Below are 57,671 nucleotides of genomic sequence, written 5' to 3'. Positions count from 1 at the left end.
CGGGAACCGTTTCATTATGACGTGGCGTGAAGAAAAATCGGAATCCCTGCATTTACAGATTTTCCGCAACTGGTTATTGAATAAATCCGTGGTCTCTAAAGTGGGCTGCTGATACCGGATGATAACGCCGGTCTGCTATCTGAAGAAATGGTAGGCCGGATAAGCGAACATGTTATCCGGCAAAAGTCTCGTTACCAGTCGATCCCGACCTGTGCCTGAATACCACTATCAAACGCGTGCTTAACCGGGCGAATTTCACTCACCGTATCGGCAAGTTCCAGTAATTGCGTGTGGCATCCACGTCCTGTGACGATCACGCTCTGTTCTGCAGGGCGATTCTCGATAGCGCTGATAACCTCCTGCGTATCCAGATAGTGATAAGCCAGCATATAGGTGAGTTCATCCAGCACCACCAGGTCGTAATGTGCATCGGCTAGCATGCGCTTACTTTCCTGCCAGACCGCTGTTGCCGCCTCGATGTCGGCTTCCCTGTTCTGGGTTTCCCAGGTAAAACCGGTACCCATAATATGAAATTCAACACCGAGCGGCTGTAACGTGTTGTACTCGCCATTATCCCACTGGCCTTTAATAAACTGCGCGATGCCAACGGTTTTTCCGTGACCTACCGCGCGCGTTGCCGTCCCAAAGGCTGCGGTGGATTTACCTTTACCGTTGCCGGTGAAGACTATCAGAATTCCTTTCTTCTCCGTTGCCGCCGCCACGCGGGTATCAACCTGTTCTTTCAGTTTCTGCTGGCGCTGGCGGTGTCTGTCATTGTTGACTCGCGCTTCCATTGTTGCTCCTTATTTCCCTGCCGGACAGGTTGAGCAGCGATGTTGCTGTTCAAACTGACTGAAGAAGTTATTGCCTTTGTCATCCACCAGCACAAAGGCCGGCATGTTTTCGACTTCCATCATCCAGACCGCTTCCATGCCAAGTTCCGGATACTCAAGGCAGCGCAGGCTTTTCACGTACTGCTGTGCCAGTAAGGCTGCTGCGCCTCCTATGCTGCCAAGGTTAAATCCGCCATGCGTGTGGCAGGCATCGGTTACCTGCTTGCTGCGGTTGCCCTTTGACAACATGATCAGACTGCCACCCGCTGCCTGGAAAGCATCGACGTACCCATCCATGCGCCCGCCGGTGGTGGGACCCATTGAGCCACAAGCCTGATTATTTGGAGTTTTTGCCGGGCCAGCGTAATAAACGATATGGTTTTTCATGTACTCCGGCATCGGTTCGCCGTTATCCAGACGTTCTTTGATTTTGGCGTGGGCGATATCACGGGCGACGACAATCGGGCCACTTAGCGATAGTCGGGTTCCAATCGGCAGTGTGGACAGATCATGCAGAATATCGCGCAACGGGCGGTCCAGATTGAGCTGTACGGTCTGAGCACCATTTTCTACGCGGTGAGAATCGGGAATGAATTTGCCCGGATTATGTTCGAGTTTTTCCAGCCAGATACCCTGTTTATTAATCTTGGCTTTAATATTGCGGTCAGCAGAGCAGGAGAGTGCCATAGCGATAGGGCAGGAGCCGCCGTGGCGTGGCAGGCGAATAACACGAATATCGTGCGCAAAGTATTTGCCGCCAAATTGTGCCCCGATGCCAAACTCACGGCTGGCATTGAGAAGAGTGGCTTCCAGTGCCGTATCGCGGAACGCCTGACCCAGTTCGTTCCCGCTGGTGGGCAGGTTATCGTAATATTTAGTTGATGCCAGTTTTGCGACTTTCAGCGCCTGATCGGCAGACAGACCGCCAACGACAAATGCAATGTGATATGGCGGGCAGGCGGCTGTTCCCAGTGATTTCATTTTATCAATCAGGAAGGCAGTGAGTTTTTCCGGTTGTAAAATTGATTTGGTTTCCTGGTACAGCGCTGCTTTGTTAGCTGAGCCACCACCTTTGTTGACGAACAGGAACCGGTATTCATTACCCGGGATGGCGCTAATGTCGATTTGGGCGGGCAGGTTAGTCTGAGTATTGACCTCGGAATACATATCCAGCGGTGCGTTTTGCGAATAGCGCAGGTTGTTTTCCGTGAATGTGGCATATACGCCATGGCTTAATGCTTCGGCATCATCACACCCGGTCCAGACATTCTGCCCTTTGCTTGCCACAATGGTTGCGGTCCCTGTATCCTGGCAGTTAGGCAATACGCCTTTAGCCGAAACCTCTGCATTGCGCAGTAGCTGGAGTGCGACGTATTTATCATTACTGCTGGCCTGCGGATCGTGCAGAATACTGGCGATCTGTTTCAAATGTCCGGCGCGCAGGAAAAATGAAGCTTCATAAAATGCCTGCTGTGCCAACAGGGTTAACGCCTCGGGCGCAACCTTGATCACTTCCTCTCCGTCTAACTCTGTTACCGTAACGTGTTGGTTACTGAGTAATTCGTATTCTGTATTATCTTTACTCTGAACAAAGAGTTCCTGCCAGACAAATGGTTTAGACATAGTACTTCTCACCTTTTCGTGTTTTGCCGATACACGTCATCCTTCACGCTGCCTCTTTGTTGGCTGTCTGCGTTCACCCCAGTCATTTACTTATGTAAGCTCCTGGGGTTCACGTAGTTGCCGCTTTGATGCAGCTTGAATTATTTTGTGTATAAATTTCGAGCCTGATTTCAATACCAGATAAGCGTTATCTGGCGTTGGCTTAATGCGCTAAAAAGACATTGGCTTTTGTCGCGTCGGCGACATATTCGATGGTTTTCTGGGCGCGAACGCTGTTGCCCGCTTCATCCAGCGGTGGGGAATAGACGGCAATCGCATATTCACCTGGGACGACCGCAACCATTCCGCCGCCGACACCGCTCTTTGCCGGGACGCCGACGGTGTACAGCCACTTACCACTGCCGTCGTACAGCCCGGCAATCGCCATTTCCGCCAGCACCTGAGGTACATAACTTTCATTCAGCAACTGCTTGCCGTTAAACGGAGATTTACCTTTGTTGGCGAGTACGGCACCCATTTTGGCCAGTTGCTCAACGGTGATATCCACGGAACACTGACGGGTATAAATTTCGACGGCTTCATCCGTGTTGCCATAAAAGCTGTTATAGGATTCCATCAGTTTCGCCAGTGCCTGGTTGTGCTGATTGGTCTCCATTTCGGATTTGAAAACAGGTTCGTTAACAGTGAGACTTGCATCTGCCCACGCGTTCAGGTTGTCGAGGATTTTGTTCCAGCGGTCGGTTTTATCTTTGGCTTCAATCAGGCTAACGGTGCTCATCGCGCCTGCGTTAACCAGTGGGTTTTCCGGCGCGCCTTTGGTCAGTTCGACGGCTAAGCCTGAATTGAATGGCATGCCGGTGGCATTGGCACCGAGTTTATCCAGAACAACCTGAGGGCCGTGCTGTTCCATGGCGAGCGCCATGGTGAAAACTTTACTCAGTGATTCCATCGGGAATGCTTTTTTAACATCGCCAACCTGGAAGATTTTTCCGTCAACCGTTGCGATGGTGATAGCAAAATTGTTGGGACTGTAGGTCGCGAGGGCAGGGATATAGTCGGCGACTTTTCCGTCATTGTTACTTTTGTATTTCTGATGCGCCTGTTCGATAAGTCTGGCGTAGTCCGGCGTGGTTTGCGCGAATGTGGTTGCGCTAAATAATACGCTGAAGGAAAAAATACCCACGCCGAGAAGAGTTTTATTCATGGTGCATTCCTGTTGGTGTGCTCATCATGGTGCCGGAGGGCGGCTTACCACCTTCCGGCTTACGGGTTATTAACCGTCTCGAAAACCGGATAGCGCGGCCGCTATCCGGTTTCACTGTGGTATTAAGACAAAGCAACTTCCGTTTCGGTAACCGGGCGTTCCTGTTCCGGGGTTTTTACTGGCGCAGTGCCGCGACAACCCTGGCCGAAGTGTTCGCCTTCCCAGCGACCCACAATGGCAGCACCCATTGCGTTACTCATTACGTTAGTGGCTGAACGACCCATATCGAGGAATGGATCGACGCCCATCAGCAGGATCAGACCGGCTTCCGGAATGTTGAACTGGTTCAGGGTTGCGGCAATAACCACCATAGAGGCACGAGGCACACCCGCCATCCCTTTAGAGGTCAGCATCAGGATTAGCAACATGGTGATTTGTTCGCCCATGCTCAGCTCGATATTGCACGCCTGGGCAATAAATACGGTGGCAAATGAGCAGTAGGCCATGGAACCGACCAGGTTAAAGGAGTAACCGATAGGCAGAACAAAGCTGGCGATTTTTGAAGAAACGCCGAACTTTTCCAGTTTATCCAGCGTGCCTGGGAAGGCTGCTTCAGAACTGGAAGTGGTAAAGGCCAGCAGAGCAGGTTCGAGGATGGCTTTAGTCAGACGGCTGATGCAAGGACCGACGATCATAGTCGACAGGCCAATCAGAATTGCCCACAACATACCCAGCGTCAGGTAGAACTCACCCATGAAGATCCCGGCGCTAACCATCACACCCAGACCACGTTCGGCAATCAGACCTGAAATAGCGGCAAAAACGGTCAGAGGTGCGAACAGCATTACGTAGCCAGTCAGCTTCAGCATGACGTGGACCAGTGAGTCGAGAACCTTAACGATAGGCTCGGCTTTTTCGCCAATCGCAGCCAGGCTGCAACCCAGGAAAATCGAGAACACGACGATCTGCAGGATTTCGTTACGCGCCATCGCATCAACGATACTGGTCGGTACTGCGTGCGAAATAAATACCTTCAGCGTAAACGGCTCTGACTTAACGGCGGCGACAGCGCCGACATCATGCGGAACAAAGTTGATGCCTGCGCCCGGCTGGAAGATATTAACAATAACCAGACCCAATGCGATTGACAGCAGTGAGGCGCAAATAAACAGGAAAAAGGTTTTGGAGAATATACGTCCCAGCGTTTTTGCATCACCCATTTTGGCAATGCCGACAACCAGAGTTGATATAACTAATGGAGCGATAATCATTTTCACCATACGTAAAAATATAGTGGTGAAAATGGAAATATCTTGAGCATATGATTTAGCTGTTTCAGCTGCGGCCATATTATTGATGAGCACCCCGGCAACCATGCCGAGTAACAGGCCTAATATGATCATCTTCGTTAAACTAATTTTCTTCATGTTTACTCCATCGGATAAAGGCTGGTAATTGAAATTGTGTAGGGTGGCGAGCACCTGAGCCTGGACAGCAGCTCAGATGCACGCCTGTTGTGACCAACCGCATGAATAATTCGAAGCACTGTGATACAGCTGAATTCTGTGCTCCAATGGCTGTTATTGTGTTTTTTTGTTACAGATCGAACTCAATACTTAATAATGGAGCGTGTTGTTGCGCACCATAAACATCATTGTCACCGACATTGCCGGAAATAATATCGCGCGGCATGACGATTTTTACTGCATTCGCTGGGTCGAACCACACAATATTATGAATAAAGTCAGGTTTGACATTATATAACCCAGCAATAAGTTGCGGTGTTAATTGCTCCGAGGCTTTTACTCGCTGATAGTCTTCCCTGGTTTTAAATAAAATATCTAATACCAGTTCATACGGTCCGGCGTTTTTGGAGCGAATTACTTGCGCCAGTGAGCAAATAGACTGTTTCATGCCTGAACTCCTTCTGGCGTCACCTGTTCAATGTGGAAATCAAAACGCAGTGCATCGCTTGCTTCAATCAGGTGATAGATTGAGAACTCATACACAGGCCCACTCTGAATGTCAGATGGTGAGAACGGGAAGGCGAGGTTGCCCGCAGTCGCAATACGATTTTCATAGCCGTAGTGCAGCAACGTAGAACGCACCAGTGAGCAAACGCTGTTGGCGATATCCTGGGTTGGCGCGACCACGTCCAGTAAAATCCCCAGCTCATGACCGGCAGTTTTCATCGGCTCATGATTGCCCATCACGCCGTTCTTACCATACAGGTGGAACGTCATGCGGATACTGTCGTCATTCAGTGAAAGGTTACGTGCCACGCTGGCCTGTACCTCTTCAAGAATGGTGTCGATACCGGCAATCATAATCGGATCGCGCGTTCCGGCGATGGTCAGGCAGCGGAAACCAACCTGACGCGCACCTTCCAGTTTCAGCGCATACGGTGTCTCTTCATGACGCGAACCGCTGACGTACACTTCACCTTCATTAACCGCTGTAAAGGTACACGCTTTCAGGTTCAACACGCCGCCCGGTCCCGGCAGGAAGTACGGATCTGACTTCTCATACAGGGTGTGTGCCGCAGCAGAAGTTTCAGTGAACTTACGCTTCGGATTGAACGCTTTCAGCGTAAAGCCGTTGTCGTCGATGATTCCCATCGCACAATCCGAGCCAGAACCCGGGGTGGCGGCGATGGCAGCACACTCAAGGATCTTACCGCAATGAAGCGCCAGACCTTCATCAAAGCCTTGCATAATCGGCAGTGCAGCGAAGCATGCCGGATCGTAGGCTCGTCCGCCCAGTACAACCTGTGCACCGGCTTTCAGTGCGCGCTGGAAAGGTTCAACGCCCATCTGTGCAACGATGTAGGTGCTATCTTCGATAGCTTCGTGAGTCAGTTCAGGCACAAAATCCAGTGCGGTGATTTTGCCGTTATCCAGGGCCTGATGAACGACTTCTTTGTCGACATCGGACGGGATCAACGCCATGGAGAAAGACAGTTTTTCTTCCTGGGCGATCTCATGGATTATCTGGCGACACCACTCCAGGTGCGGAGCTGCGCCGGAACCACCGGCGGTACCGATCACGACCGGGATGTTATTCTTAACGCCTGCCACGATCATATAGCGCAGATCGCGTTTCACACCGGCCCTGTCAGTGAAAGGCTTACCTGCCCCCAGGTAGTGGGGGCCAGGATCGGAGGAGCCTGCGTCAACAGCAATAAGATCCGGCGATTCTTCCATGGCTTTACGAAAACTCTCTTCCGGGAAGCCATAACCCAGAATAGCTGTAGGCGATAAGATCTTAAATGTGCGAGCCATTTCTTAATCCTTAGTCTGCAACAACGCGATGGTGCGGTTCATTTCGTTAAACACGATGTTGAGACCTTCATCGAAGCCCATACCCGGTTTGATCAGCATGCGCATTGGACGCGCAGCCAGCGCGACATGTACGCAGGTGCGAGCACTGATCTCGGTTTCGTTACAGGTTCCGCCCTGGTAGGCTTCCATTGCGTGTTTGTTACAGTAGAGCACGGCATCAACAATGTTATGAATGCCACCGAGATCCGGAGTTTTGATCTGCACCATGTGGCAGCTGCCAGCATCAGTGAAGTCCACGATATCCTGATAGGTGTTACACCATTCATCAGCAACGATTTTCACGCCGGATCCCAGACGGGTCAGTTCTTTGGTGATTGCGGTCAGCATGCGGATTTGATCCGGCTTGTTACCAGCATCAACCGGACCTTCAATGTACAGCGGCAGACCTTGTGCTTCTGCCTCCAGGCTGGCGATGTATTCGGCGCAACGAACCGGGTCCATATCAAAAATCAGACCGATAGTGCCGTACACATCAATATGCAGCGTTGGGTGATAACGATCGCTGGTACGCAGGCTTAAGATGCGGTTAGACAACCAACGCACATACTCACGCAGTTTTTCGCCTTTAAAGCCCAGCTTCTCTTCTACGTTGTTGATCAGCGCATGCGGCAGTACGTCCACGCCTTTGAGGATCATTTTGTCGACGGCGATATAACGGTCATCACCGCTTTGACCAAATAATGGAATTGCTTCCGGTACACATGGCAACTGCCATTCATCGCAAACAACTTCTGTTTTCAGGCGTCCTGTGGCCAGTGCTGCGGCATCAAGCAACGCCTGAGACAAACCGTAACGTACAGCGGTATGCAACAGATGACCGTCAATACGCAGTTGGTCAAAGAAACGGGCGTTCGGTAAGAATGAATCTACGTCACGACCTTCCAGCAGCGGTTTGATGTGATCGTTCAGGAAAGGAATGAAGTTCTCAGCCAGGAACAGTGGGTCACGACCGCCTGCACCGGAGTACTGTACGGCCGCGCAATCACCAACGGCCACCGCGCCGTTTTCCAGAATCAACTGCACTGAAACGCATTCACCCGCCTGACGAACAGAGGTAAACCCAGGCGTCACCGGAGAGCCGGTATAGATAAACCCATCGTGACCAGCTCCGTCTTTAATAGCTTGCTGATCGTCAAAATAAAATGAGGAGTAGCCAGCGGTGAAAAGGGCCTGTTTAATTTTCATTATGGTCTTCCTATTAATTTACTGTGGGATACGGCGTTGATGTCATCAATGACCATCTGGAAAGAAGGTTTACGACCTTCAAAATGTGCGCGCTCTGCGACGTAGTCGTGGTGCAGGGCGAGAATATCTTTCGGCAGCGGAACCGCACCGGCTTCGAGAATACGGATTGCGCCAGTGTTATCACGAACTGGCAGGATTTTGCCGGCGTTACAGGCGGCAGGGGCGAAAGGTACATCCAGCACACCGGCTTCAAAAGCCAGTACGGTGCCGCGAGCAATGTCGCCATTACCCAGCTCGAATACTCTTTTCAGTACCGCGCGAACTTCGCTCTTAATCAGATCGACTTCCTGCTCTACAGCTGCGCATTGCGGGAATTTCTGGTCGCTGACCATGTTGAGCATCTGGCGTGAAGCTTTAAGTCCCTGGGCATTAGCCGCAGCAGTTGGGATACCGAACGCTTCATGCGGGCTTTTGGTGATAACTTTAGTTGCACCGGACATACCTGCAACCGCAGCACCCCAGGCAATAACGGAGAACGCTTTTGCTTCATCTTCCGGGAAACCGCCCATCCACTGGTGGAATACGGTGCTCAACTCGTAATCATCGAAACCATAATTCTGGAAGTATTCGTGGGACAGTTCACGCAGAGCCTGAATCGCCGCGATATCCTGAGTCAGGCTACCCACCTGGCCGTAACCGACGGTAATGGATTTCACTCCTTGTTCCAGCGCCAGCAGACCTTCGATAATCGCGACCGAGTGAGACATAAACGGCGGGATCAGGGTGCCGGTCAATGGGCCAAACGGCTCGCGGTTAATACGAATGCCGTTTTCTTCGTACAGCCCCATCAGACGGTCGCAGTACTGCCAGTCACGGATGGATTTTTCCAGGGTGACACGTTTGGCATAAGGGATGTTGTAGGAGATACCACCGCCTTCGTAGCTGGTAAAGCCACTGGCCATCGCGATCTCTGCCAGCAAGCGTGCATCCGGGGTACCGTGGCGAACCTGGATAGGTTTTTCCAGCGATTCAGTCATACGGCGGCAGGCAGCAACCCCGTGATTGACCACCGGTAAACCATTAAGCTTGGAGGTTCCTGCTTCGATGGATTTCTGGATCCCGACGGCAGCTTCTTCATAACGATTCAGACGGGTATAGGCATCGATGGTACTTGGCAGAAGGTCGCACTCTTCCTGCAAGGTTTTGAGCAACTCAATGTGCTCATCCATTAATGCAACACCTGCACGTGGCTGGCTCAGGGTTTTACCTTCCTGATCGGCCTTCAATAGCGCGAGGGAGAAGCGTTTTTTATCTGGAATTGCTTGCTGGTATTTCACGCCATCTTCGAAGTTCTCAACGTCTTTGCCGGTTTCCCAGGTTTGCAGCACCTGATGCCTTTCGGTCATGAATTCGTCATGGGTCAATTTTTTATTTCGAAGTTCCATTCGTAGCTGCCTTAATTGTTATAGGGTTAAACACTGAATGCTGGTGCGAGCTGCGGCTTGCGGGTACAGCCTGGCGACGTTTGCCAGTAGCGGGAGCAGGCCATTTGAATCGCGGTAATACTCAAACTGATTAGGTAACAAAATTCTTTTACCCTGGTCGTCCAGCTCCCGGTATTTGAGCCAGTTATGAATATCGAACTGGCTGGCGCGCGAGAGCCATCCACCTGAACCGACAACTTTGCGTACGGTGGTGAGATCGCGACCCATCTGTAAATCCACGTTACCTACGCAGGTACAAACCTGCTTTTTAGTGCCCGCGTGGCGCTCAGTGGCATAGCCCACGCACAAACCTGCCAGCAGAGTGTCGAAATATTTCTCCTCCTCGCTGAGTGGCAGGTAATCCGGATGCCCAACCAGATGACGCAGGTAGCGATAAAATGCTTCCTCACGTTGTGGCTGCTGGGCAAAGATAACTTTCACCATATCCTGCGTGCTTTCTCCGACCACGACGGCGGAAACGCGCATTCCCAAATCGCCTTCAACGGTACGTTTGACGAAAGGTTCAGGAACACCATGCAGGACGGTGTCGGGAGAGAGGATATTCGCGCTGGCTGAATAGACGTCCGTAGTGGCGCCGCCCATATCAATCAGCATGAATTCTTTCCATGCACTGTCGTAATCGCTAATCGCTTTTACCAGTTCATACACTGTCCACGGCGTCGGCATGGGTTCTTCGCCGGTTTCTCCAACGATGACGTCCAGACCTTTGCCTTTAACGATGCGAGACAAGAACACATCACAGATAGCCTGACGAGCGGCAAACGGGTTCGGGTGATCGAGATCCGGCAGAATGTTATCTACCGTGGTCAGATCCTTATGCCCCAGAATCGTTTGTATATCGTCCTGGATGTCCCGGTTTCCGGCGTAAATAATGGCGCAGTCAAGCGTGGACTCTGCCAGCGCATGCGCATTAGCCAGGCCGTAGCTTTCTTCACCACCATCCGTGCCGCCGGTAAACAACAGGATGTCTGGCGGTGATGACTCCAGCTCCCGAATGTCATGGCGGTTCAGCTTGTATGAATAATATTGCGCGATTTTTGCTCCTGCCGAATGAGCGGTAACTTTCGCCGATTCCAGCGTAATGGAAGGCACCAGCCCCATTGCTGCAACGGCGAGTCCACCTTTGGCAGACGAGGAGTATTTCAACTGCACTTCACCACTTTTCAGTAACGGGCGAGCATCGGCAACATTCAGCACCTGATTCAGGCTGGCAAAAAAACCGTCTGCCAGATGATGTGTGGTGGTTGGGGTCAGGACATGGTTTACCAGGGTTAATTCCTCTCCTTCATGCGCGAAGAGGGCTGCCTTGGTCCATGTCGAGCCGATATCGACAGAAACTGTTTGCATCAGATGGCCTCTTCAAGGCAACGCTGTTCGAGGCCATTATGTTGGTGGATATCATTGGTGATAAGCGCACAGACATCTTCGAGATCGTGACTTGGTGCGAAGACGCGGTTAAAGCCCATCTCTTTAAACTTCATTTCCACTTCGGCGAAGTCATGCTTACCTACGACCAGGTTGCCGCCGACATAGAGCAGAATGTCGCCGAGGCCGCGTTCGATGCAGCGCTCACGTAAACCGAGGCAGTCGATATCACCGTGACCGTAGATGGATGACACCACGATGGCGTCGGCACCGGTTTCAATCGCAGCATCAATATATTCATCCTGACTCACCATCACCCCAAGGTTGATTACGTGAAAATCATGAGCAGTAAAAACGCGATCCAGAACTTTATTGCCTACTGCATGGCAGTCAGCACCGATGACGCCAATAACAAGTGTAGATTTCTTCATGGGTAATCCTCTGTAGGGCTGATGGTCAATAAGTAAAAATTATTTTTTAATATTTAAAGCATGGATTGTGGCAACCTCTTAATAGGATTGGAGTGTCTGTGTAAGCGAAAAAGGAAGCAATTGATCTATTTTCAAAATAACCTTCATAAAATGATTGTTATATTTCATTTTTAATAAATGGCTTTAAAAACAATACATTGTGTTTTGTTTTTTGAGGTTTTCTTAATTTGTTTGCGAATTCGCTAATAAATGACTTGCTATGTTTGTGATCGAAATCTTATTTTGTTGTGAGCCTTTTTTAAGTGTCGTTTTAAATAATTTAAAAACTTATGCTTATTAAATAACTTGTGAACAACCTAACGGTTTTTTATTTATTGATCTTATATGTCAAAAATATTATTTGTTAAATTTAAGATAAAAATGATAATAGATTGTTCAGAACATATTTAATCTTTGGACCATATGCGCAAAAGGGGAGGGAGTGATAACTTGCGGTGATGATTCGGACAGGAAAGCATGGCATTTGAGAAGGGGAGGTATCTTCATTGAGGTTGAGAATGCAGTGAGTTTCTCTTCCAGCTGAGATAGTTACATTTTGGTGTTAATTATAGGTAAAATTAAAATGAATAATTTGTATAAATTTAAAATTCCACGACTTGCTAAAAAAAATCTGTGAGCTACCTAACAATAGTTACTCTTTATCTGCTACCACATTTTGCCGTCTGAGCTGGTTAAAAGATCGTGTAGATTTAAATAAATAATCTATCATTTGTAGTAACGGCAATTACTCATTTAAAAACAAATCGTTAACATGATGTTTACTAGTTACTCTCGTGGTAAACATTGTTAACATTAAAATTGAAAATTGATTTAAATCAATGTTTAAAACTTGGTAAACACTACAAAATGAGGTTAAATTGCTGCAGATCAAATTGGTCTGGAAGTGATAAATTAGCTATAAATTGATCACTATCGAAAAATGCAAATTTACCTCGATAAAAACCTGTTTATTGTAAGGATTTTACGGCGTAATATAATTGCGGGATCAATTTGAGTGTTTTATTAACATGTTTGTAACTTTTCGGCATTGCCTTTTCTTCAAATGAGAAGAAAGAGCAACGGCGGATGGAAGCAAATAAATTTGTATTGGGGCATGCGTGTGACCCTTTCTAACGGGGTTCACTCTCGGAGTCTTCATGCGATGAGCAAGGAGTCATGATGTTAGATATAGTCGAACTGTCGCGCTTACAGTTTGCCTTGACCGCGATGTACCACTTCCTGTTTGTGCCACTAACGCTGGGTATGGCGTTTTTGTTGGCCATCATGGAAACGGTCTACGTCCTTTCCGGCAAACAGATTTATAAAGATATGACCAAGTTCTGGGGCAAGTTGTTTGGTATCAACTTTGCTCTGGGTGTGGCTACCGGTCTGACCATGGAGTTCCAGTTCGGGACTAACTGGTCTTATTATTCCCACTATGTAGGGGATATCTTCGGTGCGCCACTGGCGATCGAAGGCTTGATGGCCTTCTTCCTCGAATCCACCTTTGTAGGTCTGTTCTTCTTCGGCTGGGACCGTCTGGGTAAAGTCCAGCATATGTGCGTCACCTGGCTGGTGGCTTTGGGTTCTAACCTGTCCGCACTGTGGATTCTGGTTGCGAACGGTTGGATGCAGAACCCAATTGCAGCAGATTTCAACTTTGAAACCATGCGCATGGAGATGCTGAGCTTCTCCGAACTGGTGCTTAACCCGGTTGCACAGGTGAAATTTGTACACACCGTGGCTTCTGGCTATGTTTGTGGCGCGATGTTCGTTCTTGGGATCAGCTCCTACTATATGCTGCGCGGTCGTGACTTCGCGTTTGCTAAGCGCTCCTTTGCTATCGCTGCCAGCTTCGGTATGGCTGCCATTCTCTCTGTTATCGTTCTGGGTGATGAATCCGGTTACGAAATGGGTGACGTGCAGAAAACCAAACTTGCCGCAATTGAAGCTGAATGGGAAACTCAGCCTGCCCCTGCATCCTTTACGCTGTTCGGTATCCCGGACCAGGATGCGCAGGAGAACCATTTCGCTATCCAAATTCCTTATGCGCTGGGCATCATTGCCACCCGTTCTGTTGATACACCCGTCATTGGTCTGAAAGATCTGATGGTGCAGCATGAAGAGCGTATCCGTAACGGGATGAAAGCGTATCAGCTGCTGGAAGAACTGCGTGCTGGCTCCACCGATCAGGCCGTTCGCGACCAGTTCAACAGCATGAAGAAAGATCTGGGATATGGTCTGCTGCTGAAACGCTATACCGATAAAGTTACCGATGCGACCGAAGCGCAAATTCAGCAGGCAACGAAAGATTCCATTCCTCGTGTTGCTCCGCTGTACTTCGCGTTCCGTATCATGGTGGCGTGCGGCATCCTGATGCTGGCGATTATCGCTGTATCCTTCTGGACCGTAATCCGTAACCGTATCGGTGAGAAAAAATGGCTGCTGCGCACGGCGCTGTATGCGATTCCATTACCGTGGATTGCCATTGAGTCCGGTTGGTTTGTGGCAGAGTACGGCCGTCAACCGTGGGCGATTGGTGAAGTGTTACCGACAGCCGTGGCGAACTCTTCGCTGACTGCTGGCGACCTCATCTTCTCGATGCTGTTGATTTGCGGCCTGTATACCCTGTTCCTGGTGGCTGAACTGTACCTGATGTTCAAGTTCGCACGCCGTGGTCCGAGCAGCCTGAAAACCGGTCGTTATCACTACGAGCAGTCCACTGTGACTTCTCAGCCGGCACGCTAAGACAGGAGTCGTCAAATGATCGATTATGAAGTATTGCGTTTTATCTGGTGGCTGCTGGTTGGCATTCTGCTGATTGGTTTTGCGGTCACCGATGGTTTCGACATGGGGGTGGGCATGCTCACCCGTTTCCTCGGTCGTAATGATACCGAGCGTCGAATTATGATTAACTCCATCGCCCCGCACTGGGACGGTAACCAGGTTTGGTTGATCACCGCTGGTGGCGCATTGTTCGCTGCCTGGCCGATGGTTTATGCCGCTGCGTTCTCCGGATTCTATGTGGCGATGATCCTTGTACTGGCGGCATTGTTCTTCCGTCCGGTCGGTTTCGATTACCGCTCGAAGATTGAAGATATGCGCTGGCGCAACATGTGGGACTGGGGCATCTTCATCGGTAGCTTCGTTCCGCCTCTGGTGATTGGTGTGGCATTCGGTAACCTGCTGCAAGGGGTTCCGTTCCACATGGATGAGTACATGCGTTTGTACTACACCGGTAACTTCTTCCAGTTGCTGAATCCGTTTGGTCTGCTGGCAGGTATCGTGAGTGTTGGGATGATCATCACCCAGGGCGCGACCTATCTGCAGATGCGTACCGTAGGCGAACTTCACCTGCGTGCACGTACGACTTCTCAGGTTGCTGCGCTGGTCACTCTGGTCTGCTTCGCTCTGGCTGGAGTCTGGGTGATCTACGGTATTGACGGTTATGTTGTGACTTCTGCACTGGATCACCATGCAGCTTCTAACCCGATGACTAAAGAAGTGGCGCGTGTTGCGGGTGCCTGGATGGTGAACTTTAACAATGCACCAATCCTGTGGCTGGTTCCGGCTCTGGGTGTGGTTCTGCCACTGTTGACCATCCTGACTTCTCGTATGGAGAAAGGGGCCTGGGCGTTTGTCTTCTCTTCACTGACCCTGGCCTGCATCATCCTGACTGCTGGTATTGCAATGTTCCCGTTTGTAATGCCATCCAGCACCATGATGAACGCGAGCCTGACCATGTGGGATGCTACCTCCAGCCAGAGAACATTGAACCTGATGACCTGGGTTGCGGCGGTGTTTGTACCAATCATTCTGCTGTACACCAGCTGGTGTTACTGGAAGATGTTCGGTCGCATCACCAAAGAAGATATTGAAAGCAACACCCACTCTCTGTACTAAGTAAGGAGCTAAAAATGTGGTATTTCGCATGGATTTTGGGAACGCTTCTTGCCTGTGCATTTGGGATAATCACAGCGCTGGCGCTTGAGCACGTTGAAGCAGGCAAGGCCGGACAAGAAGAAAGTTAATGATCAACATTATCGCGATGCAATATACAACATCGTTTTAGGTACATCGCGGCGGCAAGGCTGCGAAACCCCAGGAGCTTACATCAGTAAGTGACTGGGGTGAGCAGGTGCAGCCAACAAAGAGGCAGCTTAAAGGATGATAAAGTATATTTATGCGGTAATGGATAAGCGCCCCTTGCGGGCGCTTTCCTTTGTGCTGGCAATCGTGTTGGCTGGCTGCATATTCTGGGATCCCACACGCTTCGCGGCAAAAACCAGTGAGCTGGAAATCTGGCATGGATTTTTGTTGATGTGGGCGGTTTGTACTGGCGTAATCCACGGCGTTGGATTTCGTCCTCGTGCGGTTCACTGGCAGGGCATCTTCTGCCCGCTGATAGCGGATATCGTGCTTGTTGCTGGTCTGATTTTCTTCTTCTTTTGAATAAGAAACATCCTTAAATATTTATGGGCTTGCATAAGCCCATAATTTTTTACTCTCCGTTTACTTTCCCCCATTCCAAAGCATCATTCCCGCGCGTATAGTAGCACCGGTTAAAAGTACTAACTTTTGTTGCATTACCGGGATGTAAAGTGAATACAACGCTATATACAACAGCATTCTTGAAGCATCGAGACGGCAAGGTCAGGATTCTCCAGACGCTTACAGAAGTAAGTGCCCGGGGGCAGTGGACAAAGCCAAAGAGGTAGCAGGAATGAATAAGTATATATTTCGATGGCCGGTTCGTGTCTACTACGAAGACACCGATGCCGGTGGGGTGGTTTACCACGCCAGTTATGTCGCTTTTTATGAAAGAGCACGCACAGAGATGCTGCGTCATCATCACTTCAGTCAGCAGGTACTGCTGGCCGAACGTGTAGCCTTTGTGGTGCGCAAGATGACCCTGGAGTATTTTGCGCCTGCCCGGCTTGACGATATGCTCGAAGTCCAAACCGAAATTACGTCAATGCGTGGCACCTCATTGGTTTTCACGCAACGCATTGTCAACGCAGAGAACACCGTGCTGAATGAAGCCGAAGTTCTGATTGTTTGCGTTGATCCACTCAAGATGAAGCCTCGTGCGCTTCCCAAGTCTATTGTCGCGGAGTTTAAGCAGTGACTGACATGAATATCCTTGATTTGTTCCTGAAGGCAAGCCTTCTGGTTAAACTTATCATGTTGATTTTGATTGGTTTCTCAATCGCATCCTGGGCCATTATTATCCAGCGAACCCGTATTCTTAATGCCGCTTCGCGTGAAGCGGAAGCGTTTGAAGACAAGTTTTGGTCTGGTATTGAATTGTCGCGCCTGTATCAGGAAAGCCAGGGTCGTCGTGATAATTTGGCGGGATCGGAACAAATTTTCTACAGCGGGTTCAAAGAATTTGCTCGTTTGCACCGGGCAAATAATCATGCGCCGGAAGCGGTTGTTGAGGGGGCGTCCCGTGCGATGCGTATCTCCATGAACCGTGAGCTCGAAACGCTGGAAACGCATATTCCGTTCCTGGGAACCGTGGGCTCTATCAGTCCATATATCGGTCTGTTCGGTACGGTTTGGGGGATCATGCACGCATTTATCGCACTCGGTGCTGTAAAACAGGCAACCCTGCAAATGGTCGCTCCGGGTATCGCGGAAGCGTTGATTGCAACAGCTATCGGCCTGTTTGCGGCAATCCCGGCGGTTATGGCTTATAACCGTCTGAATCAGCGCGTAAACAAGCTGGAACAGAATTACGACAACTTTATGGAAGAGTTCACCGCGATTCTGCACCGCCAGGCGTTTACCGTTAGCGAGAGCAACAAGGGGTAAGCCATGGCCAGAACGCGTGGACGAGGTCGTCGCGAACTCAAGTCCGAAATCAATATTGTACCGCTGCTCGACGTATTGCTGGTGCTGCTGCTGATCTTTATGGCAACAGCGCCGATCATTACCCAGAGTGTGGAAGTCGATCTGCCGGACGCGACTGAATCGCAAGCCGTCAGCAGCAACGACGAGCCGCCGGTCATTATTGAAGTTTCCGGTATTGGGCAATACAGCGTGGTAGTTGAAAAAGATCGTATGGATCAACTGCCGCCAGAGCAGGTTATCGCAGAAGCGAAAAGCCGCCTGCAGGCCAATCCGAAAACGGTCTTTTTAATCGGTGGTGCGAAAGACGTGCCTTATGATGAAATAATTAAAGCGCTGAACTTGTTACACAGTGCGGGCGTGAAATCTGTTGGCTTGATGACGCAGCCAATCTGATGTCTGCGTATTCCTGGCTTGAAAGATAGCGCGTAACAGGCGAACAGTTTTTTGGGAACCGAGAGTGTCAAAGGCAACCGAACAAAACGACAAGCTCAAACGGGCGATAATTATTTCAGCGGTGCTGCATGTTATTTTATTTGCAGTACTGATCTGGAGTTCGTTCGATGAGCACATTGATGCTTCAGCCGGCGGTGGTGGCGGTTCGTCCATTGACGCCGTTATGGTCGATCCTGGCGCCGTTGTCCAACAGTACGATCGCCAGCAGCAACAGCAGGCAAGTGCGAAACGTGCAGAAGAACAGCGTGAAAAACAGGCGCAGCAGCAAGCCGAAGAGCTTCGTGAGAAGCAGGCGGCAGAGCAAGAGCGACTGAAGCAGCTGGAGAAAGAACGTTTAGCCGCGCAGGAAAAAGTGCGCGAGCAGACGGAACAGCAAAAGCAGGCGGAAGCCGCGGCTGCGAAAGCGCAAGAACAACAGAAACAGGCTGAAGAAGCTGCAGCGAAGGCTGCTGCGGATGCGAAGGCCAAAGCTGATGCTCAGGCGAAACAAGCCGCTGAAGCCGCGAAGAAAGCGGCTGCTGACGCACAGAAGAAAGCCGAGGCTGAAGCCGCTGCAAAAGCAGCTGCAGATGCCAAGAAAGTCGCTGAGGCGCAGGCTGCTAAAGCCGCCGCTGAAGCCGCGAAGAAAGCACAGGCTGAGGCCGCTAAGCAAGCCGCAGCCGAGAAGGCTGCTGCTGAGAAAGCTGCCGCTGCAGCAGAAAAAGCCGCTGCTGCAAAAGCTGCTGCCGCTGAAAAGGCCGCTGCCGATAAGAAAGCGGCTGCGGAAAAAGCTGCAGCAGACAAGAAAGCTGCTGCCGAAAAAGCGGCTGCTGATAAAAAAGCCGCCGCAGATAAAGCGGCTGCCGCTAAAAAAGCTGCAGCAGAGAAAGCCGCCGCAGCCTCTGGTGTTGACGACTTGTTAGGTGACTTAAGCTCCGGTAAGAATGCGCCGAAATCGGGCGGTGGAGCGAAAGGAAACGGTCAGCCAGCGAAAGATAGTGGTACAAGTGGTGCAAACGGTGGCGCATCAGGTGCTGATATCAGTGCTTACGCATCTCAAATTCGTAATGCGATTCAGAGCCGTCTGTATGGTGCTGATTTGTATGCAGGCAAATCTTGTGTGTTGCATATCAAGCTGGCACCAGATGGACTGTTATTGGATGTGACCGAAGAAGGTGGCGATCCAGCATTATGTCAGGCTGCGTTGACGGCTGCAAAAACAGCCAGAATTCCTAAACCGCCTAGCCAGGCTGTTTATGAAAAAGTAAAAGATGCCAAACTGGACTTTAAACTGTAATCATTTCCCCGAGATTTCGGGGAAAACGGTCTAAGGTTGAGACAGAGTTCTGGTAGTTTTGTGTATTTGAGTTTGTTAACATTCTGCTAAATTATCGTGGGCTTTCCGTCCAGATAAGGGAGATATGATGAAGCAGGCATTACGAGTAGCATTTGGTTTTCTGATGCTGTGGGCAGCGGTGCTGCATGCAGAAGTACGTATCGAGATCACCCAAGGGGTGGACTCGGCGCGCCCGATTGGTGTAGTCCCGTTCCAGTGGGCAGGGCCGGGCGCTGCTCCCGAAGATATCGGTGGTATCGTAGGTGCAGACCTGCGTAACAGCGGTAAATTTAACCCGTTAGACAGGTCTCGTCTGCCACAGCAGCCGGGCACTGCGGCAGAAGTTCAGCCGGCTGCATGGTCTGCGCTGGGTATTGATGCTGTGGTTGTGGGTCAGGTTACGCCTAATCCGGACGGTTCCTACAGTGTTGCTTATCAACTGGTAGACACTGGCGGCGCACCGGGTACCGTACTGGCGCAGAACACGTATAAAGTGAACAAGCAGTGGCTGCGTTACGCGGGCCATACTGCTAGTGATGAAGTGTTTGAAAAACTGACCGGTATTAAGGGCGCGTTCCGTACCCGTATTGCTTATGTCGTTCAGACCAACGGCGGCCAGTTCCCGTACGAATTACGTGTCTCTGACTACGATGGTTACAACCAGTTCGTTGTTCACCGTTCTCCGCAGCCTTTGATGTCGCCGGCATGGTCTCCGGACGGTTCTAAACTGGCTTATGTAACCTTTGAAAGCGGACGTTCTGCGCTGGTTATCCAGACGCTGTCTAACGGTGCGGTTCGTCAGGTGGCTTCGTTCCCGCGTCACAACGGTGCTCCGGCATTCTCTCCGGATGGCAGCAAACTGGCGTTTGCTCTGTCTAAAACGGGTAGCCTGAACCTGTATGTGATGGATATTGGCTCAGGCCAAATCCGTCAGGTGACTGATGGTCGTAGCAATAACACCGAACCGACCTGGTTCCCGGATAGTCAAAACCTGGCCTTTACCTCTGACCAGGCAGGTCGTCCGCAAGTGTATAAAGTTAACGTTAACGGCGGTGCTCCGCAGCGTATTACCTGGGAAGGTTCGCAAAACCAGGATGCTGATGTAAGCAGTGACGGTAAGTTTATGGTAATGGTAAGCTCAAATAGTGGGCAGCAACACATTGCCAAACAAGATCTGGTAGCGGGTGGCGTACAAGTTCTGTCGTCAACGTTCCTGGATGAAACGCCAAGTCTGGCACCTAACGGCACTATGGTAATCTACAGCTCTTCTCAGGGGATGGGATCCGTGCTGAATTTGGTTTCTACAGATGGGCGTTTCAAGGCGCGTCTTCCGGCAACCGATGGACAGGTTAAATTCCCTGCCTGGTCGCCGTATCTGTGATAATAAATAATTGATTAATAAAGGAATCATTGAAATGCAACTGAACAAAGTGCTGAAAGGGCTGATGATCGCTCTGCCTGTTATGGCAATTGCGGCATGTTCTTCTAACAAGAACGCCAGCAATGACGGCAGCGAAGGCATGCTGGGTGCCGGCACTGGTATGGATGCAAACGGCAGCGGCAACATGTCCTCCGAAGAGCAAGCGCGTCTGCAGATGCAACAGCTGCAGCAGAACAACATCGTTTACTTCGATCTGGATAAGTACGATATCCGTTCTGACTTCGCTGCAATGCTGGATGCGCACGCTAACTTCCTGCGTAGCAACCCGTCTTACAAAGTCACCGTAGAAGGTCATGCGGACGAACGTGGTACTCCTGAGTACAACATCTCCTTGGGTGAACGTCGTGCTAACGCCGTTAAGATGTACCTGCAGGGTAAAGGCGTTTCTGCTGACCAGATCTCCATCGTTTCTTACGGTAAAGAAAAACCTGCAGTACTGGGTCATGACGAAGCGGCTTACTCCAAAAACCGTCGTGCCGTACTGGTTTACTAAGAGAATTGCATGAGCAGTAACTTCAGACATCACCTGTTGAGTCTGTCGTTACTGGTTGGCATAGCGGCCCCCTGGGCCGCTTTTGCTCAGGCGCCAATCAGTAGTGTCGGCTCAGGCTCGGTCGAAGACCGTGTCACTCAACTCGAGCGTATTTCTAACGCTCACAGTCAGCTTTTAACCCAACTCCAGCAACAACTCTCCGATAATCAGTCCGATATTGATTCCCTGCGTGGTCAAATTCAGGAAAGTCAGTATCAGCTGAATCAGGTTGTTGAGCGCCAGAAGCAGATTTTGTTGCAGATGAATAATCTTGGCAGCGGTAGTGCGCCGGCAGCGCAGTCTGTGGATAGCGATCAGAGCGGGGCAGCAACCCCTGCGCCTGATGCAGGTGCTACCGCAGCGTCAGGTGTGCCCGCGCAAACTGGCGATGCTAATACCGATTACAATGCAGCAATTGCTCTGGTGCAGGATAAATCCCGCCAGGATGACGCGATTGTGGCATTTCAGAACTTCATCAAAAAATATCCGGATTCGACTTACCTGCCCAATGCAAATTACTGGCTGGGTCAGTTGAATTACAACAAGGGTAAAAAAGATGATGCGGCGTTCTATTTTGCTTCGGTAGTTAAAAACTTCCCGAAATCACCAAAGGCTGCAGACGCAATGTATAAAGTTGGCGTCATCATGCAGGACAAAGGTGACACAGCAAAAGCTAAAGCAGTTTATCAGCAGGTTATCACTAAATATCCTGGCACTGATGGCGCTAAACAAGCGCAAAAACGCCTTGGCGCGATGTAATGCACACCATGCGACCAGAAATCGCGTTATTTCTGGTCGCGTCGTGTGATTCCTAAGCAGTTGAGTTATTTACATCGAAATTTTTGTTGCGCTAAAATCTGAAATCAGTAATATATGCCGCCGTTGCCAAGGGATATCAAACAGCCCGAAAGCGGCGAGAAAAGTGGGGCGTTAGCTCAGTTGGTAGAGCAGTTGACTTTTAATCAATTGGTCGCAGGTTCGAATCCTGCACGCCCCACCAATAATTGAAGTAGGTAGTGGTAGTAAAACGTGAAGGATAACGTTGCGTAAGCAACGGCCCGAAGGGCGAGGCGAAGCCGAGTCATCCTGCACGCCCCACCACTAACTTAGCAGTAAGCAGTATCCAGCGTAGTATCGGGTGATTAGCTCAGCTGGGAGAGCACCTCCCTTACAAGGAGGGGGTCGGCGGTTCGATCCCGTCATCACCCACCACTCGGGGCGTTAGCTCAGTTGGTAGAGCAGTTGACTTTTAATCAATTGGTCGCAGGTTCGAATCCTGCACGCCCCACCAATATTAACATCGTACTCAGGTGTTAGCCGTGAAGGATAACGTTGCGTCAGCAACGGCCCGTAGGGCGAGACGAAGTCGAGTCATCCTGCACGCCCCACCAATTTATTAAATTGGTGTCGAGTAAAAATATTTCAGGTGATACCCGAAAGGGTCGTTAGCTCAGTTGGTAGAGCAGTTGACTTTTAATCAATTGGTCGCAGGTTCGAATCCTGCACGACCCACCATCCTGAAAAGGTTAAAGTAGTAAACCCCATATGGGGGCGTTAGCTCAGTTGGTAGAGCAGTTGACTTTTAATCAATTGGTCGCAGGTTCGAATCCTGCACGCCCCACCAGTGTAAAAAGGCGCCCTAAAGGCGCCTTTTTGCTATCTGCGATTTATAAGATTCGAACCTGCTTCCCTGATGCGCTTCGCTTATCAGGCTTACAAAACATATCCGGCATTCATCAAACGCAATTATTGTGACTTTTATACGCCAATCCGCTATCTTGTTTAGCATATAAAACAAATATAGCCGATTGCAGCGTGCATCACGCTTTAAGTCGGTTGTTTCGTTAAGCCAGTAAAACGAGAATGCATGATGAGCGTGATGTTTGACCCTGAAGCTGCAATCTATCCGTTTCCGCCGAAGCCTGCACCGCTGAGTGTGGATGAAAAGCAATTCTATCGCGAAAAAATCAAGCGCCTGTTGAAAGAGCGCGATGCAGTGATGGTTGCGCACTATTATACCGATCCTGAAATCCAACAATTGGCTGAAGAGACCGGCGGTTGTATTTCTGACTCACTTGAGATGGCGCGATTCGGATCAAAACACCCAGCATCCACACTGCTGGTTGCGGGCGTCAGATTTATGGGAGAAACGGCCAAAATTCTTAGCCCGGAAAAAACTATCCTGATGCCAACGTTGCAGGCGGAGTGTTCATTAGATTTGGGCTGTCCGATCGACGCCTTCAGCGCATTTTGTGATGCTCACCCGGATCGCACAGTAGTGGTTTACGCTAATACGTCAGCCGCCGTTAAAGCGCGTGCTGACTGGGTGGTAACATCCAGTATCGCCGTTGAACTTATTGAGCATCTTGATAGTTTAGGTGAAAAAATCATCTGGGCACCGGACAGACATCTCGGCAACTACGTGCAAAAACAGACCGGTGCGGATGTGCTCTGCTGGCAGGGAGCCTGCATTGTCCATGACGAATTTAAGACCCAGGCATTAACGCGCATGAAAGGGCTTTATCCTGACGCCGCTGTTCTGGTACACCCTGAATCCCCTCAATCGATTGTTGATATGGCCGATGCAGTGGGGTCAACCAGTCAGCTAATTAACGCAGCTAAAACGTTACCGCACAGACAACTTATTGTGGCGACTGATCGGGGCATTTTTTACAAAATGCAGCAGGCTGTTCCTGATAAAGAGTTGCTCGAGGCTCCGACGGCTGGCGAGGGGGCAACCTGTCGCAGCTGTGCACATTGTCCGTGGATGGCGATGAACGGCCTTAAGGCGATCGCTGAAGGTCTTGAGCAGGGTGGAGTGGCTCATGAGATACAGGTTGATGCAGCACTGCGAGAAGGGGCACTATTGCCGTTAAACCGCATGCTGGAATTTGCGGCTACACTACGAGCTTAATTATCGCGTTTCGCTCTGGGGGGAAAGATGGATTTTTTTAGCACGCAGAATATTCTGGTTCATATTCCGATTGGTGCAGGTGGTTACGACCTGTCATGGATTGAAGCGGTAGGTACTGTCGCTGGTTTACTGTGTATTGGCCTGGCTAGCCTGGAGAAAATCAGCAATTATTTCTTTGGTCTGATCAACGTTACGTTATTTGCGATTATTTTTTTTCAGATCCAACTCTACGCCAGCCTGTTGTTACAGGTGTTCTTTTTTGCCGCCAACATCTACGGCTGGTATGCATGGTCCCGGCAAACCAGTCAGCATGAGGCTGAACTGAAAATTCGCTGGCTGCCGTTACCAAAAGCGCTAAGCTGGCTGGCTGCTTGCGTGGTGGCGATTGGTTTGATGACGGTGTATATCGATCCGGTGTTTGCGTTTTTGACCCGCACGGCAGTGAATATTATGCAGGGGCTGGGGTTACAGGTTGCCGCACCAGAACTTCAACCCGACGCTTTCCCGTTCTGGGATTCCTGCATGATGGTGCTGTCAATTGTGGCGATGATCCTGATGACACGCAAATACGTCGAGAACTGGCTTTTGTGGGTGGTCATTAACGTTATTAGTGTGGTGATCTTTGCCCTGCAAGGCGTGTATGCCATGTCGCTGGAATATATGATCCTGACGGTTATTGCCCTCAACGGCAGCAGGATGTGGATAAACAGCGCGCGCGAACGCGGCTCACGCGCGCTTTCCCATTAGTGATGGTGATGTGAATGACCGGACAGTCCCTGATAAAGGTGACAGTCCGGTCCATTACATGGCTGATACTCCATCTGAATGGTCGCGTGTTCAATTTGATAGTGATGCGTCAGGAAGTGCTGAATGCGCTCCAGCAAGGCATCATGATCGTGTGGTGGGATCACCTGCACATGCAATGTGATTACCGGTTTTTCTCCCACCATCCAGACGTGCACGTGATGCACATTGCGAACTTCAGGAATATCCCGACTAAGATGGCGCTGTAGTGCAGCAATATCCAGTGCAAGCGGCGCACCTTCCAGCAATTCATTCACGCTATCTTTCAATAAACGCCAGGCGCTGCGCAGTACCAGCACGGAAACCAGGATAGAAAGAATGGGATCCGCAGGCGTCCAGCCGGTCCATATAATGATCAGCGCAGCGATAATCGCACCTACCGAACCGAGTAAATCGCCCATCACGTGTAGTGCAGCGGCGCGGACGTTGAGGTTTTTCTCTTCACTTCCGCGATGCAGAACCCAGAAGGCGAGTACATTAGCCAGCAAACCCGCGACGGCGATAACCATCATCATTCCGCCAGCTACTGGTCGGGGCGTATGGAAGCGCTCAATCGCTTCCCAGACGATTAAAATAGTGATCACCACCAGCGCAATAGCGTTAACAAACGCGGCCAGTGTGGTGAGTCTCAGCCAGCCGAATGTGTGGCGGATAGTGGGAGGACGACGGGAAAACTGGACGGCCAGCAGTGCGAAAAGTAGCGCGGCCGCATCGGTAAGCATGTGCCCGGCATCCGCCAGTAGCGCCAGAGAGCCTGAAAGTATTCCTCCCACCACCTCAACCAGCATAAATCCTGCTGTAATACAGAATGCGAACAGCAGTCGACGGGCATTGTTATCTTTGTGCTGGTCTGGGGAAGTATGAGTGTGCGAGTGAGCCATAGTGTCATCCCTTTGTTATTCTCATCTTTACTGTATGACATCATACCGGGTTTGGGCTGACAAAATTAAAAAGGAGAGCTTTTGCTCTCCTGTTATTAGCCATATTTTAGCTTTACTGGGTGGTACCATCAGTTTTGGTATCGACATCATTATTGATGCCGTTTCCGGTCTCGACCTTCTTATTCACATCCGGACAGCGACCGTCTTTACACATAGAGTTTTTGTGCACCTCGTCTTTTGTCATTCCTTCATGGTTCATCGATGAACCGTTCGGGTGCAGCATGGTTCCACCCGAATTGATTTTGTTATTGTTGACGTTATTTGGTGCAACGTTTTCACGGGCGTCAGGTGCTACTTGACCAGCATCCGCCGAAGAATTTGCCTGGCCGTTATTGGACTGAGCGTTTGTTTCTGCAGCCAGCGCTGCGCCGCTGGCGAGGCTAAGAGTTGCAGTAAGAAAGAGTGAGGCCAGCTTTGTCATTGTCATTTGCATAATATGCTCCTGTAATGGTCAATATGTCGGATAACCTCTTCCAACAGTGCATGTGCCAGTTAAATCGTCAGGGTGTGGTTTAATGTTTCAGTATGGAAATAAAAACCAGCATAGAATCTTGAAAATAATGAAAAAGTAAGCTGTTACAGTTAAAAATTGTAGTTTAGATCTCGTTTTTCGCTACTTTATTGCGTTTTTTTGATTGATTCCAGGATTAATCCGTCCAAACTGTAAAACCCCGTTTACACTTTATGATTGAAGATATAGATTGGAGGGATTGCATTCATTTATATAAGTATGGCAACGCTGGAATAATCATGAATTATCAGAACGACGATTTACGTATTAAAGAGATCAACGAGTTATTACCGCCAGTCGCACTGCTGGAAAAATTCCCTGCTACTGAAAATGCCGCAAATACGGTTGCTCACGCCCGTAAGGCGATCCATAAGATCCTGAAAGGGAGCGACGATCGTTTGCTGGTCGTTATCGGACCGTGTTCTATTCATGATCCGGCCGCAGCCAAAGAGTATGCTGCTCGCCTGCTGGCACTGCGTGAAGAGTTGAAAGATGAGCTTGAAATCGTCATGCGCGTCTATTTTGAAAAGCCGCGTACTACCGTGGGCTGGAAAGGGCTAATCAACGATCCGCATATGGACAACAGCTTCCAGATCAACGACGGTCTGCGCATAGCGCGTAAGTTGCTGCTGGATATTAACGATAGCGGCTTACCGGCTGCGGGTGAATTCCTTGATATGATCACCCCGCAATATCTCGCGGACCTGATGAGCTGGGGCGCGATTGGTGCGCGTACTACCGAGTCCCAGGTGCACCGTGAGCTGGCCTCTGGTCTTTCCTGCCCGGTTGGATTCAAAAATGGTACCGATGGCACAATTAAAGTCGCCATTGATGCAATCAATGCCGCAGGTGCGCCGCACTGTTTCCTGTCTGTGACCAAATGGGGTCACTCCGCAATTGTGAATACCAGTGGTAATGGCGATTGCCATATCATTTTGCGCGGGGGCAAAGAGCCGAATTACAGTGCTCAACACGTTGCTGACGTGAAAGGAGGGTTGGTCAAAGCGGGTCTGTCTCCGCAGGTCATGATCGACTTTAGCCATGCGAATTCCAGCAAGCAATTTAAAAAGCAGATGGATGTTGCTAAAGACGTGTGCGGGCAGATTGCCGGTGGCGAAAAAGCGATTATTGGCGTGATGATTGAAAGCCATCTGGTTGAAGGTAATCAGAACCCGGATAGCGGCGAACCGCTGACTTACGGTAAGAGCATTACCGATGCCTGCATTGGCTGGGAAGATACTGACTCTGTGCTGCGCCAACTGGCAAAAGCGGTGAAGGTTCGTCGCGGCGAGTAATACCCTTTTCTTTGTTTATAAACCGGCTAAACAGGCCGGTTTTTTTATCTCTGATTTCTCATAATCACAAAGAGTTAGATACGCTCTTAAAAGTTTTGACGTGACTGAGATCAAAATTTTACACCTATATCGATCGTAATATAAATTTTTACATAACGATTGATAATACAAATGAATAAACCTACTTACTTAGCAACACTGTTGCCTGTTCTCATTACTCTGGCATCCCAAAGTGTCCACGCTGAAGCGGCGTCTGAAGATGAAATTGTCGTCACCAGTCAGCCTTCCGGCAATCCAGCTTCTGCGCCTTCCGGTGCAGGATTTAAAACGAATGATATTGATGTTGGTCCGCAGGGAAATAAAGCCTGGGTCGATACGCCATATTCGACGACCACGGTCACTAAAATGATGATTGAAAATCAGCAGGCGCAAAGCGTGAGTGAGTTGTTGAAATATTCACCCAGTACGCAAATGCAGGCACGTGGCGGTATGGATGTTGGTAGGCCGCAAAGCCGTGGTATGCAGGGTAGCGTCGTTGCCAACAGTCGCCTGGATGGCCTGAATATTGTTTCAACAACTTCGTTCCCGGTTGAAACACTGGAACGTCTGGATGTACTGAATAGCCTGACGGGGGCATTGTATGGCCCGGCCAGCCCGGCGGGGCAATTTAATTTTATTGCAAAACGTCCGACGGAAGAGACGCTACGTGAAGTGACTCTGGGTTATCAGAGTCGCAGTGCGTTCACCGGGCACATTGATCTGGGAGGGCATATTGATGATGACAACCGTTTTGGCTATCGCGTTAATATCCTGAATGAGGAAGGGGAAGGAAACCTGGACGATAGTACGTTGCGTCGTAAGCTTCTCTCCGTGGCGATGGACTGGAATATTCAACCCGGTACGCAGTTGCAGTTGGATGCCAGCCACTATGAGTTTGTCCAGAAAGGATATCCGGGCAGCTTCAGCTATGGTCCAGGTATTAAATTACCTTCTGCGCCTGATCCCAAAAATAAAAATCTTGCACTCAGTACTGCCGGTAACGATCTGACGACGGATACCATCAGTACACGGCTGATTCATTATCTGAATGATGACTGGTCGGTAACGGCTGGTGTTGGCTGGCAGCAGGCGGATCGCGCGATGCGCAGCGTATCGAGCAAAATAATAAATGATCAGGGTGATATCAGCCGCACGATGAAAGACTCCACTGCAGCGGGGCGTTTTCGTGTACTGAGCAATACTGCCACTCTCAATGGTCATGTGGATACTGGCTCCATTGGGCACGATATTGCACTTTCAACTACGGGTTATGTTTGGTCTTTGTACAGTGCAAAAGGCACCGGCTCTTCTTATAACTGGGGCACCACTAACATGTATAACCCTTCGGAGATGACGGAGAAAGGCGACGGAAAAATCAGAACCAGCGGTGATCGCTATAAATCCGGAGTGAATACACAACAGAGTATTACCGTGGGCGATACGATCACGTTGACACCGAAATGGTCAACAATGTTTTACCTCAGCCAGAGTTGGATCCAGTCACAGAGTTATAATAAGAACGGGCATAAAACCAGCCAGATTGATGAGGATGGATTAAGTCCGAATGCGGCGCTGATGTATAAAATTACGCCAAATGTGATGACCTATATTAGCTATGCAGAGTCCCTGGAACAGGGGGGAACCGCACCAATCAACAGCGATGTGAAAAATGCCGGACAAACGCTGGATCCGTACCGCAGTAAGCAATATGAAGTAGGGCTTAAAGCGGATGTTTCAGGGTTGAATTTGGGCGCGGCTCTGTTCCGGCTCGAACGTCCTTTTGCCTATGTAGATCCCAATGATGATGTCTATAAAGAACAGGGTAATCAGGTAAATAATGGTCTGGAACTGACTGCATCCGGAAACGTCTGGCAGGGATTAAACGTTTATAGTGGTGTGACGTTCCTCAATCCAAAATTGAAAGATACGGCCAGCGATTCAACCAGCGACAAGCAGGTGGTCGGGGTTCCCAAAGTACAGGCTAATATGTTGGCTGAATACAGTTTACCTTCTATACCGCAATGGGTTTATAGCGCGAATATTCACTACACCGGTAAGCGAGCGGCTAACGACACTAATACCGCGTGGGCTGGCAGCTACACCACGTGGGATTTAGGAACTCGCTATACAACCAAAATCAGCAATGTGCCTACCACCTTCCGGGTTGTCGTGAACAACGTGTTCGATAAGCATTACTGGGCCTCCATCTTCCCGTCAGGGACTGATGGTGATAACGGTTCGCCGAGCGCATTTATCGGCAGCGGACGCGAAGTTCGTGCTTCCGTGACGTTAGATTTCTAAAGGCTGGAATGATGACGTTAACCCGTATTTTCCCCGCACTGTTATGTCTGGTGGCGGGGAGCTTATTTGCCGCACAACCGCAAAGCGATGTCCGTATCGCATCGCCATGGCCTGCACAAAACACCATTATCACTATGTTAGGTTATGGCGAAAATATTGTTGGTACATCAATGATAGCGAAGAAAATACCGCTTTTCCGCCAGAGTTTACCGCGTATTGATGATGTCGCTGTCGTCAGTGTTAACAGCGGTCATGAGTTGGATCCGGAGCAAATTATCTCGCTTGGTACGCAACTGTTATTCGTGCCGAAATCGATGACTGTACCAGGCGAATCATTACTCCAGCAGGCTGGTGTGCGTATTCTTGCCTTCGAAGCGAATTCCATGACTGCATTAACGTCCCGGGTACAGAAAACGGCGGATGTTCTTGGACCTGATGCTCAGCAGAAAGCCTTGCGTTACCAACGCTATTTTGACCATAACGTGGGGCTGGTGAAGGACCGTTTAAAAGATCTCTCTGACAATCAGCGAGTGACGATATATCACAGTATGGGCAACCCGCTGACAACCAGCGGTCGCCCCTCTCTTAATCAGGATTGGATGGATCTGGCTGGGGCAAGGAATATTGCTGAGCACTGGTTTGACAGCAAATCAAACCGAACGGGGGAGGTGGCGCTGGAACAGATCGTTGCGGCTAATCCGGCGGTTATTGTAGCAATGAATAAACGCGACGCAGAAGCCATTATGGCTTCCCCTCAGTGGGCGCAAGTCGATGCAGTGATTCATCATCGAGTCTATGTTAATCCGAAAGGTATGTTCTGGTGGTGTCGGGAGACCAGCGAAGAGGCGCTGCAATTTCTCTGGCTGGCTAAAACGCTTTACCCACAACGTTTTGTTGACATAGATATGCGCCAGGAAGTTCGTGATTTTTATCACGATTTTTTTGGTATCTCGCTCAGTGACTCACAGGTCAGTGATGTGCTCACTCCGCCGAAATGATTCGGCAGATAAGGAAAATGATGTCGTCATCTGCTGATATACAGATGCGGGAGTCAATTGACGAACGCTATCGTCTTGTTATCCGTAAGCGATGGGTGCTGGCGCTGGTGATTATTTTGGCGATAGCAGCCTCATTGGTGCTGGATTCGACCCTTGGCCCGTCTGGCCTGGCTCTTGCCGATCTCTGGCAAGCGCTACTCCATCCGCTAAGTGTCAACGCCGGAACCCGCGTAATAGTCTGGGATATCCGCTTACCTTACGCGCTAATGGCGTTGTTGGTGGGAATGGCGCTCGGACTGGCGGGGGCGGAGATGCAAACTATCTTAAATAACCCGTTGGCGAGCCCGTTTACGCTTGGTGTCTCGTCTGCGGCAGCCTTTGGTGCGGCACTGGCGATTGTATTGGGTATTGGTATTCCGGGGGTATCCGCCACGTGGTTTATCCCTGCGAATGCCTTTATTTTTGCGCTGCTCTCCGCCTTACTGCTTGACGGCATCACCCGCTGGACCCGTGTAGCAACATCCGGTGTGGTGCTGTTTGGCATCGCGCTGGTCTTTACCTTTAACGCGCTGGTGTTAATGATGCAGTTTGTTGCCGATGAAGACACACTACAGGGACTGGTTTTCTGGACAATGGGTAGTCTGGCCCGCGCTTCGTGGGAAAAACTTGGCGTACTGGCCGTCGCTGTTGTCATTGTCTTTCCATGGTCAATGCGTAGCGCCTGGCAACTCACGGCGCTGCGCCTGGGCGAAGATCGGGCGATGAGTTTTGGCATTGATGTGCGGCGGCTACGCCTGTCATCGCTTCTGCGCATCAGCTTATTGTCGGCGTTGTCGGTGGCTTTTGTAGGCCCCATCGGCTTTATCGGGCTGGTTGCACCGCATATTTCACGCATGCTATTTGGTGAAGACCATCGTTTTTACCTGCCCGGAAGTGTACTGACGGGGGGACTGGTGCTCTCGCTGGCCTCTATTGCGTCGAAGAACATTATTCCCGGTATCATTATCCCTGTTGGAATAGTCACATCGCTGGTGGGGGTCCCCTTTTTCCTGAGCATTATTCTGCGGCATCGGGGGAGCATGTCATGAGTGGGCTAATTCTCCGGGGAGTGGACGCGGGATATCCTAAACAACCAGTGATTCATAATCTCAATGTCGCCGAGCTGCCACGCGGTAAAATCACTGTATTACTGGGACCTAACGGTTGCGGGAAGTCAACATTGCTACGTTCGCTGGCAGGGTTGAATAAAGCCAGCGGTGAGGTGATTCTTGACGATGAGAATTTAACATCGTTGCCGTTTGCTAAACGTGCTGAGAAGGTGGTGTTTTTACCACAGTCGCTGCCGCAGGGTGTTCATTTGCATGTGCTGGAGTCAATTATTGCTGCACAGCGGGCGTCCTGTAGAAGAGATGATGAAAGCAGTAACGCTCAGGCGCTGGCAATACTTGAACAACTTGGGATTGCGCATCTGGCGCTGCACTACCTCGATCAACTTTCTGGTGGGCAGCGACAACTGGTCGGTCTGGCGCAGTCTTTGATCCGTCGACCTGACCTGCTGTTGTTAGATGAACCACTCAGTGCACTGGATTTAAACTATCAGTTCCACGTGATGGATTTAATCCATCGCGAAACACTGGCGCGCAATATGGTCACCGTAGTTGTGGTACATGATATTAATATCGCGCTGCGCCATAGCGAATACGTGTTAATGCTCAAAGACGGGAAACTGGTTGCCAGCGGTGAGCCTGAGGAGGTCATTACCGCAGAGAGTTTGGCTGAAGTGTACAATGTTCGGGGTCGTGTAGAACGGTGTTCACAGGGAAGGCCGCAGGTGATACTCGACGGCGTGATTGACGTATAAAAAGAACAGCAGAATAAGCAATAGTAGGCCCGGTAAGCTTGCGCTACCGGGCAAAATACATTACTTCGCTTTACCCTGGTTGGCAACGGCAGCAGCTTTTGCTGCGATTTCGTCGGCGTTACCCAGATAGTAATGTTTGATTGGTTTGAAGTTTTCGTCAAACTCATACACCAACGGTACACCGGTCGGAATGTTGAGTTCCAGAATTTCATCTTCGCCCATATTATCCAGGTACTTCACCAGCGCACGCAGGGAGTTACCGTGAGCGGCGATAATCACGCGCTCACCGCTTTTCATGCGCGGCAGAATGGTTTCGTTCCAGTATGGGATAACACGATCGATGGTTAGCGCCAGGCTTTCAGTTAGCGGTAGCTCTTTGTCGGTCAGTTGTGCATAACGCGGATCGTGACCCGGATAGCGCTCATCGTCTTTGGTCAGTTCTGGCGGGGTTACCGCAAAACCACGACGCCATTGTTTAACCTGCTCGTCACCGTATTTTTCTGCGGTTTCTGCTTTGTTCAGACCCTGCAGCGCACCGTAGTGACGCTCATTCAGTTTCCAGGATTTTTCAACAGGCAGCCAGGCCTGATCCAGTTCATCCAGCACGTTCCACAGGGTGTGGATGGCACGTTTCAGCACAGAGGTGTAAGCAAAATCGAAGCTGTAGCCTTCCTCTTTCAGCAGTTTACCTGCTGCCTTTGCTTCGCCCACGCCTTTCTCTGACAGATCGACATCATACCAACCGGTGAAGCGGTTTTCGTTGTTCCACTGACTTTCACCGTGACGTACCAGAACCAGCTTAGTTACAGCCATACTCTCACTCCTCAAGCTTTATCGAATGATAATAATTCTCATTATATTGCCGTGATGCGTCAGCGGCAATGCTTACGCATAACCATAGCGAAAATAGCGACACAGTGTAAGGTTCTTGTGAACTCAAGGTTGCTATTTTGTCTTTGAACGGTGGGATTATGAGCGGGTTTGATGTGGGTAATAAACAACGAGCCCGATAAACTTACGCTATCGGACTCGTTACGGTTAATTATCAGGCAGGAATAAATCGATATTCCGTCACGCTGGCGTACTCTTCGCCAGGGCGCAGGAAGCAGTCTGGTTGAGGCCATTCCTGATGATTCGGGCTGTCCGGCAGGAATTCACTTTCCAGCGCCAGACCCTGCCAGTCGGCATAAGCTTCTGGTCCACGAGAGGGGGTGCCGCCGAGGAAATTCCCGGAGTAGAACTGCAATGCCGGAGCAGAGGTGTAGATCTCCATGTGTAGTTTTTCATCCTGCGACCACAGGTGAGCGACCGGTTTGCGGATATCGCCCTGTGCCTGTAGCAAGAAGGCATGATCGTATCCCTTAACCTTGCGCTGGTCGTCGTCGGCCAAAAATTCGCTATCGATAACTTTTGGTGCGCGGAAATCAAAAGAGGTTTCCGCAACGGATTTCAGACCAGCGCGTGGGATCCCTGTTTCATCAACCGGCAGGTACTCATCGGCCAAAATCTGTAGCTTATGTTGACGAACATCGGTTTTGTCACCGTCGAGATTAAAATAAACGTGATTCGTCATATTCACCGGGCAGGGCTTATCGACCGTCGCGCGGTAGGTGATCGAAATGCGGTTATCGTCAGTCAGACGGTACTGCGCCGTTGCGCAAAGATGGCCAGGGAAGCCCTGGTCGCCATCTTCAGACGTTAATGCAAACAACACCTGACGGTCGTTTTGATTCACTATCTGCCAGCGTCGTTTATCGAAACCGTCTGGCCCGCCATGTAGCTGGTTTTCACCCTGGCTTGGCAGTAATTCGATGATTTCACCAGAGAAAGTGTAACGACTGTTAGCGATACGGTTAGCATAGCGACCTATTGAAGCGCCCAGAAACGCGGCCTGATCCGGGTATTGCTCCGGGCTGGCACAGCCAAGCAATGCTTCGCGCACGCTACCATCGCTGAGCGGAATGCGGGCAGACAAAAGAGTCGCGCCCCAGTCCATCAAGGTGACAACCATCCCTGCGTCATTACGCAGGGTTAGCAGGCGAAACGGCTGGCCGTCGGGGGCCAGTACGGGAATTTCATTCAGCACTGTCCGGCTCCTTGTGAAGGTTTACAGACGTAGAAGGTCTCTTTGATACCTGTTTTTGCTTCGTACTGTGTGGCGACAGCCTGCTGTACGGCAGGAACCAGAGCTTGCGGGATCAGCGCCACAATGCAGCCGCCAAAACCGCCGCCGGTCATGCGCACACCGCCCTGATCGCCGATGGTCGCTTTAACAATCTCGACAAGCGTATCAATCTGCGGCACGGTGATTTCGAAGTCATCGCGCATTGAAGCATGAGATTCTGCCATCAGTTGGCCCATACGCAGCAGGTCGCCTTTTTCCAGTGCGTTTGCCGCTTCAACGGTGCGGGCATTTTCTGTGATCACGTGGCGAACGCGTTTGGCTACGATCGGATCCAGTTCGTGCGCGACGGTGTTAAATGTCTCAAGGCTGACATCACGCAGTGCTGGTTGCTGGAAGAAACGCGCGCCGGTTTCGCATTGTTCACGACGGGTGTTGTACTCACTGCCAACCAGCGTACGTTTAAAGTTACTGTTGATGATCACGACAGCAACACCTTCAGGCATAGAAACCGCTTTAGTGCCCAGCGTACGGCAGTCGATCAGTAGCGCATGATCTTTTTTGCCCAGTGCGGAGATTAGCTGATCCATGATGCCGCAGTTACAACCAACAAACTGGTTTTCGGCTTCCTGACCGTTCAGGGCAATCTGTGCGCCATCGAGCGGCAGATGATAAAGCTGCTGGAACACGGTGCCTACGGCCACCTCCAGCGAGGCGGAGGAACTTAAGCCCGCGCCCTGTGGCACATTGCCGCTAATCACCAGATCGGCACCGCCAAAAGTGTTATTACGCTTTTGCAGATGTTTCACGACGCCACGCACATAGTTTGACCATTGCTGGCTGTCATGGGCGATAATCGGTGCATCAAGAGAGAACTCATCAATCTGATTGTCGTAGTCAGCTGCGATCACGCGGACCTTGCGATCGTCCCGCATCGCACAACTGATAACGGTTTGGTAGTCGATGGCGCAAGGCAGGACGAAACCGTCGTTATAATCGGTATGTTCGCCAATCAAATTAACGCGACCCGGAGCCTGAATAGTGTGGGTGGCAGGGTAGCCAAAAGTTTCTGCAAACAGAGATTGTGTTTTTTCTTTCAGACTCATTATTTAAACTCCGGATTCGCGAAAATGGATGTCGCTGACCGCACGCAGACGTTCAGCGGCTTGTTCTGCCGTCAGGTCGCGCTGGGTTTCCGCCAGCATTTCGTAACCGACCATAAATTTACGTACGGTAGCGGAACGCAGCAGGGGCGGATAAAAATGCGCATGCAACTGCCAGTGCTCATTTTCTTCGCCATTAAATGGCGCACCGTGCCATCCCATGGAATAGGGGAAAGAGCACTGGAACAGGTTGTCGTATCGACTGGTCAGTTTTTTCAGTGCTAGCGCCAGGTCGGTACGTTGCTCGTCGGTCAAATCGGTAATACGCAGCACATGTGCTTTCGGCAGCAGTAGCGTTTCGAACGGCCATGCTGCCCAGTAAGGTACTACCGCCAGCCAGTGTTCGGTCTCCACAACCGTACGGCTGCCATCCGTCAGTTCACGCTGGACATAATCGAACAGCATTGGCGTGCCCTGTTCGGTGAAATATGCTTTTTGCTGCCTGTCTTCGCGTTCGGCTTCGTTGGGCAGGAAACTATTGGCCCAAATCTGCCCGTGTGGATGCGGGTTTGAGCAGCCCATCGCCGCGCCTTTATTTTCAAACACTTGAACCCAGGGGTAGGTTTTCCCCAGATCTGCTGTCTGTTCTTGCCAGGTTTTCACTATTTCCGTCAGCGCAGGAACGCTGAGTTCCGGCAACGTTTTACTGTGATCGGGCGAGAAGCAAATAACGCGGCTGGTACCGCGTGCGCTCTGGCAACGCATCAATGGATCGTGGCTGTCTGGCGCGTCCGGGGTATCGGACATCAGGGCAGCAAAATCATTGGTAAAGACAAAGGTACCCGTGTAATTCGGATTTTTATCGCCAGTGACGCGTGTGTTGCCCGCACACAGGAAACAGTCCGGATCATGAGCGGGCAAAACCTGCTTAGACGGTGTTTCCTGCGCCCCTTGCCAGGGACGCTTAGCGCGATGTGGCGAAACGAGTATCCACTGCCCGGTAAGTGGGTTAAAGCGGCGATGTGGATGATCGATGGGATTAAATTGTGTCATGACAAATCCTTAGTCCGGGTATCCTTGCGGATGGCGTGACTGCCAGTGCCAGGTATCCTGTGCCATTTCATCCAGCGTACGGGTAACCCGCCAGTTCAGTTCGCGGTCAGCTTTGCTGGCATCAGCCCAGTAAGCAGGAAGATCGCCGTCACGGCGTGGCGCAAAATGGTAGTTAACTGGTTTACCGCAGGCTTTGCTGAAGGCGTTGACCACGTCCAGAACGCTGCTGCCGACGCCGGCTCCGAGGTTGTAAATATGCACGCCCTGAATACCAGCCAGTTTTTCCATGGCGGCAACGTGACCGTCAGCGAGATCCATCACGTGGATATAATCACGAACGCCAGTGCCATCTTCGGTAGGGTAGTCGTTGCCAAATACGGCAAGAGACTCGCGGCGGCCAACGGCAACCTGAGCGATGTAAGGCATCAGATTATTTGGAATACCTTGCGGATCTTCACCCATATCACCTGATGGGTGTGCGCCAACCGGATTGAAGTAGCGCAGTAGGGCAATGCTCCACTCTGGTTGTGCTTTTTGCAGATCGGTCAGGATCTGCTCCACCATCAGTTTGCTTTTGCCGTACGGGCTTTGCGGAGTACCAGTGGGGAAACTTTCAACGTAAGGAATTTTTGGCTGATCGCCATAGACTGTTGCGGAGGAACTGAATATGAAGTTCTTCACGTTAGCAGCGCGCATAGCGTTTACCAGACGCAGAGTACCATTCACGTTGTTGTCGTAGTACTCCAGCGGTTTGGTGACAGATTCACCAACAGCCTTCAGGCCAGCAAAGTGAATGACCGTATCAATGGCATGATCGTGCAAAATTTCGGTGAGCAGTGCTTCGTTACGAATATCACCTTCAACGAAGGTCGGATGCTTTCCACCTAAACGTTCGATCACCGGCAGGACGCTGCGCTTACTGTTGCAGAGGTTATCAAGGATCACGACGTCGTGACCGTTTTTCAGTAACTGCACACAAGTGTGGCTTCCTATGTAACCGCTACCACCTGTAACCAATACTCTCATAATTCGCTCCGTTAAGCCTATGGTATGCAATAACCATAGCATAACAAAGATGCGAAAAGTGTGACATGGAATAAATTAGTGGAATCGTTTACACTTGGATAAAATCACAAATTGACGTCAATTATTTGATTGTAACTCATAGAGTTTCTTAATGATTGCGCCTTTTATCCGAAAAAGATCGTGAAAAAAGGCGCCTCTAAATGCCAGCGAATGAAAACTAACGCAGGGATGTTTGTCGATAGATATAGATATCGCCCTCAGGGATAAACTCCAGTCGATGAGTTATACAGGTTGGCGCATCTTCGGCGTGGTGAGAAACAAACAACAACTGAGTTTCTCCTTCACTGATAAGGATATCGACAAAACGGCGGATCAACTGACGATTTAGCGGGTCCAGCCCTTGCAACGGTTCGTCGAGGATCAGCAGAGTAGGATGCTTGACCAGCGCGCGGACAATCAGTGCCAGCCGTTGCTGTCCCCAGGAAAGACTGTGGAACGGGGCATCCGCAGTGCGTTTATCCATTCCCAAAATGTCTAACCAACGTTGCGCCAGCTTATGTTGCCGGTCTGAAACCGCCTGATAGATGCCGATTGAATCAAAGAAACCCGAGAGAATAACGTTGCGCACCGTGGTACTCACCCGGTAATCCAGATGCAGACTGCTGCTGACATAGCCAATGTGCTTTTTAATATCCCAGATGGTTTCACCGCTGCCACGTCGGCGGCCGAACAGGGTCAGATCGTTGCTGTAACCTTGCGGATGATCGCCGGTGATTAAACTGAGCAGGGTCGATTTCCCTGCGCCATTAGGGCCGACAATTTGCCAGTGTTCACCCGGCTTTACCTGCCAGCTCAGGCCATGGAGAATAGGACGATCATTATAAGAGACTACGCCATCTTTGAGCACAATGCGGGCATCGTCTGTGGGAAGTGCGAGGCTGACTGAAGGTTCATCAGGCTCGGGCAACGTAATACCGTCAAGTTGTTCGCTGTGAGCAAGTTGGGCAATCAGCGCCTGTTGCAGTAAGTCGGCTTTCTCGCCGCTTTCTGTCAATGTGCAATCGGCAAGCACGCCTGCAAACTGCACGAAGTCTGGAATTTCATCAAAGCGGTTGAGGACCAGTACCAGCGTATAGCCCGTCTGATGCAACGAAGCGAGCAGATCCGCTAACTGTTGACGTGACGCAACGTCCAGCCCGTCAAACGGTTCATCAAGTATCAGTAACTCCGGTTCCGACATCAGCGCCTGACAAAGTAAAGCTTTGCGTGTTTCACCGGTAGAGAGGTATTTGAAACGTCGGTCGAGCAGGGAGGTAATACCAAACTGTTGCGCCAGCGTTGAACAACGGGCGGGATCGTTAACTTCAGCCTGGATAATCTCTGCGGTGGTTCGTCCGGTATCGTCTTCACCCGGACTAAGAAGATCGGTATTGTTACGCTGCCATTCATCGCTGACCAGCTTTTGTAGCTGCTCAAATGAGAGTCGGGTTATACGCGTGAAGTGGCACTGGCGTTCACCTTTGAGTAGCGGTAGCTCTCCCGCCAGTGCCCGGGCCAGTGCGGATTTCCCGCTGCCATTAGAGCCAACAAACGCCCAGCTATCACCTGCGTTCAAAACAAAGGTATTCAACTGCAGCGTTTTCGTGTCACTCAGACGAAACGTGCCTTGCGAAATTTGCAACGATGACATTTTGTATCCCATTTATTGCAGCGATTAATAACAGGGATACGTGTTCTGCGGGTCGATGTCAATCGACTTAGCACAACGTGGCGATAATCACTCGGTCGGCATTGAAATACGCTGTCACAGCGGTGCCTTCTGTCAGGTCTGCCGCCTCTTCACGTGGCAGGGTGGCACATAGCGTCTGGCCATCGGGTAGGGTCATTAACACCTCGCACTGTTCTGTCCCGCGCTCAATATGGCTAATTGTCCCTTGCAACTGGTTGTCAGCGGCCTGAGCCACGCGTTTATCCTGCGTAATCCCTACCCACGGTGCTTTAAGCAGAACCAGAACTTCTTTGCCTTCTTCAAGCCCGAGACGTTCACCGCTTTGCGCCGTCAGTGCGACTTTTAGCCGCGTTTCGCCATCGGCCAGCAGGACATCGACATGCTGCTGAACCTGATTGTGGTCGCGAGCGGTAATAGTGCCAAACCACTGATTTCGGGCACTGGTTTGCAGTGAAAAACGGGAGATAGCCGCCAGCAAGCTATTGAGCGGGAGCGCATCGTCATCGCTCAGAACATCAAACGCTTTTTGTTGGATTTGTGCAAGTAAATCATACAGTTGAATCAGGCGCTGACCATAACGGGTCAATACCGCGCCGCCGCCGCCTTTGCCACCAGTAGCACGCTCAACCAACGTCTGCTCGCTGAGCTGGTTCATTTCGTTAATGGCATCCCAGGCACTTTTATAACTGATGCCCGCATCCTTCGCGCCCTGGCTGATGGAGCCGGAAAGCGCAATGTGCTTTAGCAGAGAAATGCGGCGGGGATCGGCAAACAGTTTTTCCTGAAGTTTCAGGGTAAGGAGGATTTCGGCCTGCATAACGAGCTCCTGGCAAAAAAGGGTATTGTGACGGAAAACCGCGCGCGCGCAAAGCCGACAGCACAAAAGGGGAGTGCTTTTCTACGTTATGTGGTTAGAATACAACTAAGGACTATATCTGGAGTTGACCATGTTAGAGTTATTGAAAAGTCTGGTATTCGCCGTAATCATGGTACCTGTGGTAATGGCCGTCATTCTGGGTCTGATTTACGGACTGGGTGAAGTGTTCAACATTTTTTCCGGTATCGGTCAGAAAGACCAGTCCAGACAGAATCATTGATTCCCCAAACGCCCGCTCAGTCGGGCGTTTTATCTTCTTCGTCCTTTAAGTCGCATTTTTGTTATTTGCCTCCGCTCAATATCACTCGAAATCCTTTGTGCATCGTTCCTCAAGATCCTGCTTTTCTTGCCGATATTTTCTTTGTGTAACCTCTAATTGGTATCAATAACCACTGGGAAAACCCTGGTTTAATCGTTATATTGTTGCATACATAACGAAACTCAAAGGAGTTACAGATGGCACGTTCATGGTTACGCTTGTTTGCAGGGGCAACGCTCTCTCTTTCTGTTGCCGGGCATGCGCTGGCGGATGAAGGTAAAATTACGGTGTTCGCAGCGGCTTCGTTGACAAACGCGATGCAGGACATTGCAGTGGTTTATAAAAAAGAAAAGAATGTCGATGTTGTCTCCTCTTTTGCCTCATCTTCTACGCTGGCGCGTCAGATTGAAGCTGGAGCACCAGCCGATCTATTTATTTCTGCCGACCAGAAATGGATGGATTATGCGGTAGAGAAGAAGTCTATCGATACTGCGACGCGTAAGACGCTGCTTGGGAACAGCCTGGTTGTTGTGGCTCCTAAAGCTAGTGAACAGAAAGACTTTACCATTGACAGCAAAACTAACTGGACCAGTCTGTTGAACGGTGGACGTCTGGCTGTTGGTGACCCGGAACATGTTCCGGCGGGCATTTATGCCAAAGAAGCGCTGCAAAAACTGGGAGCATGGGATACCCTGGCACCAAAACTGGCGCCTGCTGAAGACGTCCGTGGTGCGCTGGCGCTGGTAGAGCGTAATGAAGCGCCGCTGGGGATCGTTTACGGTTCCGATGCTGTTGCCAGCAAAGGCGTAAAAGTTGTGGCGACTTTCCCGGAAGATTCACACAAAAAAGTGGAATACCCTGTCGCGATTGTTGATGGGCACAAAAACGCAACGGTCAGCGCGTTCTATGACTATCTGAAAGGACCGCAGGCTTCTGAAATCTTTAAACGTTATGGATTTACGACCAAGTAATGATACTCAGCGATCCTGAATGGCAGGCCGTTATATTGAGCCTGAAAGTTTCTTCCCTGGCCGTGCTGTTTAGTCTGCCGTTTGGGATCTTCTTTGCCTGGTTGCTTGTGCGATGCAAGTTTCCAGGTAAAGCGCTGCTCGACAGCGTTTTGCATTTGCCTCTGGTTCTGCCGCCGGTGGTAGTGGGTTATCTGTTATTGATCGCCATGGGGCGGCGCGGATTTATCGGCGAGCGGTTGTATGACTGGTTTGGTATTACCTTTGCGTTTAGCTGGCGCGGTGCAGTTCTTGCCGCGGCAGTGATGTCCTTCCCACTCATGGTGCGGGCTATCCGTCTGGCTCTCGAGGCAGTCGACGTCAAACTGGAGCAGGCAGCTCGAACGTTGGGCGCCGGACGCTGGCGCGTATTCCTGACCATCACATTACCATTGATGCTGCCTGGGATCATTGTTGGTACAGTACTGGCGTTTGCCCGATCACTCGGTGAGTTCGGTGCGACCATTACCTTTGTTTCCAACATTCCAGGTGAAACTCGCACGATCCCTTCTGCGATGTATACCCTAATCCAGACGCCTGGCGGCGAAAGCGCGGCGGCAAGGTTATGCATTATTTCTATTGTGCTGGCTTTGATTTCACTGCTTATTTCTGAATGGCTGGCGCGGATTAGTCGCGAGCGGACGGGGCGATAATCATGCTGGAACTTAATTTCTCTCAGACGTTAGGAACCCACTGTCTGACGCTCAATGAAACGCTGCCTGCCAGCGGTATTACGGCTATTTTTGGCGTTTCCGGCGCAGGTAAAACATCGCTGATTAACGCGATTAGCGGACTGACTAAGCCGCAATCCGGACGCATTGTACTCAACGGTCGGGTGTTGAATGACGTTGAAAAGGGAGTCTGCTTAACTCCTGAAAAACGCCGGGTGGGCTACGTTTTCCAGGATGCGCGACTGTTCCCGCATTATAAGGTACGCGGTAATCTGCGCTACGGCATGGCGAAAAGCATGACCGGACAGTTTGATAAGCTGGTGGCGCTGCTGGGAATTGAGCCGTTGCTTGACCGTTTGCCGGGTAGCCTTTCCGGCGGTGAAAAACAGCGTGTAGCTATTGGTCGGGCGTTGCTTACCGCACCGGAGTTGTTGCTGCTGGATGAACCGTTAGCGTCGCTGGATATTCCGCGTAAACGGGAACTGTTGCCTTACCTGCAACGCCTTGCGCGTGAAATCAATATTCCTATGCTATATGTCAGCCACTCTCTGGATGAGATTTTGCATCTGGCCGATAAAGTGATGGTGCTGGAAAACGGGCAGGTAAAAGCGTTTGGCTCGCTGGAAGATGTCTGGGGCAGTAGCGTTATGCACCCCTGGCTGCCAAAGGAACAACAGAGCAGTATTCTGAAAGTCAGTGTGCTGGAGCACCACCCGCATTATGCCATGACCGCGCTGGCGCTCGGCGATCAGCATCTGTGGGTAAACAAGCTCGATGAGCCGCTGCAAAGCGTGCTGCGTATCCGCATTCAGGCATCTGATGTTTCACTGGTATTACAACCGCCGCAGCAAACCAGTATTCGCAACGTATTACGCGCGAAGGTCGCGCAGTGTTATGACGATAACGGGCAGGTGGAAGTTCAGCTTGAGGTGGGCGGTAAAACGTTGTGGGCAAGAATCAGCCCATGGGCCAGAGATGAGCTGGGCATCAAACCTGGCCTGTGGTTGTACGCGCAAATTAAGAGCGTATCGATTACCGCCTGATTACAGCAGGTGAGAATAGATAAACTTCGCGATGCTGTCAGTGGTGTTGTCGCCAATCACAATATTGGCGCGAGCTTTGACGGCATCGTCTGCATTACCCATCGCAACACCGGTTCCTGCTGCTTCCAGCATGCTGATATCGTTAAAGTTATCGCCAAAAGCTATCACATTCTCCATTGAGCCGCCTTGCGCTTCAATCCACTGGGTAAGGCGTCTTCCCTTGCTGTTGCCTTTACGGGCAATATCGACCTGATCGTGCCAGGACCATTCGCATTCCAGCCCCAGTTGTTGCTCAACGTGTTTACCAAACTGCTGCAGTTTTGGAATATCTTCGTCGGTCAGAGCAAATTTCCACACGGCATTAACGTCACGTGCGGCCTGTGCCAACGACGACACCTGAGTGAATGTTGGACGCTGTTCCGGCGGCAGGGTTTGCGCCCAGTTAGCGGTACGAACCACATGCCCGGTCGGGCGCTCATACAACATGGCCTCATCTACGTACATCAGACCATGGATCTGATGCTCATCCAGCATATCGATCAGCTGCAATGCCTGCTCCACAGGAAGCGGATCGGATTCCAGTACGTTTTTTGCCTGATAATCATACAAGTAAGTACCGTTACAGCAAATTGCAGGTGTATCCAGCGCCAGTGCCTGATAAAAAGGATGAATAGCAACGTGATGGCGACCTGTGACAATGATAAGTTGGTAGCCTGCTTCCCTTGCACGAGAAAGAGCCTCGAGGGAGGATGGTAACAAGGTTTTTTTCGGCGTCAGCAAGGTACCGTCTAAATCCAGGGCAATCACGCGTGCGGTCATAGGTTTTTCCAGATTAAGGTTGATAATTTTGTCTGCAGGAATGGTACACCGAGTCGGGAGCCGGACAAAATTATGAGCCTTAATTAAGCATTCCCCGTTAAAAGCGTCTACTTTAGGCGTGTATCAGGCAATTGCAGCCACTTGCCAAAAGCAAAGGAGTATTCATGAAGCAAACCGTTTATACCGCCAGCCCTGAGAGTCAGCAAATCCATGTCTGGAGCCTGAATCACGAAGGTTCGCTAACGCTTGTGCAGGTGGTTGATGTACCGGGTCAGGTACAGCCGATGGTTGTCAGCCCGGATAAGCGCTACCTCTATGTTGGTGTGCGCCCGGAGTTTCGTGTGCTGGCGTACCGTATTGCGCCAGATGACGGTGCGCTGACCTTCGCTGCGGAATCCGCACTGCCGGGAAGCCCGACGCATATTTCCACCGACCATCAGGGGCGTTTTGTCTTTGTTGGATCGTATAACGCCGGTAGCGTTAGTGTGACGCGTCTGGAGGATGGTTTGCCGGTTGAATTGGTGGATGTGGTGGAAGGTCTGGACGGATGCCACTCGGCTAATATCTCACCGGATAATCGCACTCTGTGGGTTCCCGCATTGAAGCAGGATCGTATCTGCCTGTTTGGCCTCTGTGATGATGGCAAACTGATAGCGCAGGATCCCGCGGAAGTGACCACCGTCGAAGGTGCAGGGCCACGCCATATGGCGTTCCATCCGAATCAGCAATATGCCTACTGTGTCAATGAGCTGAACAGTTCGGTTGACGTCTGGGAATTGAAAGATCCGCACGGCAAAATTGAGTGTGTACAGACGCTGGATATGATGCCTGCTGATTTTTCTGATACCCGCTGGGCTGCGGATATCCATATTACGCCGGATGGCCGCCATCTGTATGCCTGTGACCGTACCGCCAGCTTGATTACTGTGTTCAGCGTTTCAGAAGACGGTAGCGTGCTGACTAAAGAGGGCTTCCAGCCAACCGAAGCGCAGCCGCGTGGATTCAATATCGATCACAGTGGTAAATACCTGATTGCTGCCGGGCAGAAGTCACACCATATTGCGGTGTATGAAATCGCTGGTGAGCAGGGACTTCTGACTGAGAAAGGTCGCTATGCGGTAGGACAAGGCCCAATGTGGGTAGTGGTTAACGCGTATTAAGCATTCGCATCACTTATCTTAAGCCAGTCCCGTTGGTTCGGGGCTGGCTTTTTTTCTGTAAGCGTTGCAATATGTGATAATATTGTGTGTAAGAGACACATATCAATACACGTATTAGGGGGGCGTATGCCAGTCGCGAAAATGCGCACTAAAAAAACGGTGACTGTAACAATTGAGCCGCAACTGATTCAGGAAGCGCGCGCGGCGGGGATCAATATGTCAAAGACCCTGACGAATGCACTCAAAGCTGAAATTCACCAACTGGAAGTTACCCGTTGGAAGAAAGAGAATGAGTCTGCCATTGACTATCTTAACCAGTTAACGGAAGAGAATGGACTGCTGTCGGATACCTACAGGACGTTTTGACGATGCAATTTATGGCCTACAAAAATACGGGGAAACCGACAGCCTACCCCTATTTGCTTGATGTTCAGAGCGATATTATAGGGCGGAGAAATACACGCGTTGTGATTCCTTTATTTCCAGCTGGAAACTACACAGGTCCACGTAGTGAACAATTGACGCCGATGCTCAATTTAGAGGGGGAAGATTTTGTGCTTATGACACACGAGCTTGCCAGCATTCCTGAGCATGTGTTGGGCTGTGAATTTTGTAGCGCGGCAGATTATGAAAATACGATTAAATCAGCGCTGAATTTTCTTTTCTATGGGATTCAGTAAGCAGACGTAAGAATGGTGTACAGAAATCAAAAAGAGGGCTCCAGGCCCTCTTTTTGATCGCGCTAAACAATTACTGCTTCGGCTCTGCAACCACTTTACTACCGACACCGCGGTTGTTGTATTCCCACATGCGGTTAAAGTTGGTGTCGTTCAGGTTACGCTGAATTTCACCTTTATCATCTTCCGCACCGGTGTTACCCGCGAATGGACGCTTGGCGATAACACTGTCAGCCCATGGTTTCGCCATGTTAAAGCCTTCGTTGATCACGCTGTCACGAATAACCACCTGACCATTAGTGTTCGCATCAACATCCAGCGAGCGGCCCAGTTGCGCCACACCATCGCCACTTGCCGTAAAGCGGCTGTTGGTGGCGAGGAAGCCGTAGTAAATGTTCGACAGCGTTGCCGGGGCAAATACGTAAGCTTCCTGCTGAGTTCGTGAGTTCACCACACGGAAATCAGTATTATCAAACACCACCGCGCCGCGACCAGACACGATATCCACATCGCCTTCAATGTAGCTGTTAGTGACCAGTGTACGCGGTTGACGATCGTTTTCCAGACGGTTTTGCACGCCGCTGTTAGTAACGAAGAAGGTATTCTGGCGACCCAGGATATTGACGTTGTTAATCTGAACTTTATCGCCATCGGTACGCAGCGCAACTGCCGGGTGATTACCTGCATCAACGCTGTCACCCAGATTGTTTTCAATGGTCAGATTCTGCAATTGCAGGCCGTTGTTTTGTGACCAAACCACCGCAGAACACATCACGCCAATATTCGGACCGCGCTTGTTCTGGCAGTTATCGAACATATACCACGCCGGTTTTCCTGGCATATATTTACCACCCGGGTTCACTGAACGACGCCAGTCTGCGGTGCTCATATCACCGTCAATGGCCTGGCCGATTTTCACATCAAGCGGTTTTTCGCCTGTACCGTATAAGGTCAGGCTACCCGTGGCAGCAGGGATGTAGACCGTGCCCTGATATTCACCCGGCATAATGGCGATATATTGACGTTTATTGGTACGTTTTATGATTGCTGCATCAACCGCCGCCTGAATAGTGGTGTGGGTAACGCCTTGCGTACCTGCCGGGCCGACAACAAAATCAGGCTGCGCTGGCAGGGAAATAGAAGAAGGGGTCCACGGCGCAGTATTTGGCGTCAGTGCTGAAAAATAGTGTGCGGCAACGAAATTTTTGGCTTCACTCGCCGACAGAATCGGGCGCGAGGAGGTGCCAGGCGCGGTCTGATCGGAAGGAATTTGATCGGGCGAGGTTGAGCTACAGGCAGTCAGCGTCACGCCAAAAGCCATAGCCAGCGCCAGACGGGAAACTGATGATATGTTCACAGGTTGCTCCGGGCTTTGAAAGTTATCCATTGAAGCCTGCTTTTTTATACTAAGTTGAGCGAAACGGGAAGGCGAAAAGGTAAAAAGTTGTTTTTTATCGCAGCAATGTCTGGCGTTGAGAGTCCTTATATCACAATTAGATAACAATTGTGGTCCATCAGGTTGACAACATCCGCAGGATGCAAAATAAATGTCTATACAACCTATGACAAGTGGTGAGTCGAATGCAGCAGTTTTTCCCTGATGATGCTATCTGGCGCAATGTCCGCCTGGCGACCATGGATCCTGAACGTGATACACCGTATGGCCTGGTGGATGGCCATGCGCTGATCGTCCGTCAGGGTAAGATTCGAGATATTGTGCCTGAATCATCGTTATACCTTACCCACGATAATACATTTGATATGCAGGGGCGGCTGATTACACCGGGTCTGATTGACTGTCATACGCACCTGGTGTTTGGCGGGAATCGCGCAGGCGAATGGGAACAGAGACTGAACGGAGTTTCCTATCAGCAAATCAGCGCCCAGGGGGGAGGAATCAATGCTACCGTCTCTGCGACTCGTCGAGCCTCAGCCGAACAACTCTTTCGCGTAGCGCAGGCGCGGATGGCGCAGCTAAAAAACGAAGGCGTTACGCTACTGGAGATTAAATCAGGTTACGGCCTGGATTTAGCGACTGAAGAGAAGATATTACGCGTGGTGTCAGCACTGGCGGCGGAAAATATCATTGAAATCAGCCCTACGCTGTTGGCTGCGCATGCCACGCCTGTGGAGTACCGTGACGACCCTGATGGCTACATTACACTGGTATGCGAGACTATTTTGCCGCAGTTGTGGAAAAAAGGTCTGTTTGAGACCGTCGATCTGTTTTGTGAAAGCGTCGGGTTCACGCTGACACAGAGTGAGCGTGTATTTCAGGCCGCTCAGGCACTGGGCATCCCGGTGAAAGGTCATGTTGAGCAACTCTCATTGCTTGGTGGTGCGCAACTGGTAAGCCGCTACCACGGTTTGTCAGCCGATCATATTGAATACCTGGATGAAGCCGGAGTGGTGGCGATGAGCCAAAGTGGTACGGTCGGGGTTCTGTTGCCGGGGGCATTTTACTTCCTCAAAGAACAGCAGCGCCCACCAGTGGAATGGCTGCGTCACTATCAGGTGCCAATGGCGGTGGCAACGGATTTCAATCCTGGCACCAGTCCGTTTATTAGCCTGCACTGGGCGATGAATATGGCCTGCGTACAGTTTGGCTTAACGCCAGAGGAGGCCTGGGCTGGCGTAACCCGTCATGCGGCTCGTGCGCTTGGTCGTCATGACACTCACGGACAACTGAAGGCCGGATTCGTTGCCGATTTTGTGGTCTGGGATGCGCAACTGCCGGTGGAAATTCTCTACGAACCTGGCCGCAACCCACTTTATCAACGTGTATTCAGAGGGCAGATATCATGATGAACTGGCAACCCGCATCACCTGCGCTCTGGCAGGGACGCGATGATCGTGTTGAGTCAGCGAATGCGTTGCGTCTGTTTCAGACCATCACGCTTAGTCCGGCGTTCGCTCCTGAAATGTATCGTGAACAGATTGCGCTGCTTGGATTTGCCTGCGACGAAGGTGTGAAACGTAATCAGGGGCGTGCGGGGGCGGCCGGTGCACCCGACGCGCTGCGTAAGGCGCTGGCAAATTTAGCCAGTCACAGTGGTCATGACAGACTGGTGGACCTGGGAAATATTGTAGCGCAGTCCCCGGACCTTGAAGGTGCACAGCAGGCGCTACGCAGTGCGGTACAACGCTGTCAGCTGGCAGAGATGCGCACCTTTGTATTAGGTGGCGGGCACGAAACCGCATTTGCTCACGGTGCAGGTCTACTGGATGCGTTCCCGCGTTCAAAAGTGGGTATAGTGAATCTCGATGCACATCTGGATTTACGTCATGCCGAACAGGCCACATCAGGGACGCCGTTTCGCCAGCTGGCAGAGCTTTGCGACGAGCAGCAGCGCGAGTTTTATTACGCCTGCGTGGGTGTCAGCCGGGCGGCAAACACTCAGGCGTTATGGGATGAAGCGCAACGCCGCGGTGTCACTGTGGTGGAAGATTTGCATTGCCATCAGGCGCAGGCACAGATAGCACAGTTTGTCGCCAGCGTAGATGTTATCTATCTGACGATTGACCTCGACGTTTTACCGGTCTGGGAAATGCCGGCGGTGTCTGCGCCTGCTGCGCTGGGCGTTCCGCTGGCGACGGTACTGGGGTTAATTGAACCTCTTTGTTGCAGTGGTAAATTACAGGCGGTGGACATGGTTGAATTTAATCCCCGCTTTGACGATGATGGCAGGGCAGCACGCGTTGCGGCGCGGCTTGGCTGGCAAATCGCGCACTGGTGGCGCTGACATGCCTGATAGTGGTTCGCTTATCAGGCCGATGCCGTGGTCGCTATCTGGCAATTAAAACTCTCTGCTTAAGGAAGGCTTACGCATGCTCCCATCCCGCAACCGTTCAGCTCCGGCCCCTTTTTACGAAAAGGTCAAACAGGAGATCAGCGACAAAATTGCCAGTGGCATCTGGCAAGCGCACGACCGTATCCCGTCGGAAGCGGAACTGGTGGCGCAGTATGGTTTTAGTCGAATGACCATTAACCGGGCGCTGCGTGAGCTAACGGATGAAGGATTGTTGGTGCGCTTGCAGGGGGTCGGGACATTTGTCGCCGAGCCAAAAGGTCAGTCTGCGCTGTTCGAAATTCGCAGTATCGCGGATGAAATCATTGCCCGGCAGCATCAGCACCGGTGCGAGGTTTTGACGCTGGAAAGAACTCAGGCAAGTGCTCTGCAGGCTACGGCGTTGAACGTTGCAGAGGGCACGTCCATTTTTCACTCCATCATGGTGCACTATGAAAACGATCAGCCGGTGCAGATTGAAGATCGCTGTGTGAATGCAGAAATTGTGCCGGAATACCTGACGCAGGATTACAGCCAGACTACGCCGCACGCTTACTTGTCGCTGATTGCGCCGCTGACAGAAGGTGAGCATATTGTGGAAGCCGTGCGAGCCAGTGCAGAAGAGTGTGCGCTACTGAACATTAAAGAACATGATCCCTGCCTGCTAATTCGTCGCCGGACCTGGTCGGCGTCACATATTGTCTCCCATGCCCACTTGCTCTTTCCGGGTTCCCGCTACCGTCTGCAGGGACGTTTTATGTCCTGATACGAGGACGCAAAAACCGTGATTGCTGACGCAATATAACAAAAATGTATCTCAATTGTTAAATGCAGCCTTGCGACAACTTGTATAGACAAGTATATGTTACTTATCTGTCCGATCGTTCGTGAGGAGTGTTTTACCATGCCCCAAAGCAAGTATCGTCAGCAGGATATTCGGGCCCCAAGAGGCACGAACTTAACAGCCAAAAGCTGGTTGACCGAAGCGCCGCTGCGCATGTTAATGAATAACCTTGATCCCGAGGTGGCGGAAAATCCCCACGAGCTGGTGGTTTACGGCGGGATTGGTCGCGCCGCGCGTGACTGGGAATGTTATGACGCCATCATCAAGGCGCTGACCGGACTGGAAGCCGACGAAACTTTGTTAGTGCAGTCCGGTAAACCGGTCGGCGTGTTCAAAACCCATGACAATGCACCACGGGTCTTAATCGCCAACTCCAATCTGGTCCCGCACTGGGCGACCTGGGAACACTTTAACGAACTGGACGCGAAAGGGCTGGCGATGTACGGCCAGATGACTGCCGGGAGCTGGATCTACATTGGCAGTCAGGGCATCGTACAGGGAACCTATGAGACCTTCGTCGAAGCAGGACGTCAGCATTATCAAGGCAACCTGAGCGGACGCTGGGTGCTGACCGCCGGATTGGGGGGGATGGGCGGGGCGCAACCGTTGGCCGCAACCCTGGCGGGCGCCTGTTCGCTGAACATTGAATGTCAGCAAAGCCGTATCGACTTCCGTCTGCGTACCCGCTATGTGGATGAGCAGGCAACTTCGCTTGATGACGCACTGGCGCGTATCGAAAAATACACCCGCGCGGGGAAAGCGGTTTCCATTGCGCTGTGTGCCAACGCCGCTGACATTGTGCCTGAACTGGTCAAGCGTGGTGTGCGTCCGGATATGGTTACCGACCAGACCAGCGCCCATGACCCGCTGCACGGTTATTTGCCGTCCGGCTGGAGCTGGGAAGAGTATCAGGCGAAAGCAATATCCGATCCGCAGGGTACGGTTCAGGCAGCGAAACGTTCGATGGCGACGCATGTGCAGGCGATGCTGGCCTTTAGCAAACTGGGCGTTCCGACATTTGACTACGGCAATAACATTCGTCAGATGGCAAAAGAGATGGGTGTGGAAAATGCCTTTGATTTCCCTGGATTTGTGCCGGCCTACATTCGGCCGCTGTTCTGTCGCGGCATTGGCCCGTTCCGCTGGGTGGCGCTTTCCGGCGATCCGCAGGATATTTATAAGACCGATGCCAAAGTAAAAGAGATCGTGGCCGACGATAAGCATCTCCATCACTGGCTGGATATGGCGCGTGAGCGGATTAATTTCCAGGGGTTACCTGCGCGTATCTGTTGGGTAGGGCTGGAGTGGCGACAAAAGCTGGGTCTGGCGTTTAACGAGATGGTGCGTAGTGGTGAAGTTTCCGCACCTATCGTCATTGGTCGCGATCACCTGGATTCTGGATCGGTTGCCAGCCCTAACCGTGAAACCGAATCCATGCGTGACGGTTCAGACGCAGTGTCCGACTGGCCGCTGCTGAACGCGCTCCTTAATACTGCCAGCGGTGCGACCTGGGTATCACTGCACCATGGCGGCGGGGTAGGAATGGGCTTCTCCCAGCATGCCGGGATGGTGATTGTCTGCGATGGTACTGATGAAGCCGCCGCACGTATCGCCCGGGTATTACATAACGATCCGGCGACGGGCGTGATGCGTCATGCCGATGCCGGGTATGACATTGCTGTGGAATGTGCTGTCGAAGAAGGGCTGAACTTGCCGATGGTTGCCGCAACGCAGGGGAAACGCTGATATGAATACCATTACCTTAACGCCGGGCCATCTGAGCTTTGCACAGTTGCGCGATATCTGGCAGCAGCCGGTACAGTTGAGACTGGATACCAGCGCGGTTGACGCCATTAATGCCAGTGTGGACTGCGTCAATAAAATTGTTGCCGAAGGCCGCACGGCTTACGGCATCAATACGGGTTTTGGTCTGCTGGCCCAGACCCGTATTGCCACTGAAGATTTGCAAAATCTCCAGCGTTCGCTGGTGCTTTCTCATGCGGCGGGCGTCGGTGAACCGCTGGATGATGCGATGGTGCGTCTGATCATGGTGCTGAAAATCAACAGTCTGGCGCGCGGTTTCTCCGGTATTCGCCTGAGCGTGATTGAAGCGCTGATTGCACTGGTGAATGCGGAGGTTTACCCGTTGATCCCGGCGAAAGGCTCGGTCGGGGCATCGGGCGATCTGGCTCCGCTGGCGCATATGTCGCTCACCTTGTTGGGTGAGGGTAAGGCACGCTGGCGGGGAGAATGGCTTCCGGCCGCAGAAGCGCTGAAGAAGGCCGGGCTGGAGCCGATCACGCTGGAGGCGAAGGAAGGACTGGCGTTGCTGAATGGTACACAGGCATCCACGGCTTTTGCTCTGCGCGGGTTGATTGAAGCGCAGGAACTGTTTGCCTCGGCGACAGTATGCGGGGCGCTGACCACCGAAGCGGTGCTGGGCTCCCGACGTCCGTTTGATGCCCGTATTCATGCCGCACGGGGACAGCGTGGGCAAATTGATGCCGCCTCTCTTTATCGCCACGTGCTGACCGATTCCACAGCGCTTTCGCAGTCGCACCATAACTGCGAAAAAGTGCAGGATCCATATTCTTTGCGCTGTCAGCCGCAGGTGATGGGGGCGTGCCTGACGCAAATGCGCCAGGTCATGGAGGTGCTGCTGGTGGAAGCCAATGCAGTTTCAGATAACCCGCTGGTGTTTGCCGAAGAGGGCGATGTTATTTCTGGCGGCAATTTCCATGCGGAACCGGTGGCGATGGCGGCGGATAATCTGGCGCTGGCGATTGCGGAAATAGGTGCTTTATCAGAGCGACGTATTGCGTTGATGATGGATAAGCACATGTCACAGTTACCGCCTTTCCTGGTCAAAAACGGCGGGGTCAACTCCGGCTTTATGATTGCTCAGGTCACAGCCGCCGCGCTTGCCAGCGAAAATAAAGCACTGGCGCACCCGCACAGCGTAGACAGTTTGCCGACCTCGGCTAACCAGGAAGACCATGTGTCAATGGCGCCTGCGGCCGGTCGTCGACTGTGGGAGATGGCGGCCAATACGCGCGGGGTGATTGCCGTGGAGTGGCTGGCGGCCTGTCAGGGAATCGATTTGCGAGAAGGACTGACCTCAAGCCCGCTGCTGGAACAGGCGCGTCAGGCATTGCGTGAACAGGTTTCACACTATACACAGGACCGTTTTTTCGCCCCGGATATTGAGTGCGCGACCGAGTTGTTAGCGCAGGGAACCTTGCTGAAGCTGGTGCCCGAGTTTCTGTAAGAAAATGCCGGATGGCGCTGACGCTTATCCGGCTCAGAGATTAACTGAACAGTGCGGTGATTGACGCGCTGGCGAGCGAGTGGAAATGGACGTTAAATCCGACCATCGCTCCGCTGGCGCCCTCATCAACATCAAGACGCTCCACATCCAGCGCATGAACCGTAAAGATATAACGATGCGTTTCTCCTTTTGGTGGCGCCGCGCCGCCATAGCCCGCTTTACCAAAATCCGTGCGTGTCTGAATGACTCCCTCCGGCAGCGCAACCAGACCGGAGCCGAATCCTTGTGTCAGTACACGGGTATCTGCAGGCAGGTTGACTACCACCCAGTGCCACCAGCCGGAGCCGGTTGGCGCATCAGGATCGTAACAGGTCACAACAAAGCTTTTGGTCCCGGCAGGTACATCATCCCATAGCAGATGCGGGGAGATATTATCTCCGTCATACCCCATACCGTTAAATACATGGCGATGCGGGAGCTTCTCCCCGTCGCGCAGATCGTTACTCATTAGTTTCATGCTGACTCCTCTCGTTAGCCAAAAAGTGTAGCCAGAAACCTCATAACTTACCGCCGATTATTGGCTAAAAAATGTTTCATTGCGCACAGCATCGTTCACGACCTGCGTCAGGCGACGCAGTTGATCTGGCTGGATAATGTACGGCGGCATCAGGTAGATGAGTTTGCCAAACGGCCGGATCCACACGCCTTGTTCAACGAAGAACTTTTGTAACGCCGCCATATTCACCGGATGCGTGCTTTCTATCACACCGATGGCGCCGAGTACGCGTACATCGGCGACATATGCGGAATCAGCTGCAGGTGCCAGTTCGCTGCGCAATTGTTCTTCAATAGCTGCGACCTGCGCACGCCACTCGCCTGTTTCCAGCAGAGACAAACTGGCGGAGGCGACGGCGCAGGCCAGCGGGTTACCCATAAAAGTCGGGCCGTGCATAAAGCAGCCAGCCTCGCCGTTGCTGATGGTTTCCGCGACCTGACGGGTGGTCAGGGTGGCGGAAAGTGTCATCGTCCCGCCGGTTAATGCTTTACCAAGGCACAAAATATCCGGCGCAATGTTGGCGTGTTCACAGGCAAACAGCTTCCCGGTACGGCCAAACCCGGTGGCGATTTCATCGGCAATCAGCAGGATCCCTTCGCGGTCGCACATCCTGCGAATGCGTTTTAACCATTCAGGATGGTACATGCGCATGCCGCCTGCACCCTGCACAATCGGCTCCAGGATAATGGCTGCAATCTCATGGCGATGCGCGGCCATCAAACGGGCAAAGGGCACGATGTCCAGCTCATTCCATTCGCCGTCCATCCGACTCTGCGGGGCTGGAGCGAAGAGGTTTTCCGGCAGATACCCTTTCCACAGGCTGTGCATTGAGTTGTCGGGATCGCAGACCGACATTGCGCCGAAGGTGTCTCCGTGATAGCCGTTACGAAATGTCAGGAAACGCTGGCGAGATTCGCCTTTTGCCTGCCAGTATTGCAGCGCCATTTTCATTGCCACTTCGACGGCAACAGAGCCTGAATCCGCGAGGAAAACGCATTCCAGTGCCTCTGGCGTCATGGCGACCAACTGGCGGCACAGTGAAATGGCAGGGGCATGGGTAATGCCGCCAAACATCACATGTGACATGTCATCGATCTGCGTTTTCATTGCGGCGTTCAACTGCGGGTGGTTGTAACCGTGGATTGCCGCCCACCAGGATGACATGCCGTCAATCAGTCTCTCACCGCTGGATAAAATCAGTTCGCAACCTTCTGCACGCGCTACCGGATACACCGGTAACGGGGAGGTCATGGAGGTGTAAGGGTGCCAGATATGGCGTTGGTCAAAGGCAATATCGTCAGTTGTCATAATCGACTTGTAAACCAAATTAAAAAGATTTAGGTTTACAAGTCTACACCAAACTAACAACGAAACGTACACCAATATGGCTCACTCTTCTCGCTGGACAATGTCGCAAGTCACCGAATTATTTGAAAAACCCCTGCTGGATCTGCTGTTCGAAGCGCAACAGATCCACCGTCAGCATTTTGACCCGCGGCAGGTACAGGTGAGTACACTGCTGTCGATTAAAACCGGTGCCTGCCCGGAAGACTGTAAATACTGCCCACAAAGTTCCCGCTATAAAACCGGTCTGGAAACAGAACGATTGATGGAAGTTGAGCAGGTACTGGACTCTGCGCGTAAAGCCAAGCAAGCGGGTTCAACACGTTTCTGCATGGGGGCGGCATGGAAGAATCCGCACGAGCGCGATATGCCTTATCTGGAGCAGATGGTACAGGGCGTGAAAGAACTGGGACTGGAAGCCTGTATGACGCTGGGAACGCTGGATGAAACGCAGGCCCAACGTCTTGCCCGTGCGGGGCTGGATTACTACAACCACAACCTCGACACTTCGCCAGAATTCTACGGCAATATCATCACGACTCGTTCCTATCAGGAACGTCTTGATACGCTGGATAAAGTGCGTGAGGCCGGGATCAAAGTCTGCTCAGGCGGTATCGTCGGGTTAGGTGAAACGGTCACCGATCGTGCCGGGTTGTTGCTGCAACTGGCGAATCTTCCCACGCCGCCGGAAAGCGTGCCCATCAACATGCTGGTGAAGGTAAAAGGTACTCCACTGGCGGATAACGACGATGTGGATGCATTTGATTTTATCCGCACTATCGCTGTAGCGCGGATCATGATGCCGACCTCGTACGTGCGTCTTTCCGCTGGCCGCGAGCAGATGAATGAGCAAACTCAGGCGATGTGTTTTATGGCCGGGGCCAACTCTATTTTCTACGGCTGCAAACTGTTGACCACGCCGAACCCGAACGAAGATAAAGATCTGCTGCTGTTCCGCAAGCTGGGGCTTAACCCGCAGCAAACGGCGGTACTGGCGGGCGATAACGAACAGCAACAGCGTCTGGAGCAGGCTCTGCGTACGCCGGACACTGATGATTACTACAATGCGGCGACAGTATGACCTGGCAGCAAAAAATAGACGATGCGCTGGCGGTGCGTCGTTCTGCCGATGCCCTGCGCCGCCGTTATGCGGTGACGCAGGGGGCAGGACGCTGGCTACAGGCCGATGGTCGCCAGTATCTGAATTTCTCCAGTAATGATTATCTCGGTTTAAGCCACCATCCGCAGATTGTGTGCGCGTGGCAGCAGGGAGCAGAACGCTTTGGCGTTGGCAGCGGTGGCTCAGGTCACGTAAGCGGCTATTCCATCGCGCATCAGGCACTGGAAGAGGAGCTGGCGCAGTGGCTGGGCTATTCACGTGCGCTGTTATTTATCTCCGGTTTTGCCGCCAATCAGGCGGTCATTACCGCACTGATGGAAAAAAACGATCGTATCGTCGCCGATCGCCTCAGTCATGCTTCACTGTTGGAGGCCGCAAGCCTGAGCCCGGCAGTGCTGCGCCGTTTTAGCCATAACGA

General features: G+C 51.4%; 56 protein-coding genes and 5 tRNA genes (1 of these 61 running past the window's edge). 38 read left to right on the top strand and 23 right to left on the bottom strand.

What is annotated here, in order from left to right:
• Positions 1-112, top strand: partial view of a LysR substrate-binding domain-containing protein gene (locus OH663_RS11335; RefSeq protein WP_045449505.1) — the 3' portion only. 797 nt of this gene lie to the left of the window's left edge; the window shows 112 of its 909 coding nt (coding positions 798-909); its start codon lies off the left edge, out of view; its stop codon occupies positions 110-112.
• 79 nt (positions 113-191) lie between these two features.
• Here the strand turns inward: OH663_RS11335 and cobO are convergent, their stop codons facing one another.
• From cobO to glmS, 10 genes are all read right to left on the bottom strand, one after another.
• Positions 192-794: a cob(I)yrinic acid a,c-diamide adenosyltransferase gene (gene cobO, locus OH663_RS11330; RefSeq protein ID WP_045441103.1), complete on the bottom strand. Its 603-nt coding sequence runs from the start codon at positions 792-794 to the stop codon at positions 192-194.
• Between the two features lie 9 nt (positions 795-803).
• Positions 804-2,456 (bottom strand): class I fumarate hydratase, encoded by a 1,653-nt coding sequence (locus OH663_RS11325; protein WP_200010605.1) that lies wholly within the window; start codon positions 2,454-2,456, stop codon positions 804-806.
• A gap of 202 nt (positions 2,457-2,658) precedes the next feature.
• Complete coding sequence (gene glsA / locus OH663_RS11320; RefSeq protein ID WP_045441105.1) at positions 2,659-3,660, bottom strand: glutaminase A; 1,002 nt, start codon at positions 3,658-3,660, stop codon at positions 2,659-2,661.
• Positions 3,661-3,782: 122 nt separating this feature from the next.
• Positions 3,783-5,087 (bottom strand): dicarboxylate/amino acid:cation symporter, encoded by a 1,305-nt coding sequence (locus tag OH663_RS11315; RefSeq protein ID WP_045441106.1) that lies wholly within the window; start codon positions 5,085-5,087, stop codon positions 3,783-3,785.
• A 169-nt stretch (positions 5,088-5,256) separates the two neighbouring features.
• Positions 5,257-5,574, bottom strand: coding sequence for a DUF4387 domain-containing protein (locus tag OH663_RS11310; protein ID WP_045441107.1), 318 nt, complete (start codon positions 5,572-5,574; stop codon positions 5,257-5,259).
• Positions 5,571-6,941 (bottom strand): acyclic terpene utilization AtuA family protein, encoded by a 1,371-nt coding sequence (locus OH663_RS11305; RefSeq protein ID WP_045441108.1) that lies wholly within the window; start codon positions 6,939-6,941, stop codon positions 5,571-5,573. The genes OH663_RS11310 and OH663_RS11305 overlap by 4 nt, the downstream gene beginning before the upstream one ends.
• 3 nt (positions 6,942-6,944) lie before the next feature.
• Positions 6,945-8,186: a methylaspartate ammonia-lyase gene (locus OH663_RS11300; protein WP_045441109.1), complete on the bottom strand. Its 1,242-nt coding sequence runs from the start codon at positions 8,184-8,186 to the stop codon at positions 6,945-6,947.
• Positions 8,186-9,631 carry a methylaspartate mutase subunit E gene (locus OH663_RS11295; protein WP_045441110.1) on the bottom strand — a complete coding sequence of 482 codons (1,446 nt, stop codon included), beginning with the start codon at positions 9,629-9,631 and terminating at the stop codon, positions 8,186-8,188. Before OH663_RS11295 ends, OH663_RS11300 begins: the two co-directional genes overlap by 1 nt.
• A gap of 18 nt (positions 9,632-9,649) precedes the next feature.
• Complete coding sequence (gene glmL / locus OH663_RS11290; RefSeq protein ID WP_045441111.1) at positions 9,650-11,038, bottom strand: methylaspartate mutase accessory protein GlmL; 1,389 nt, start codon at positions 11,036-11,038, stop codon at positions 9,650-9,652.
• Positions 11,038-11,487 (bottom strand): methylaspartate mutase subunit S, encoded by a 450-nt coding sequence (gene glmS / locus OH663_RS11285; protein ID WP_045441112.1) that lies wholly within the window; start codon positions 11,485-11,487, stop codon positions 11,038-11,040. Before glmS ends, glmL begins: the two co-directional genes overlap by 1 nt.
• A 1,218-nt stretch (positions 11,488-12,705) precedes the next feature.
• Between glmS and cydA the strand changes: the two genes are divergently transcribed.
• The 18 genes from cydA to pnuC all read left to right on the top strand — a co-directional run bounded on the left by cydA (position 12,706) and on the right by pnuC (position 24,784).
• Positions 12,706-14,274 carry a cytochrome ubiquinol oxidase subunit I gene (gene cydA / locus OH663_RS11280; RefSeq protein ID WP_045441113.1) on the top strand — a complete coding sequence of 523 codons (1,569 nt, stop codon included), beginning with the start codon at positions 12,706-12,708 and terminating at the stop codon, positions 14,272-14,274.
• A 15-nt stretch (positions 14,275-14,289) separates the two neighbouring features.
• Positions 14,290-15,429: a cytochrome d ubiquinol oxidase subunit II gene (cydB, locus tag OH663_RS11275; protein ID WP_045441114.1), complete on the top strand. Its 1,140-nt coding sequence runs from the start codon at positions 14,290-14,292 to the stop codon at positions 15,427-15,429.
• A 14-nt stretch (positions 15,430-15,443) separates the two neighbouring features.
• Entirely contained in the window at positions 15,444-15,557 is a 114-nt protein-coding gene (gene cydX / locus OH663_RS11270; RefSeq protein ID WP_071828905.1) for a cytochrome bd-I oxidase subunit CydX, read from the top strand.
• 136 nt (positions 15,558-15,693) lie between these two features.
• Positions 15,694-15,978: a cyd operon protein YbgE gene (gene ybgE, locus OH663_RS11265; protein ID WP_045441115.1), complete on the top strand. Its 285-nt coding sequence runs from the start codon at positions 15,694-15,696 to the stop codon at positions 15,976-15,978.
• Between the two features lie 271 nt (positions 15,979-16,249).
• Positions 16,250-16,654: a tol-pal system-associated acyl-CoA thioesterase gene (gene ybgC / locus OH663_RS11260; RefSeq protein ID WP_045441116.1), complete on the top strand. Its 405-nt coding sequence runs from the start codon at positions 16,250-16,252 to the stop codon at positions 16,652-16,654.
• On the top strand, positions 16,651-17,343 hold the full coding sequence (gene tolQ / locus OH663_RS11255; RefSeq protein ID WP_136345302.1) for a Tol-Pal system protein TolQ: 693 nt from the start codon (positions 16,651-16,653) through the stop codon (positions 17,341-17,343). Before ybgC ends, tolQ begins: the two co-directional genes overlap by 4 nt.
• A gap of 3 nt (positions 17,344-17,346) precedes the next feature.
• Positions 17,347-17,775, top strand: coding sequence for a colicin uptake protein TolR (tolR, locus tag OH663_RS11250; RefSeq protein WP_045441118.1), 429 nt, complete (start codon positions 17,347-17,349; stop codon positions 17,773-17,775).
• A 64-nt stretch (positions 17,776-17,839) separates the two neighbouring features.
• Entirely contained in the window at positions 17,840-19,111 is a 1,272-nt protein-coding gene (gene tolA, locus OH663_RS11245) for a cell envelope integrity protein TolA (protein ID WP_048221834.1), read from the top strand.
• Positions 19,112-19,238: 127 nt separating this feature from the next.
• Entirely contained in the window at positions 19,239-20,531 is a 1,293-nt protein-coding gene (gene tolB / locus OH663_RS11240; protein WP_045441120.1) for a Tol-Pal system beta propeller repeat protein TolB, read from the top strand.
• A 34-nt stretch (positions 20,532-20,565) separates the two neighbouring features.
• The gene (gene pal, locus OH663_RS11235) at positions 20,566-21,084 is read left to right on the top strand and encodes a peptidoglycan-associated lipoprotein Pal (RefSeq protein WP_006685431.1); all 519 of its coding nucleotides are present in this window, start codon (positions 20,566-20,568) and stop codon (positions 21,082-21,084) included.
• Between the two features lie 9 nt (positions 21,085-21,093).
• Complete coding sequence (gene cpoB, locus OH663_RS11230; protein ID WP_045441121.1) at positions 21,094-21,882, top strand: cell division protein CpoB; 789 nt, start codon at positions 21,094-21,096, stop codon at positions 21,880-21,882.
• 165 nt (positions 21,883-22,047) lie between these two features.
• Positions 22,048-22,123: transfer RNA gene (locus tag OH663_RS11225), tRNA-Lys, on the top strand.
• A gap of 136 nt (positions 22,124-22,259) precedes the next feature.
• Positions 22,260-22,335: transfer RNA gene (locus OH663_RS11220), tRNA-Val, on the top strand.
• Between the two features lie 3 nt (positions 22,336-22,338).
• A tRNA-Lys gene (locus OH663_RS11215) sits at positions 22,339-22,414 on the top strand.
• A gap of 148 nt (positions 22,415-22,562) precedes the next feature.
• Positions 22,563-22,638 (top strand) — tRNA-Lys (locus OH663_RS11210).
• Between the two features lie 33 nt (positions 22,639-22,671).
• Positions 22,672-22,747, top strand: a tRNA-Lys gene (locus OH663_RS11205).
• A gap of 246 nt (positions 22,748-22,993) precedes the next feature.
• Positions 22,994-24,037 (top strand): quinolinate synthase NadA, encoded by a 1,044-nt coding sequence (nadA, locus tag OH663_RS11200; RefSeq protein ID WP_048221831.1) that lies wholly within the window; start codon positions 22,994-22,996, stop codon positions 24,035-24,037.
• Between the two features lie 27 nt (positions 24,038-24,064).
• A complete protein-coding gene (gene pnuC / locus OH663_RS11195) occupies positions 24,065-24,784 on the top strand; it encodes a nicotinamide riboside transporter PnuC (protein WP_200010607.1) in 720 nt (239 codons plus the stop codon).
• Here pnuC and zitB read toward each other — a convergent pair.
• Positions 24,781-25,722: a CDF family zinc transporter ZitB gene (gene zitB, locus OH663_RS11190; protein WP_200010609.1), complete on the bottom strand. Its 942-nt coding sequence runs from the start codon at positions 25,720-25,722 to the stop codon at positions 24,781-24,783. The genes pnuC and zitB overlap by 4 nt on opposite strands.
• 112 nt (positions 25,723-25,834) lie before the next feature.
• Positions 25,835-26,209 (bottom strand): YbgS-like family protein, encoded by a 375-nt coding sequence (locus tag OH663_RS11185; protein WP_045449506.1) that lies wholly within the window; start codon positions 26,207-26,209, stop codon positions 25,835-25,837.
• 323 nt (positions 26,210-26,532) lie between these two features.
• Between OH663_RS11185 and aroG the strand changes: the two genes are divergently transcribed.
• The 5 genes from aroG (at position 26,533) to OH663_RS11160 (ending at position 32,787) form a co-directional block, all read left to right on the top strand.
• Positions 26,533-27,588 carry a 3-deoxy-7-phosphoheptulonate synthase AroG gene (gene aroG, locus OH663_RS11180; RefSeq protein WP_045441125.1) on the top strand — a complete coding sequence of 352 codons (1,056 nt, stop codon included), beginning with the start codon at positions 26,533-26,535 and terminating at the stop codon, positions 27,586-27,588.
• Between the two features lie 171 nt (positions 27,589-27,759).
• Positions 27,760-29,928: a TonB-dependent siderophore receptor gene (locus tag OH663_RS11175; RefSeq protein ID WP_200010610.1), complete on the top strand. Its 2,169-nt coding sequence runs from the start codon at positions 27,760-27,762 to the stop codon at positions 29,926-29,928.
• 11 nt (positions 29,929-29,939) lie between these two features.
• Positions 29,940-30,926 (top strand): ABC transporter substrate-binding protein, encoded by a 987-nt coding sequence (locus tag OH663_RS11170; RefSeq protein WP_200010785.1) that lies wholly within the window; start codon positions 29,940-29,942, stop codon positions 30,924-30,926.
• Between the two features lie 17 nt (positions 30,927-30,943).
• Positions 30,944-32,014: a FecCD family ABC transporter permease gene (locus OH663_RS11165; protein WP_233633516.1), complete on the top strand. Its 1,071-nt coding sequence runs from the start codon at positions 30,944-30,946 to the stop codon at positions 32,012-32,014.
• Complete coding sequence (locus tag OH663_RS11160; RefSeq protein WP_045441129.1) at positions 32,011-32,787, top strand: ABC transporter ATP-binding protein; 777 nt, start codon at positions 32,011-32,013, stop codon at positions 32,785-32,787. Before OH663_RS11165 ends, OH663_RS11160 begins: the two co-directional genes overlap by 4 nt.
• Before the next feature lie 60 nt (positions 32,788-32,847).
• On the opposite strand, the gene gpmA is transcribed toward OH663_RS11160, so the two are convergent.
• The 7 genes from gpmA to modE form a co-directional block, all read right to left on the bottom strand.
• Complete coding sequence (gene gpmA, locus OH663_RS11155; RefSeq protein ID WP_045441130.1) at positions 32,848-33,600, bottom strand: 2,3-diphosphoglycerate-dependent phosphoglycerate mutase; 753 nt, start codon at positions 33,598-33,600, stop codon at positions 32,848-32,850.
• Positions 33,601-33,832: 232 nt separating this feature from the next.
• Entirely contained in the window at positions 33,833-34,873 is a 1,041-nt protein-coding gene (gene galM, locus OH663_RS11150; RefSeq protein ID WP_200010614.1) for a galactose-1-epimerase, read from the bottom strand.
• Positions 34,867-36,015, bottom strand: a complete 1,149-nt coding sequence (gene galK, locus OH663_RS11145) for a galactokinase (RefSeq protein WP_200010616.1) — start codon at positions 36,013-36,015, stop codon at positions 34,867-34,869. Before galK ends, galM begins: the two co-directional genes overlap by 7 nt.
• A gap of 3 nt (positions 36,016-36,018) precedes the next feature.
• A complete protein-coding gene (galT, locus tag OH663_RS11140) occupies positions 36,019-37,065 on the bottom strand; it encodes a galactose-1-phosphate uridylyltransferase (RefSeq protein ID WP_045441133.1) in 1,047 nt (348 codons plus the stop codon).
• A 9-nt stretch (positions 37,066-37,074) separates the two neighbouring features.
• Complete coding sequence (gene galE / locus OH663_RS11135) at positions 37,075-38,091, bottom strand: UDP-glucose 4-epimerase GalE (RefSeq protein ID WP_045441134.1); 1,017 nt, start codon at positions 38,089-38,091, stop codon at positions 37,075-37,077.
• Positions 38,092-38,308: 217 nt separating this feature from the next.
• The gene (modF, locus tag OH663_RS11130) at positions 38,309-39,781 is read right to left on the bottom strand and encodes a molybdate ABC transporter ATP-binding protein ModF (RefSeq protein ID WP_045441135.1); all 1,473 of its coding nucleotides are present in this window, start codon (positions 39,779-39,781) and stop codon (positions 38,309-38,311) included.
• Positions 39,782-39,848: 67 nt separating this feature from the next.
• Positions 39,849-40,637 carry a molybdenum-dependent transcriptional regulator gene (modE, locus tag OH663_RS11125; RefSeq protein WP_048221822.1) on the bottom strand — a complete coding sequence of 263 codons (789 nt, stop codon included), beginning with the start codon at positions 40,635-40,637 and terminating at the stop codon, positions 39,849-39,851.
• A gap of 130 nt (positions 40,638-40,767) precedes the next feature.
• Here modE and OH663_RS11120 point away from each other — a divergent pair, with 130 nt between their 5' ends.
• From OH663_RS11120 to modC, 4 genes are all read left to right on the top strand, one after another.
• Complete coding sequence (locus OH663_RS11120) at positions 40,768-40,917, top strand: AcrZ family multidrug efflux pump-associated protein (protein ID WP_045441137.1); 150 nt, start codon at positions 40,768-40,770, stop codon at positions 40,915-40,917.
• Positions 40,918-41,153: 236 nt separating this feature from the next.
• Positions 41,154-41,927, top strand: coding sequence for a molybdate ABC transporter substrate-binding protein (gene modA, locus OH663_RS11115; protein WP_200010617.1), 774 nt, complete (start codon positions 41,154-41,156; stop codon positions 41,925-41,927).
• On the top strand, positions 41,927-42,616 hold the full coding sequence (gene modB, locus OH663_RS11110; protein ID WP_045441139.1) for a molybdate ABC transporter permease subunit: 690 nt from the start codon (positions 41,927-41,929) through the stop codon (positions 42,614-42,616). The genes modA and modB overlap by 1 nt, the downstream gene beginning before the upstream one ends.
• 2 nt (positions 42,617-42,618) lie before the next feature.
• The gene (gene modC / locus OH663_RS11105) at positions 42,619-43,677 is read left to right on the top strand and encodes a molybdenum ABC transporter ATP-binding protein ModC (RefSeq protein ID WP_200010618.1); all 1,059 of its coding nucleotides are present in this window, start codon (positions 42,619-42,621) and stop codon (positions 43,675-43,677) included.
• On the opposite strand, the gene OH663_RS11100 is transcribed toward modC, so the two are convergent.
• Positions 43,678-44,496: a pyridoxal phosphatase gene (locus tag OH663_RS11100; protein WP_045441141.1), complete on the bottom strand. Its 819-nt coding sequence runs from the start codon at positions 44,494-44,496 to the stop codon at positions 43,678-43,680. It abuts the gene before it with no gap.
• Between the two features lie 164 nt (positions 44,497-44,660).
• Here OH663_RS11100 and pgl point away from each other — a divergent pair, with 164 nt between their 5' ends.
• The 3 genes from pgl to OH663_RS11085 all read left to right on the top strand — a co-directional run bounded on the left by pgl (position 44,661) and on the right by OH663_RS11085 (position 46,336).
• Entirely contained in the window at positions 44,661-45,656 is a 996-nt protein-coding gene (pgl, locus tag OH663_RS11095; protein ID WP_200010620.1) for a 6-phosphogluconolactonase, read from the top strand.
• A gap of 126 nt (positions 45,657-45,782) precedes the next feature.
• Entirely contained in the window at positions 45,783-46,022 is a 240-nt protein-coding gene (locus tag OH663_RS11090) for a type II toxin-antitoxin system CcdA family antitoxin (protein ID WP_200010622.1), read from the top strand.
• 2 nt (positions 46,023-46,024) lie between these two features.
• Positions 46,025-46,336: a CcdB family protein gene (locus tag OH663_RS11085; protein ID WP_200010623.1), complete on the top strand. Its 312-nt coding sequence runs from the start codon at positions 46,025-46,027 to the stop codon at positions 46,334-46,336.
• A 70-nt stretch (positions 46,337-46,406) separates the two neighbouring features.
• On the opposite strand, the gene OH663_RS11080 is transcribed toward OH663_RS11085, so the two are convergent.
• The gene (locus OH663_RS11080; protein WP_200010625.1) at positions 46,407-47,690 is read right to left on the bottom strand and encodes a putative acyl-CoA thioester hydrolase; all 1,284 of its coding nucleotides are present in this window, start codon (positions 47,688-47,690) and stop codon (positions 46,407-46,409) included.
• Between the two features lie 224 nt (positions 47,691-47,914).
• Between OH663_RS11080 and hutI the strand changes: the two genes are divergently transcribed.
• From hutI to hutH, 5 genes are all read left to right on the top strand, one after another.
• Entirely contained in the window at positions 47,915-49,138 is a 1,224-nt protein-coding gene (gene hutI, locus OH663_RS11075) for an imidazolonepropionase (protein WP_200010626.1), read from the top strand.
• On the top strand, positions 49,135-50,076 hold the full coding sequence (gene hutG / locus OH663_RS11070; RefSeq protein WP_200010628.1) for a formimidoylglutamase: 942 nt from the start codon (positions 49,135-49,137) through the stop codon (positions 50,074-50,076). Before hutI ends, hutG begins: the two co-directional genes overlap by 4 nt.
• An 85-nt stretch (positions 50,077-50,161) precedes the next feature.
• Entirely contained in the window at positions 50,162-50,887 is a 726-nt protein-coding gene (locus tag OH663_RS11065; RefSeq protein WP_045441147.1) for a histidine utilization repressor, read from the top strand.
• A gap of 138 nt (positions 50,888-51,025) precedes the next feature.
• Entirely contained in the window at positions 51,026-52,711 is a 1,686-nt protein-coding gene (hutU, locus tag OH663_RS11060; RefSeq protein WP_048221815.1) for a urocanate hydratase, read from the top strand.
• A gap of 1 nt (position 52,712) precedes the next feature.
• Positions 52,713-54,233, top strand: a complete 1,521-nt coding sequence (hutH, locus tag OH663_RS11055) for a histidine ammonia-lyase (RefSeq protein ID WP_200010629.1) — start codon at positions 52,713-52,715, stop codon at positions 54,231-54,233.
• 40 nt (positions 54,234-54,273) lie between these two features.
• Here hutH and OH663_RS11050 read toward each other — a convergent pair whose 3' ends face one another.
• Together OH663_RS11050 and bioA are read right to left on the bottom strand one after the other, a co-directional pair.
• Positions 54,274-54,750 (bottom strand): kinase inhibitor, encoded by a 477-nt coding sequence (locus OH663_RS11050; RefSeq protein ID WP_045441150.1) that lies wholly within the window; start codon positions 54,748-54,750, stop codon positions 54,274-54,276.
• 57 nt (positions 54,751-54,807) lie between these two features.
• Positions 54,808-56,097 (bottom strand): adenosylmethionine--8-amino-7-oxononanoate transaminase, encoded by a 1,290-nt coding sequence (gene bioA, locus OH663_RS11045; RefSeq protein ID WP_200010630.1) that lies wholly within the window; start codon positions 56,095-56,097, stop codon positions 54,808-54,810.
• A gap of 76 nt (positions 56,098-56,173) precedes the next feature.
• Between bioA and bioB the strand changes: the two genes are divergently transcribed.
• Together bioB and OH663_RS11035 are read left to right on the top strand one after the other, a co-directional pair.
• Positions 56,174-57,214 carry a biotin synthase BioB gene (gene bioB / locus OH663_RS11040; RefSeq protein WP_200010631.1) on the top strand — a complete coding sequence of 347 codons (1,041 nt, stop codon included), beginning with the start codon at positions 56,174-56,176 and terminating at the stop codon, positions 57,212-57,214.
• The coding region (locus tag OH663_RS11035) for an aminotransferase class I/II-fold pyridoxal phosphate-dependent enzyme (RefSeq protein WP_263525745.1) at positions 57,211-57,671 on the top strand (461 nt) is incomplete at its 3' end. The genes bioB and OH663_RS11035, both read left to right, overlap by 4 nt.

It is taken from the genome of Citrobacter sp. Marseille-Q5395 (assembly GCF_947057495.1).
GTDB classification, from domain to species: Bacteria; Pseudomonadota; Gammaproteobacteria; order Enterobacterales; family Enterobacteriaceae; genus Citrobacter; species Citrobacter murliniae.
The sequence above is the reverse complement of the archived record's forward strand: the minus strand, read 5'-3'. Positions and strand labels throughout refer to the sequence as shown.

Bases quoted from the DNA above. Each gene is read 5' to 3' on its own strand.
- cydA (WP_045441113.1), top strand. From the start codon at position 12,706: ATGTTAGATATAGTCGAACTGTCGCGCTTACAGTTTGCCTTGACCGCG.
- tolR (WP_045441118.1), top strand. From the start codon at position 17,347: ATGGCCAGAACGCGTGGACGAGGTCGTCGCGAACTCAAGTCCGAAATC.
- OH663_RS11295 (WP_045441110.1), bottom strand. From the start codon at position 9,631: ATGGAACTTCGAAATAAAAAATTGACCCATGACGAATTCATGACCGAA.
- modC (WP_200010618.1), top strand. From the start codon at position 42,619: ATGCTGGAACTTAATTTCTCTCAGACGTTAGGAACCCACTGTCTGACG.
- cpoB (WP_045441121.1), top strand. From the start codon at position 21,094: ATGAGCAGTAACTTCAGACATCACCTGTTGAGTCTGTCGTTACTGGTT.
- OH663_RS11325 (WP_200010605.1), bottom strand. From the start codon at position 2,456: ATGTCTAAACCATTTGTCTGGCAGGAACTCTTTGTTCAGAGTAAAGAT.
- galK (WP_200010616.1), bottom strand. From the start codon at position 36,015: ATGAGTCTGAAAGAAAAAACACAATCTCTGTTTGCAGAAACTTTTGGC.
- tolB (WP_045441120.1), top strand. From the start codon at position 19,239: ATGAAGCAGGCATTACGAGTAGCATTTGGTTTTCTGATGCTGTGGGCA.
- aroG (WP_045441125.1), top strand. From the start codon at position 26,533: ATGAATTATCAGAACGACGATTTACGTATTAAAGAGATCAACGAGTTA.
- galE (WP_045441134.1), bottom strand. From the start codon at position 38,091: ATGAGAGTATTGGTTACAGGTGGTAGCGGTTACATAGGAAGCCACACT.
- cydX (WP_071828905.1), top strand. From the start codon at position 15,444: ATGTGGTATTTCGCATGGATTTTGGGAACGCTTCTTGCCTGTGCATTT.
- OH663_RS11175 (WP_200010610.1), top strand. From the start codon at position 27,760: ATGAATAAACCTACTTACTTAGCAACACTGTTGCCTGTTCTCATTACT.
- hutI (WP_200010626.1), top strand. From the start codon at position 47,915: ATGCAGCAGTTTTTCCCTGATGATGCTATCTGGCGCAATGTCCGCCTG.
- bioB (WP_200010631.1), top strand. From the start codon at position 56,174: ATGGCTCACTCTTCTCGCTGGACAATGTCGCAAGTCACCGAATTATTT.
- cydB (WP_045441114.1), top strand. From the start codon at position 14,290: ATGATCGATTATGAAGTATTGCGTTTTATCTGGTGGCTGCTGGTTGGC.
- modA (WP_200010617.1), top strand. From the start codon at position 41,154: ATGGCACGTTCATGGTTACGCTTGTTTGCAGGGGCAACGCTCTCTCTT.
- pnuC (WP_200010607.1), top strand. From the start codon at position 24,065: ATGGATTTTTTTAGCACGCAGAATATTCTGGTTCATATTCCGATTGGT.
- OH663_RS11050 (WP_045441150.1), bottom strand. From the start codon at position 54,750: ATGAAACTAATGAGTAACGATCTGCGCGACGGGGAGAAGCTCCCGCAT.
- glmL (WP_045441111.1), bottom strand. From the start codon at position 11,038: ATGCAAACAGTTTCTGTCGATATCGGCTCGACATGGACCAAGGCAGCC.
- OH663_RS11310 (WP_045441107.1), bottom strand. From the start codon at position 5,574: ATGAAACAGTCTATTTGCTCACTGGCGCAAGTAATTCGCTCCAAAAAC.
- glmS (WP_045441112.1), bottom strand. From the start codon at position 11,487: ATGAAGAAATCTACACTTGTTATTGGCGTCATCGGTGCTGACTGCCAT.
- OH663_RS11165 (WP_233633516.1), top strand. From the start codon at position 30,944: ATGATGTCGTCATCTGCTGATATACAGATGCGGGAGTCAATTGACGAA.
- hutG (WP_200010628.1), top strand. From the start codon at position 49,135: ATGATGAACTGGCAACCCGCATCACCTGCGCTCTGGCAGGGACGCGAT.
- pgl (WP_200010620.1), top strand. From the start codon at position 44,661: ATGAAGCAAACCGTTTATACCGCCAGCCCTGAGAGTCAGCAAATCCAT.
- hutU (WP_048221815.1), top strand. From the start codon at position 51,026: ATGCCCCAAAGCAAGTATCGTCAGCAGGATATTCGGGCCCCAAGAGGC.
- ybgE (WP_045441115.1), top strand. From the start codon at position 15,694: ATGATAAAGTATATTTATGCGGTAATGGATAAGCGCCCCTTGCGGGCG.
- ybgC (WP_045441116.1), top strand. From the start codon at position 16,250: ATGAATAAGTATATATTTCGATGGCCGGTTCGTGTCTACTACGAAGAC.
- glsA (WP_045441105.1), bottom strand. From the start codon at position 3,660: ATGAATAAAACTCTTCTCGGCGTGGGTATTTTTTCCTTCAGCGTATTA.
- pal (WP_006685431.1), top strand. From the start codon at position 20,566: ATGCAACTGAACAAAGTGCTGAAAGGGCTGATGATCGCTCTGCCTGTT.
- galT (WP_045441133.1), bottom strand. From the start codon at position 37,065: ATGACACAATTTAATCCCATCGATCATCCACATCGCCGCTTTAACCCA.
- hutH (WP_200010629.1), top strand. From the start codon at position 52,713: ATGAATACCATTACCTTAACGCCGGGCCATCTGAGCTTTGCACAGTTG.
- OH663_RS11315 (WP_045441106.1), bottom strand. From the start codon at position 5,087: ATGAAGAAAATTAGTTTAACGAAGATGATCATATTAGGCCTGTTACTC.
- nadA (WP_048221831.1), top strand. From the start codon at position 22,994: ATGAGCGTGATGTTTGACCCTGAAGCTGCAATCTATCCGTTTCCGCCG.
- OH663_RS11170 (WP_200010785.1), top strand. From the start codon at position 29,940: ATGACGTTAACCCGTATTTTCCCCGCACTGTTATGTCTGGTGGCGGGG.
- OH663_RS11300 (WP_045441109.1), bottom strand. From the start codon at position 8,186: ATGAAAATTAAACAGGCCCTTTTCACCGCTGGCTACTCCTCATTTTAT.
- gpmA (WP_045441130.1), bottom strand. From the start codon at position 33,600: ATGGCTGTAACTAAGCTGGTTCTGGTACGTCACGGTGAAAGTCAGTGG.
- OH663_RS11100 (WP_045441141.1), bottom strand. From the start codon at position 44,496: ATGACCGCACGCGTGATTGCCCTGGATTTAGACGGTACCTTGCTGACG.
- OH663_RS11090 (WP_200010622.1), top strand. From the start codon at position 45,783: ATGCCAGTCGCGAAAATGCGCACTAAAAAAACGGTGACTGTAACAATT.
- modF (WP_045441135.1), bottom strand. From the start codon at position 39,781: ATGTCATCGTTGCAAATTTCGCAAGGCACGTTTCGTCTGAGTGACACG.
- OH663_RS11065 (WP_045441147.1), top strand. From the start codon at position 50,162: ATGCTCCCATCCCGCAACCGTTCAGCTCCGGCCCCTTTTTACGAAAAG.
- OH663_RS11185 (WP_045449506.1), bottom strand. From the start codon at position 26,209: ATGACAATGACAAAGCTGGCCTCACTCTTTCTTACTGCAACTCTTAGC.
- OH663_RS11160 (WP_045441129.1), top strand. From the start codon at position 32,011: ATGAGTGGGCTAATTCTCCGGGGAGTGGACGCGGGATATCCTAAACAA.
- modE (WP_048221822.1), bottom strand. From the start codon at position 40,637: ATGCAGGCCGAAATCCTCCTTACCCTGAAACTTCAGGAAAAACTGTTT.
- OH663_RS11120 (WP_045441137.1), top strand. From the start codon at position 40,768: ATGTTAGAGTTATTGAAAAGTCTGGTATTCGCCGTAATCATGGTACCT.
- zitB (WP_200010609.1), bottom strand. From the start codon at position 25,722: ATGGCTCACTCGCACACTCATACTTCCCCAGACCAGCACAAAGATAAC.
- modB (WP_045441139.1), top strand. From the start codon at position 41,927: ATGATACTCAGCGATCCTGAATGGCAGGCCGTTATATTGAGCCTGAAA.
- bioA (WP_200010630.1), bottom strand. From the start codon at position 56,097: ATGACAACTGACGATATTGCCTTTGACCAACGCCATATCTGGCACCCT.
- cobO (WP_045441103.1), bottom strand. From the start codon at position 794: ATGGAAGCGCGAGTCAACAATGACAGACACCGCCAGCGCCAGCAGAAA.
- OH663_RS11085 (WP_200010623.1), top strand. From the start codon at position 46,025: ATGCAATTTATGGCCTACAAAAATACGGGGAAACCGACAGCCTACCCC.
- OH663_RS11305 (WP_045441108.1), bottom strand. From the start codon at position 6,941: ATGGCTCGCACATTTAAGATCTTATCGCCTACAGCTATTCTGGGTTAT.